Source organism: Halomicroarcula saliterrae (assembly GCF_031624395.1).
GTDB classification, from domain to species: domain Archaea; phylum Halobacteriota; class Halobacteria; order Halobacteriales; family Haloarculaceae; genus Haloarcula; species Haloarcula saliterrae.
Genome location: NZ_JAMQON010000005.1, coordinates 1 through 57,541, shown reverse-complemented (window position 1 = coordinate 57,541; position 57,541 = coordinate 1). Strand labels below are relative to the sequence as shown.

Annotated in this window: 53 protein-coding genes; 32 read left to right on the top strand and 21 right to left on the bottom strand. The window is 60.4% G+C overall.

Annotated elements, in window-relative coordinates; all coding sequences use genetic code 11:
- Positions 1-208: 208 nt before the first annotated feature.
- Positions 209-568, bottom strand: a complete 360-nt coding sequence (locus tag NDI56_RS16400; protein WP_310920745.1) for a DUF4870 domain-containing protein — start codon at positions 566-568, stop codon at positions 209-211.
- A gap of 148 nt (positions 569-716) precedes the next feature.
- On the opposite strand from NDI56_RS16400, the gene NDI56_RS16395 reads away from it, so the two are divergent.
- Together NDI56_RS16395 and NDI56_RS21885 are read left to right on the top strand one after the other, a co-directional pair.
- Positions 717-1,064 carry an ArsR/SmtB family transcription factor gene (locus NDI56_RS16395; protein WP_310920744.1) on the top strand — a complete coding sequence of 116 codons (348 nt, stop codon included), beginning with the start codon at positions 717-719 and terminating at the stop codon, positions 1,062-1,064.
- The gene (locus NDI56_RS21885; RefSeq protein WP_470303420.1) at positions 1,061-1,381 is read left to right on the top strand and encodes a DUF7521 family protein; all 321 of its coding nucleotides are present in this window, start codon (positions 1,061-1,063) and stop codon (positions 1,379-1,381) included. Before NDI56_RS16395 ends, NDI56_RS21885 begins: the two co-directional genes overlap by 4 nt.
- Positions 1,382-1,838: 457 nt before the next feature.
- Here the strand turns inward: NDI56_RS21885 and NDI56_RS16390 are convergent, their stop codons facing one another.
- A complete protein-coding gene (locus NDI56_RS16390) occupies positions 1,839-5,075 on the bottom strand; it encodes a type 2 lanthipeptide synthetase LanM family protein (RefSeq protein WP_310920743.1) in 3,237 nt (1,078 codons plus the stop codon).
- Positions 5,076-6,503: 1,428 nt separating this feature from the next.
- Here NDI56_RS16390 and NDI56_RS16385 point away from each other — a divergent pair.
- The 4 genes from NDI56_RS16385 to NDI56_RS16370 all read left to right on the top strand — a co-directional run bounded on the left by NDI56_RS16385 (position 6,504) and on the right by NDI56_RS16370 (position 10,832).
- Positions 6,504-8,003 (top strand): hypothetical protein, encoded by a 1,500-nt coding sequence (locus NDI56_RS16385; RefSeq protein WP_310920742.1) that lies wholly within the window; start codon positions 6,504-6,506, stop codon positions 8,001-8,003.
- A 141-nt stretch (positions 8,004-8,144) separates the two neighbouring features.
- Positions 8,145-8,996 (top strand): SAM-dependent methyltransferase, encoded by an 852-nt coding sequence (locus NDI56_RS16380; protein ID WP_310920741.1) that lies wholly within the window; start codon positions 8,145-8,147, stop codon positions 8,994-8,996.
- Between the two features lie 13 nt (positions 8,997-9,009).
- Complete coding sequence (locus NDI56_RS16375) at positions 9,010-10,035, top strand: ABC transporter ATP-binding protein (RefSeq protein WP_310920740.1); 1,026 nt, start codon at positions 9,010-9,012, stop codon at positions 10,033-10,035.
- Positions 10,035-10,832 carry an ABC transporter permease gene (locus NDI56_RS16370; RefSeq protein ID WP_310920739.1) on the top strand — a complete coding sequence of 266 codons (798 nt, stop codon included), beginning with the start codon at positions 10,035-10,037 and terminating at the stop codon, positions 10,830-10,832. Before NDI56_RS16375 ends, NDI56_RS16370 begins: the two co-directional genes overlap by 1 nt.
- 126 nt (positions 10,833-10,958) lie before the next feature.
- Here the strand turns inward: NDI56_RS16370 and NDI56_RS16365 are convergent, their stop codons facing one another.
- On the bottom strand, positions 10,959-11,714 hold the full coding sequence (locus tag NDI56_RS16365; RefSeq protein ID WP_310920738.1) for an ABC transporter ATP-binding protein: 756 nt from the start codon (positions 11,712-11,714) through the stop codon (positions 10,959-10,961).
- A gap of 216 nt (positions 11,715-11,930) precedes the next feature.
- Between NDI56_RS16365 and NDI56_RS16360 the strand changes: the two genes are divergently transcribed.
- Positions 11,931-12,062 carry a hypothetical protein gene (locus NDI56_RS16360; RefSeq protein WP_310920737.1) on the top strand — a complete coding sequence of 44 codons (132 nt, stop codon included), beginning with the start codon at positions 11,931-11,933 and terminating at the stop codon, positions 12,060-12,062.
- A gap of 433 nt (positions 12,063-12,495) precedes the next feature.
- Here NDI56_RS16360 and NDI56_RS16355 read toward each other — a convergent pair whose 3' ends face one another.
- The 4 genes from NDI56_RS16355 to NDI56_RS16340 all read right to left on the bottom strand — a co-directional run bounded on the left by NDI56_RS16355 (position 12,496) and on the right by NDI56_RS16340 (position 16,452).
- Complete coding sequence (locus NDI56_RS16355; RefSeq protein ID WP_310920736.1) at positions 12,496-12,849, bottom strand: hypothetical protein; 354 nt, start codon at positions 12,847-12,849, stop codon at positions 12,496-12,498.
- Between the two features lie 73 nt (positions 12,850-12,922).
- Positions 12,923-13,555, bottom strand: a complete 633-nt coding sequence (locus tag NDI56_RS16350; protein WP_310920735.1) for a hypothetical protein — start codon at positions 13,553-13,555, stop codon at positions 12,923-12,925.
- Between the two features lie 47 nt (positions 13,556-13,602).
- A complete protein-coding gene (locus NDI56_RS16345) occupies positions 13,603-16,206 on the bottom strand; it encodes a PKD domain-containing protein (RefSeq protein ID WP_310920734.1) in 2,604 nt (867 codons plus the stop codon).
- An 81-nt stretch (positions 16,207-16,287) separates the two neighbouring features.
- Positions 16,288-16,452 (bottom strand): hypothetical protein, encoded by a 165-nt coding sequence (locus NDI56_RS16340; protein WP_310920733.1) that lies wholly within the window; start codon positions 16,450-16,452, stop codon positions 16,288-16,290.
- Positions 16,453-16,601: 149 nt separating this feature from the next.
- On the opposite strand from NDI56_RS16340, the gene NDI56_RS16335 reads away from it, so the two are divergent.
- From NDI56_RS16335 to NDI56_RS16325, 3 genes are all read left to right on the top strand, one after another.
- Complete coding sequence (locus tag NDI56_RS16335; RefSeq protein ID WP_310920732.1) at positions 16,602-16,919, top strand: CBS domain-containing protein; 318 nt, start codon at positions 16,602-16,604, stop codon at positions 16,917-16,919.
- An 84-nt stretch (positions 16,920-17,003) separates the two neighbouring features.
- Positions 17,004-17,291 (top strand): hypothetical protein, encoded by a 288-nt coding sequence (locus tag NDI56_RS16330; protein ID WP_310920731.1) that lies wholly within the window; start codon positions 17,004-17,006, stop codon positions 17,289-17,291.
- Between the two features lie 49 nt (positions 17,292-17,340).
- Entirely contained in the window at positions 17,341-18,330 is a 990-nt protein-coding gene (locus tag NDI56_RS16325; RefSeq protein WP_310920730.1) for an ion channel, read from the top strand.
- 103 nt (positions 18,331-18,433) lie between these two features.
- Here NDI56_RS16325 and NDI56_RS16320 read toward each other — a convergent pair whose 3' ends face one another.
- From NDI56_RS16320 to NDI56_RS16310, 3 genes are read right to left on the bottom strand one after another with little or no spacing between them, the layout of a single operon-like run.
- Positions 18,434-18,802, bottom strand: a complete 369-nt coding sequence (locus NDI56_RS16320) for an SHOCT domain-containing protein (RefSeq protein WP_310920729.1) — start codon at positions 18,800-18,802, stop codon at positions 18,434-18,436.
- A gap of 9 nt (positions 18,803-18,811) precedes the next feature.
- Positions 18,812-18,955: a hypothetical protein gene (locus tag NDI56_RS16315; RefSeq protein WP_310920728.1), complete on the bottom strand. Its 144-nt coding sequence runs from the start codon at positions 18,953-18,955 to the stop codon at positions 18,812-18,814.
- Between the two features lie 56 nt (positions 18,956-19,011).
- Positions 19,012-19,200, bottom strand: coding sequence for a hypothetical protein (locus NDI56_RS16310; protein ID WP_310920727.1), 189 nt, complete (start codon positions 19,198-19,200; stop codon positions 19,012-19,014).
- A 229-nt stretch (positions 19,201-19,429) separates the two neighbouring features.
- On the opposite strand from NDI56_RS16310, the gene NDI56_RS16305 reads away from it, so the two are divergent.
- The 7 genes from NDI56_RS16305 to NDI56_RS16275 all read left to right on the top strand — a co-directional run bounded on the left by NDI56_RS16305 (position 19,430) and on the right by NDI56_RS16275 (position 28,038).
- A complete protein-coding gene (locus tag NDI56_RS16305; protein WP_310920726.1) occupies positions 19,430-20,116 on the top strand; it encodes a hypothetical protein in 687 nt (228 codons plus the stop codon).
- Positions 20,117-20,195: 79 nt separating this feature from the next.
- Positions 20,196-20,981 (top strand): hypothetical protein, encoded by a 786-nt coding sequence (locus tag NDI56_RS16300; RefSeq protein WP_310920725.1) that lies wholly within the window; start codon positions 20,196-20,198, stop codon positions 20,979-20,981.
- Complete coding sequence (locus NDI56_RS16295; RefSeq protein WP_310920724.1) at positions 20,978-21,538, top strand: hypothetical protein; 561 nt, start codon at positions 20,978-20,980, stop codon at positions 21,536-21,538. The genes NDI56_RS16300 and NDI56_RS16295 overlap by 4 nt, the downstream gene beginning before the upstream one ends.
- 104 nt (positions 21,539-21,642) lie before the next feature.
- A complete protein-coding gene (locus NDI56_RS16290) occupies positions 21,643-21,927 on the top strand; it encodes a hypothetical protein (protein ID WP_310920723.1) in 285 nt (94 codons plus the stop codon).
- Positions 21,928-22,724: 797 nt separating this feature from the next.
- Positions 22,725-24,254, top strand: a complete 1,530-nt coding sequence (locus NDI56_RS16285; RefSeq protein WP_310920722.1) for an alkaline phosphatase family protein — start codon at positions 22,725-22,727, stop codon at positions 24,252-24,254.
- 1,128 nt (positions 24,255-25,382) lie between these two features.
- Positions 25,383-26,144: a rod-determining factor RdfA gene (gene rdfA, locus NDI56_RS16280; RefSeq protein ID WP_335342707.1), complete on the top strand. Its 762-nt coding sequence runs from the start codon at positions 25,383-25,385 to the stop codon at positions 26,142-26,144.
- A gap of 61 nt (positions 26,145-26,205) precedes the next feature.
- The gene (locus tag NDI56_RS16275; RefSeq protein WP_310920720.1) at positions 26,206-28,038 is read left to right on the top strand and encodes an archaea-specific SMC-related protein; all 1,833 of its coding nucleotides are present in this window, start codon (positions 26,206-26,208) and stop codon (positions 28,036-28,038) included.
- A 38-nt stretch (positions 28,039-28,076) separates the two neighbouring features.
- Here NDI56_RS16275 and NDI56_RS16270 read toward each other — a convergent pair whose 3' ends face one another.
- Both NDI56_RS16270 and NDI56_RS16265 read right to left on the bottom strand, forming a co-directional pair.
- Positions 28,077-28,844, bottom strand: coding sequence for an IclR family transcriptional regulator (locus NDI56_RS16270; protein ID WP_310920719.1), 768 nt, complete (start codon positions 28,842-28,844; stop codon positions 28,077-28,079).
- A gap of 525 nt (positions 28,845-29,369) precedes the next feature.
- Positions 29,370-30,224 (bottom strand): beta-keto acid cleavage family enzyme, encoded by an 855-nt coding sequence (locus NDI56_RS16265; RefSeq protein WP_310920718.1) that lies wholly within the window; start codon positions 30,222-30,224, stop codon positions 29,370-29,372.
- 119 nt (positions 30,225-30,343) lie between these two features.
- Between NDI56_RS16265 and NDI56_RS16260 the strand changes: the two genes are divergently transcribed.
- The 4 genes from NDI56_RS16260 (at position 30,344) to NDI56_RS16245 (ending at position 35,156) form a co-directional block, all read left to right on the top strand.
- Positions 30,344-31,120: an SDR family NAD(P)-dependent oxidoreductase gene (locus NDI56_RS16260; RefSeq protein WP_310920717.1), complete on the top strand. Its 777-nt coding sequence runs from the start codon at positions 30,344-30,346 to the stop codon at positions 31,118-31,120.
- 146 nt (positions 31,121-31,266) lie between these two features.
- Positions 31,267-32,550 carry a sugar ABC transporter substrate-binding protein gene (locus NDI56_RS16255; protein ID WP_310920716.1) on the top strand — a complete coding sequence of 428 codons (1,284 nt, stop codon included), beginning with the start codon at positions 31,267-31,269 and terminating at the stop codon, positions 32,548-32,550.
- Between the two features lie 53 nt (positions 32,551-32,603).
- Complete coding sequence (locus NDI56_RS16250) at positions 32,604-34,154, top strand: sugar ABC transporter ATP-binding protein (protein WP_310920714.1); 1,551 nt, start codon at positions 32,604-32,606, stop codon at positions 34,152-34,154.
- A gap of 96 nt (positions 34,155-34,250) precedes the next feature.
- Positions 34,251-35,156 carry an ABC transporter permease gene (locus tag NDI56_RS16245; protein ID WP_417936035.1) on the top strand — a complete coding sequence of 302 codons (906 nt, stop codon included), beginning with the start codon at positions 34,251-34,253 and terminating at the stop codon, positions 35,154-35,156.
- A gap of 77 nt (positions 35,157-35,233) precedes the next feature.
- Here NDI56_RS16245 and NDI56_RS16240 read toward each other — a convergent pair whose 3' ends face one another.
- On the bottom strand, positions 35,234-35,989 hold the full coding sequence (locus tag NDI56_RS16240) for an SDR family NAD(P)-dependent oxidoreductase (RefSeq protein WP_310920711.1): 756 nt from the start codon (positions 35,987-35,989) through the stop codon (positions 35,234-35,236).
- A gap of 144 nt (positions 35,990-36,133) precedes the next feature.
- Positions 36,134-37,591: an aldehyde dehydrogenase family protein gene (locus tag NDI56_RS16235; protein ID WP_310920710.1), complete on the bottom strand. Its 1,458-nt coding sequence runs from the start codon at positions 37,589-37,591 to the stop codon at positions 36,134-36,136.
- Between the two features lie 141 nt (positions 37,592-37,732).
- Here NDI56_RS16235 and NDI56_RS16230 point away from each other — a divergent pair, with 141 nt between their 5' ends.
- Genes NDI56_RS16230 through NDI56_RS16220 form a run of 3 tightly spaced genes read left to right on the top strand, consistent with a single transcriptional unit; the run spans position 37,733 to position 39,678 of the window.
- The gene (locus tag NDI56_RS16230; protein ID WP_310920708.1) at positions 37,733-38,809 is read left to right on the top strand and encodes an amidohydrolase family protein; all 1,077 of its coding nucleotides are present in this window, start codon (positions 37,733-37,735) and stop codon (positions 38,807-38,809) included.
- Positions 38,810-38,812: 3 nt separating this feature from the next.
- Positions 38,813-39,247 carry a metal-sulfur cluster assembly factor gene (locus tag NDI56_RS16225; protein WP_310920706.1) on the top strand — a complete coding sequence of 145 codons (435 nt, stop codon included), beginning with the start codon at positions 38,813-38,815 and terminating at the stop codon, positions 39,245-39,247.
- Positions 39,244-39,678 (top strand): universal stress protein, encoded by a 435-nt coding sequence (locus NDI56_RS16220; protein WP_310920705.1) that lies wholly within the window; start codon positions 39,244-39,246, stop codon positions 39,676-39,678. Before NDI56_RS16225 ends, NDI56_RS16220 begins: the two co-directional genes overlap by 4 nt.
- A gap of 54 nt (positions 39,679-39,732) precedes the next feature.
- Here the strand turns inward: NDI56_RS16220 and NDI56_RS16215 are convergent, their stop codons facing one another.
- Entirely contained in the window at positions 39,733-41,736 is a 2,004-nt protein-coding gene (locus tag NDI56_RS16215) for an AMP-binding protein (RefSeq protein ID WP_310920704.1), read from the bottom strand.
- A gap of 77 nt (positions 41,737-41,813) precedes the next feature.
- Positions 41,814-42,314: a gamma carbonic anhydrase family protein gene (locus NDI56_RS16210; RefSeq protein WP_310920703.1), complete on the bottom strand. Its 501-nt coding sequence runs from the start codon at positions 42,312-42,314 to the stop codon at positions 41,814-41,816.
- 771 nt (positions 42,315-43,085) lie between these two features.
- Between NDI56_RS16210 and NDI56_RS16205 the strand changes: the two genes are divergently transcribed.
- A complete protein-coding gene (locus NDI56_RS16205; protein ID WP_310920702.1) occupies positions 43,086-43,826 on the top strand; it encodes a DUF7847 domain-containing protein in 741 nt (246 codons plus the stop codon).
- 43 nt (positions 43,827-43,869) lie between these two features.
- Here the strand turns inward: NDI56_RS16205 and NDI56_RS16200 are convergent, their stop codons facing one another.
- Entirely contained in the window at positions 43,870-44,223 is a 354-nt protein-coding gene (locus NDI56_RS16200; protein ID WP_310920701.1) for a winged helix-turn-helix domain-containing protein, read from the bottom strand.
- Between the two features lie 152 nt (positions 44,224-44,375).
- On the opposite strand from NDI56_RS16200, the gene NDI56_RS16195 reads away from it, so the two are divergent.
- Positions 44,376-44,954: a response regulator gene (locus NDI56_RS16195; RefSeq protein WP_310920700.1), complete on the top strand. Its 579-nt coding sequence runs from the start codon at positions 44,376-44,378 to the stop codon at positions 44,952-44,954.
- Between the two features lie 20 nt (positions 44,955-44,974).
- Here NDI56_RS16195 and NDI56_RS16190 read toward each other — a convergent pair whose 3' ends face one another.
- Entirely contained in the window at positions 44,975-46,516 is a 1,542-nt protein-coding gene (locus NDI56_RS16190) for a bacterio-opsin activator domain-containing protein (RefSeq protein ID WP_310920699.1), read from the bottom strand.
- Positions 46,517-46,732: 216 nt separating this feature from the next.
- On the opposite strand from NDI56_RS16190, the gene NDI56_RS16185 reads away from it, so the two are divergent.
- The 3 genes from NDI56_RS16185 to NDI56_RS16175 are packed head-to-tail and all read left to right on the top strand — an operon-like array spanning position 46,733 to position 49,262.
- Positions 46,733-47,647, top strand: a complete 915-nt coding sequence (locus tag NDI56_RS16185) for an ABC transporter ATP-binding protein (RefSeq protein ID WP_310920698.1) — start codon at positions 46,733-46,735, stop codon at positions 47,645-47,647.
- Positions 47,644-48,453, top strand: coding sequence for an ABC transporter permease subunit (locus NDI56_RS16180; RefSeq protein WP_310920697.1), 810 nt, complete (start codon positions 47,644-47,646; stop codon positions 48,451-48,453). Before NDI56_RS16185 ends, NDI56_RS16180 begins: the two co-directional genes overlap by 4 nt.
- Positions 48,450-49,262 carry an ABC transporter permease subunit gene (locus tag NDI56_RS16175; RefSeq protein ID WP_310920695.1) on the top strand — a complete coding sequence of 271 codons (813 nt, stop codon included), beginning with the start codon at positions 48,450-48,452 and terminating at the stop codon, positions 49,260-49,262. Before NDI56_RS16180 ends, NDI56_RS16175 begins: the two co-directional genes overlap by 4 nt.
- Positions 49,263-49,945: 683 nt before the next feature.
- Here the strand turns inward: NDI56_RS16175 and NDI56_RS16170 are convergent.
- Positions 49,946-51,127 carry an outer membrane lipoprotein-sorting protein gene (locus NDI56_RS16170; RefSeq protein WP_310920693.1) on the bottom strand — a complete coding sequence of 394 codons (1,182 nt, stop codon included), beginning with the start codon at positions 51,125-51,127 and terminating at the stop codon, positions 49,946-49,948.
- Between the two features lie 477 nt (positions 51,128-51,604).
- On the opposite strand from NDI56_RS16170, the gene NDI56_RS16165 reads away from it, so the two are divergent.
- The 3 genes from NDI56_RS16165 (at position 51,605) to NDI56_RS16155 (ending at position 55,500) form a co-directional block, all read left to right on the top strand.
- On the top strand, positions 51,605-52,597 hold the full coding sequence (locus tag NDI56_RS16165; protein WP_310920691.1) for a sensor histidine kinase: 993 nt from the start codon (positions 51,605-51,607) through the stop codon (positions 52,595-52,597).
- 262 nt (positions 52,598-52,859) lie between these two features.
- Positions 52,860-54,515: an ATP-binding protein gene (locus NDI56_RS16160; RefSeq protein ID WP_310920689.1), complete on the top strand. Its 1,656-nt coding sequence runs from the start codon at positions 52,860-52,862 to the stop codon at positions 54,513-54,515.
- Positions 54,516-54,606: 91 nt separating this feature from the next.
- Entirely contained in the window at positions 54,607-55,500 is an 894-nt protein-coding gene (locus NDI56_RS16155) for a hypothetical protein (RefSeq protein ID WP_310920688.1), read from the top strand.
- 426 nt (positions 55,501-55,926) lie between these two features.
- On the opposite strand, the gene NDI56_RS16150 is transcribed toward NDI56_RS16155, so the two are convergent.
- Both NDI56_RS16150 and NDI56_RS21880 read right to left on the bottom strand, forming a co-directional pair.
- Complete coding sequence (locus NDI56_RS16150) at positions 55,927-56,223, bottom strand: hypothetical protein (protein ID WP_310920687.1); 297 nt, start codon at positions 56,221-56,223, stop codon at positions 55,927-55,929.
- 123 nt (positions 56,224-56,346) lie between these two features.
- The gene (locus tag NDI56_RS21880) at positions 56,347-56,460 is read right to left on the bottom strand and encodes a DUF7837 family putative zinc-binding protein (protein ID WP_470303422.1); all 114 of its coding nucleotides are present in this window, start codon (positions 56,458-56,460) and stop codon (positions 56,347-56,349) included.
- Positions 56,461-57,541 lie beyond the last annotated feature (1,081 nt).

The window sequence follows — 57,541 nt, the reverse complement described above, 5'->3', positions numbered from 1 at the left end:
CTGCGAGAAGCACGACCTGTTTTCTTGGAGAAAGTTGCCATGCGAATTAGCGCGAGACACACGCACGGCAATCGAATCTGCAGATACGGAGTCAACGTAAAGTTCTCACAGAGTTGAGTTCAGAACGGTTGGGACGAACCAGTTGCTCAGTGGGTCCGGATAGAAGTGCATTATTTCAACAGAGGAAGGTAGACTGTAGAATTGCTGCTCAAGACGTACTGATCACACTAGGAACTAATGGGTACTTCCACGCTCGGCCTCGATACGCTTTCATACTTGCTATTAACGCAAAGCAGATTGTTCCGATCGCTATTATCATCGCTATCGCTACACCGGCGGTTTCACTCACGACAACACCAATCACAGCGACTGGTACAGCTATCAAAGCGACAGGAACATGCCAATTTAACGCATTAGCTGCATTTGCTTTTGTAAACTCGTCATCGGTAACTAAATAAGCAAAGGCAATAGCAACAAAACCAAAGAACAGGCCAGCAACGTGGACCAACGCTGCAATGGTGGTATTTTGATTGGGACTATTCCTTCTTCCAGTACTGTTCGCTGTCATCGGTACACTGTATGTTATTACCCGATGCAAAAAGAAGGGCCAGGCACAGTTCCATGATTTGGGACTGTGAATTACCACTTATTATCCGCCCCAGTCTAACTCTGGATGACAATGGCAGGTAGAACGCGCCCATGAATATATAGATACGATGACTGATGAGGAGTTGAGTGACATCTTGAAACTCTTAAGCGACGAACACTCGAGAAAGATCCTCCAAGAAACAATGAAACGGCCGATGTCAGCCGAAGAATTGAGTGAGGTGTGTGATATCTCTCCACAGTCAGTCTATCGCCGGACGGACAAGCTCTCGTCTTATGATCTTTTAGATACAGAAATGGAGCATGACGAAGATGGACATCATTTTCAGACGTATACCGCTGCTCCAACTCAGATTGTGATAGGCATTTCTGAGGAGAATGCTGAGGTGACTATCAGCAAACGGGAAAAGATGGCCGACCGTTTCAGCGAGTTCATAAACCAAGTGAGGGATCAATGATAGACGTTGGCTCATGGCACCCAGTTGCAGTAGTTGGGTTGGTCTTTTCCATTGTAGCGCTTATACTCGGAATCAGTACTGCGTACCTTGCCGTGCGCGGCTATCTTCGGAACGGTCAACGACCGATGTTGTTTATTGCTGCTGGGTTCGTCTTGGTACTCTTGACGCCATTTCCACTGTTGGTGGGGTTTGTATTTCCAATAGCAGAGGAGGCTACTCTCTATGCTATCAGTGCTATCAATCAGACTGTCGGACTATGTCTGATATTATATGGCCTCTGGACACCACGTACTTCAAGCATCTCGCAAAAAATTTAAACTGTCTACTGGATTTCAGCCATTGATGGCTTGAGTCCAATCGTCTGAAACAGAACCTGTCCTGAGCGATTCAGACACTTGCCGGTTCTCGGTGTGCGACGTGGCGAATAAGCCTACTGTACTGGTCGTTAGATAGGTTGGTCGAGAATGCTGCGAGAAGCACGAGCAGTTATTCAGCATTTCCGAGGTGGCGCTCGACGAGCCAGGGTAACTGGGTATCTCCGGGACCCGTGTTGCCGCAGCCGTCGACGACGTCTATGCCAACCGGGGACGTGCGAGGAGGCTATATCCGGGAGTGAAAACGAGGTTTCTGACACTCCACTGCTATCGGTGCGGGACCGGCCCGCTGTCCCCCGCTGGAATCCTCGCCCTTCAGGGCGGGGAGGATATCAACACTGGGGATTTCGCCATCCACTGCGTTTAGAATCGCTGACCGAGAACGAACACCCCTCAGCTATCACTCCCACAACAGAACACAAGGCAATTTTTCCGGCGCTGTCGACCGAAGCAAAGTGTACGCGATGCCGGCATTTCCGTCAAGAAACGTCGGCGTCGAAAGTGATTCGAGGTCTGCTCGCGTTCGGTACCTTCCAGTCTGTTGTTTCCGTTCAACCATCTGCGTGACGAGATCGTCTGCGGATCCGGGCCGGCCGTCCCGTCGCTGTTCCGACTCGATGAGGAACTCGATCCGTCCGGCATTGCCACAGCAGACGTGATCGCAAGCACTCAATCGGTCTGACTCGTAATCGGTAACCGAACGGTCGATTCCCCGCGTGACAATGTCATCCTCGATCAGTTCTTCGATGCCGAGTCGGGCCAATCCACCACCCGTTTTGCCGTGACACCACTGATCCGGGTAGCGTTGTTCGCTCCACGGTCGTCGGTCCGGCCAGTTGTTCGCCGTCTGAGAATACATTTCGGCCTCGAATTCGAGCGCCTCTCGCGCCGCCTCCAGATACGCACTGGAGTTGGTTACGTCCCAGAGACGGCTGAGGGCATATGCTATGCCGCAGTTTCCGTGGAGAAAGCCCGTCAACGGCGGACACTGGTCGATTGTCTGCCAGACCTGCTTGCCGCTGTCCGTTTCGACCCGCGATTCGAGCAAGGTATCACCAAACGAAACGGCTGTTTGGACAATTTCGGGGTCAGGATATCGGCGGTGAAGTGCGAGCAGACCAAGAATTGTTCCCGCGGCTCCCGACCCCACGTCGTGCATCTGATCGTGTAACTCCCGGTCCTGAAGTAGCGACGTGATATTGCTCGCGTCCTCCAGTAGCTGTTGACAGTCGGTCAACGAACCGACTGCTCCCAGCCCATAGAGCACTGAACCGAGTCCATTGGTCCCGCCATGTTTGAGGAACATCGGGTCTGGCCGTGTCTCTCGAACACGCTCTCGAACGGGCTGAACGATTTCGAGGGCTCTGTCCCTATACCGTTCCTCGCCTGTTACTCGGTACAGTGCAGCGGCGAGTAGCGCGATGCCGCTCTTACCGAGATGTAACGTACTGTCGACCGGCCGAAGCGTGAGGTGGTTCGTTTCGTCGAGCGAGCACACTGAAACCCAAGCCGGGCCGCGTTGTGAGGGGATTTCCGCCTCTTGGATCGTATCAAAGAGCGACTCCGCCTCCGCTCGCAACTGTGAGGGAGTGACCTGCACCGGGGACTGCTCTCCTGGTGACGTGGAGCTCGGAGAACGGGTGTTGATACCGAAGCATCCGCGAATAATTTCGAGTTGGTCTCGGAGGTCCTCACGGTCAGCGTCGGCGATACGGTCGAGGCTTCGCTGTAACCCGGACGCTTCCGCGTCGATGCCGATTTCGTCGCCGTCGACGCCAACGCCGACACTATCCGGCTGACACGTCAGTCGAGGGGGGTCGAGCTTCTTCAATCGGCTCCGTTCGGCAGCGAACAGGTCCCATGGCACGGGCTCTGCAACCGTGTCGTCACAGAACGGCACGGCGAGCTCTTCCATCTCAATTCCGAACCTGACGCCGTCACGAAGGCAATCACGAGCGTTGAGCGAGCGGGTCAACTGTACATACTCCATCGTTGGCCGATACACGATCCGATTCTCTATGCCACTGAAGCGACCTGAGAGGTCGAGAATATCGGAGAGTCGTCCTTCGTCGCGTAGCCGAAGTATCGATTCGTAAGTGGTTTCGAACCCGTCGAGAAGTTCTGATATATAATCGGTCGGTACCTGATCGCGATCATCTAACTGTGGGATGTTCCCTTCTCGTTCGATTTCGATAGGCGTCGGTTCAACTGACATGACATCAGTGTTGACTGCCTTCAGCCGTGGAAACGTTCTACCCTCGATGATCGCCTTCTCAGAAGAAACACCGAAGCCAGCCATTACAGCGGCCATACTGTCCGACTTTTCTGGTACCGCCGGAACATCTATATCGTACGGCAAGAGCATACTGAGGGGGGCGTTCTCTGTGACCGTCGCGTGGACACCGGTCGGACGGGGTATTCTGTCCGAGTCCACGTACGGATGAAAAATGGTCTCGGCGTCAACCAGCATCGGTTGCGACCCAGATGAGATGAGGTTCTCGTAGTGGCAGTCCGTAAACTCGAAGAAGTACGCAAGACACGACAGTGCGCCGGCACGCTCGTAATAGCGAGCAACCTCGCGTTCGGTCGAACACTCCTCGTTCGGTATCCATTCCATCCATCCGTATTCGTCCCTGCTCAGATACCGAGGCGAATCAAACGATGGCACCGTAACGTGCTCCATCAGTTGGTCGATGGTGCGATAGAACCGCTGGCCGATTTCTACACTTCTTGGTTTGTATACGATGCGTTCACCTGACGAGAACTCGACAGCCATTACGGCCCGGCCGTCGCCGTGAGTATCGTTTGCTAACACCGAGATTTTGTGGACATCACCGAGCGTTTCACCGTCCGCGAACGTAGACGCTATCTGGGGCCGGTCGTGCTCGAGTCTCGCGCTAAACTCACCGATATGTTCCTGCCATTGCCTGATCTGGGTCGTGAGTAGTCTGGAAAAAACCGGATATTCCAAGCACAACTCGGCAAACCCACCCGAGAACAGTGATTCGATGAACCGCTCGTAATACTCGGTCGGATGCTCGTCGCACTCGGCTGGATCGGCGTAGGCGAGTTCTTCGTCGTTTGCGGCGACGAAAGTCTTCAGCTCGACATAGAGGATACGCGAAAAGCGGCTCGAGAAACGCTGCTCGAACCAGCTGCTGAGTTCGTTGATAGCTTGCTCGCTCAGTTGGTCCGTCACTGGTTCTGATCGAAGGCCCTTGCGGGCGGCTGCTGCCACCCCATGTGCGAGTTCACGAAACACTAAATTGTCTTCAGTGACAGGACGTGTCTCCGACGCAATCTCGTGGTACTCGTCCGGAAATTCCCGACGTATCGTGGTGATGACCCGCTCCAGCTGGTCGATCCACTCCGGAATCGGTTCACTCGGCTTGAGTTCGTCTCGCCCGATCGCGTCACGGCACTCTGATATCTCCAGATCGTCTCTCCGCAATCGGCACTCGAAACTTCGCTGGTCCGGAAAGACGTCTCGCCACTGAGCGAGGAGCTCATCGATTTCGGAGTCAGTTCGGTCCCCTACAGAGCAACGGTCGGGGTTCTCCAGTCGTTCCTGGAGGGTTCTCGCCTGTCCTGCAATACATCTCTTTTGCTTTTCAGTAAATATTTCCTGAATTGGCATGTAACTAATGCCTGTCGCTCAATAATCAGGTCAACTGTAAATAAGTTACGGGTGTCAGACAGACCCCCTGATAGCCACGGACAGAATTAGATGAGTTGTCCGTCTTCAGGCCTTCTACCGTTGTTATAGATGGATAAGGGAAAAATTTTTAAAACTATAGGATAAATTTAGCAATCGGTGCTACCCAATGCACTTAAATTCACCCAGCCGACTGGAACAGGTACAAACCAATCAAATGGACCAAGTAAAAAGTGGATTTGATGCTGACTTCGAGGTCGACGATCATGGTATGGAGAAGTCGCTCGGAACTCCGACCACGGTAACTACTACGTCCACGACAGTCACCACGACGACCACGGTCGCAGAATAGAGGTCGTCTCAATCGCACTGTTGTCGTCTTGGTAGTAGTCACCTAGAAGTGATATCTTATTTTTTATGTAAATGAAATATGTAATCGATAGTTTAATATAGTTATGACATTAATCTAAGCACGGAGATGTCAACTGTTACTCTCCAAGCGACCATCGGTGGCAACGAGCGGAACAAAAAAGCGTTCGACGCCGACTTCGAAGTTCAGGAGACGCTGGGCCCGGCTAAGGCAAATACGACCACAACGACGTTCACGACAGTCACGACGAGTACGGTCATTTCTTGCGCTGGCTGCTGAAGGGGGCACCCATCCCCTTCGTAGCAGTTTGTTTTACTATCAAGAACCTATGTCGCTAACGAACCCCCATTACAATTGCATGGACTCACTGGACCCGTGAACGGCGGAAGCTGCAGTCACAACCGCCTACGCCGTTAGTGCTATCAATACCAGTACTAGTGTCGGTCGTGGCAATCGTCGGGCCTTACTTTATCAGGTTACCGAGAGGTCTGGCCGACGACTGGTGCGTTCGTGTTCGGGGCCGAGTACGCTGCCACCGGACGTGGCTACTACGTCCACGACAGCCACGGTCGCAGAATAGACGTCGCCTCAACCGAACTGTTGTCGTCTCGGTGGTAATCGCCGTAGAACTAATATCTTATTTTTATGTAAATGAAAGATGTAATCGGTAGTTTAATATAGTTTTGACATTAATCCAAGCACGGAGATGTCAACTGTTACTCTCCAGGCGACCATCGGTGGCAACGAGCGGAACAAAAAAGCGTTCGACGCCGACTTCGAAGTTCAGGATTCGGTGGGGCCGGCCAAGGCCAACACCACAACGACGGTAACGACAGTCACGACGAGTTGGGTCATCTCTTGCGCTGGCTGTTGAAGGGGCCGCCCAATCCCTTCGTAACAGTTTGTTTTACCAACAAGAGCGTATGTCACTAAAGAACTCCGTTACGATTGCACGGACTCACTGGACCCGGGAACGGCGGAAGCTGCAGTCGCAACCGCTTACGCCGTTAGTTCTATCAATACCAGTACTAGTGTCGGTCGTGGCAATCGTCGGACGCCTTCCTATAACTGGTTACCGGGAGGTCTGGCCGACGGCTGGTGCGTTCGTGTTCGGGGCCGAGTACGCTGCCACCGGACAGTTCACGGCGCTTGGGACTGCCCGAGGCGTCGCTGGAATGGCCTTTCTGGTAGTCCTGTTCTTCGTGGTCACTCGGGAACTCCGCGGCGGGGAACGAGCAGGTATCGACGAAGAGATGAATCTGCTGCTCGCCTCGCCCCGTGAGATTGTCGTTGCGAAACTTCTCATGCACACCGGCACAGCGGTCCGATTTGTCGGCACCGTGCTCGCAGCGGGCTCGATATCGTTCGCACTCGGAGCGGGTTCACCGGTTGTGGCACTGGGCCTCTTGGCGGGAAGCGCCCTCCTGATTGTCTCCGCCGTTGCGGTCGCTTTTCCGGTCGCGGTCGGAACACAGTATAGCTTCAAACGTTTCGAGAGTGTCCGCAAACGAAGGCGCCTACTGGGCGGAACGCTTACTCTCGGGTTCGCGACGATGTTCGTGATGGCTCGTCGAGCAGTTCTAACCTTTTCGTCGTTTCCCCTCGGGTGGTACGCGGATCTCGGATTCATACTCGTAACAGACGCTGTATCACTGACCCACAGTTTCGTGGTTGTAGCCATCTTGCCGCTCGCCCTCGCGTTCAATCTCACGGTCGTGTCCAGGATTGGAGAGTTGTCGTGGCTAACAGAACCGGGTGGCGACGGACTCGGCACCGAGACACGCAGCTCTGACGGTATCGAACCGAAAGCCGTCGAGATGGTGGTTTCACAGGCCACTGCCGCAGGTATAACGACCACCTGGCGACGTGTCTACCGGAACCCCAACGTTTTGATGTACTCTCTGATGTTTATACCGATTCTGGGTGTGGCGATTCTCCCTGTACTCAACACTGCCCCGAGTGTGGGATTATCCATGGTCGCAATCACCGGGGCAGCGATCGTCGGACTCGGTCCGACACTCAATCCGATTGGGAACGAAGGAGCGTTCATCCAAGTCCCACTGATGACTCCACAGGGTTGTCGACACCTCCTGGCCGGGCTCATCTGTGCTGTTGCACTCCCCGGTGTATTGCTAGTCAGTCTCGCGACTGTCATCGCCGGGATACTCCTGGACGTGTCGGTATCTGTGGTAGCAGGTAGCGTCACTATCGGCGTCATTCTCGTTATCGTATCGTCGGTCAGCTCTGCTGCAGTCGGTATCCTGTTTCCGCAGTACGAAGGAACGTCAATCGTCAGAAACCGCGGGATGCAGGCCCCGCAGACGGAAGCAGTGATGATATATCTTCTCGCGATTTTCGGTCTGGGACTCCCGACTGTCTATGGCCTTCAGATGGTGCCGTATATTTCGACAGCCACTGGCATCTCTCAGCCCCTCACCACACTCTCTGTACTTGTCGTGACCGCACTCGCAGCGGCGATTGTGAGTGTAGGGTCGTGGCGGTACGGCCTCGGAAAGCTTCAGGCTCTGGAAATCGACTGACCGCTCAATTTGCCCAGAGTACGGTTGCACCCCGTAGGTCAGACCCCATTGACGACGGTGTGATATAATGAATTGGCTCTGCAGATAATTAATGTAAATTGAAGGATTAATTTTATATGTCTTGTATTATTTATATCATGTATGAGCAGCTCAGACCTCGCTGTAGGAGAGGTAGAATCCCACTACACCGACATGATTGGTCAGTTCAAACAAGTGTGGTCGATGTCGGGCCACAAGAGCATCCACGCCGGATACCATGACGACCATCCCGACAGTGAAGAATCGGCGGCCCGAAACATGATCCGGGAGCTAGCTGAAACAGCGGAGGTCGACTCCACCGACCGTGTCCTCAATATCGGTTGCGGTGCCGGCGATGCCGCCGTCTGGCTCGTGAGAGAGCGCGATGCAGAGGTCGTAGGTGTGGACATCTGTGAACCACTCCTCGATGAGGCTCGGGAACATGCTTTTGAGTTCGAAGCCGACGACCAGACCTCGTTTGTCCAGGACGACTTTCACGAGCTGTCGAGTATCGATGAGGAATTCGATGTCGTTTGGGGGCTCGAATCTATCGAACATTCATCAGACCTCGAGACCGCGGTCGAGACGGTCCGACGGGTCCTCAAAGACGACGGCGTTGCCGTGTTCGCGGACAATTTTATCAGTACGTCAGAACGCTCAGGGCGCGATCAGAAACGAATCGAGACAATGAACGACCGATTGCGGTACAATCTCACAGAGATAGAAACGATCAAAGAGGAACTGACTGCTGGTGGCTTCTCCGACGTCGAGGTCCGTGACATCAGCGAGTACGTCTTGCCCAGTATCAAAAGTCAGTACCGTCTCTCGGTCGCGACACTCCCGTGGTACAAGTTGATGACTCCGCTCGGTATTGCGAACAGGCCGAAATCGGATCTCGTACACGGTTCATACCACTCCTACAAACTGTTCAAAAAGGATGTCCTTGGCTATTACATCGTACGAGCATCAGCATGAGTGGTCAACAGAAATGACATTCAATTCCGAGACCTCCGGGTTGCAGGAGTCGGATTCCAGGAGTGCTAGCGAGTCCTCAGTTGCCACAAAAGAGGTGGCCCTCAAAGTGGAGGGCCTCACGAAACAGTTCGACGCCGCTGAAGACGCCGTAACCGCTGTCGACGACGTTTCGTTTTCAGTGCCACGGAATTCGGTCGTGGGCCTCCTCGGACCGAACGGGGCCGGGAAGACGACGACAATCAAATCGATACTGGGTCTTGTCAAGCCCGACGAGGGCGATATCGAAATCAACGGGGTAGACGCGAGAGCGAATCCCCATCGTATGCACGAACACGTTGACGCGATGCTCGAGGGTGCTCGCAACGATTACTGGCGACTCACGGTCGAGGAGAACCTTCGATACTTCGCCGGGCTCAGTGGCACTGACCCGACGGTTGCGAACGAACGGTATACGGACCTCCTCGAGAAGTTCGACCTCGATGACAAGCGTGACGTCGTGGTTCGGAACCTCTCACGGGGCATGAAGCAGAAGGTGTCCGTTGCGAGTGTCCTGGCCAGTGAGTCATCGATTGTGTTCCTTGACGAGCCAACACTCGGCCTCGACGTCGAGAGCACGGCAGTACTCCGTCGTGAGCTCACCAAGATCATCGACGAACGGGACCTGACGGTATTCCTCTCGAGTCATGACATGGATGTCATCGAGGCGGTCTGTGATAGGGTGATTATCATGGAGGACGGGCGTATCATCGCCAATGAGCAGGTCGATGCACTGCTAGAAATGTTTGATCGACAGCGATTCGAGATCGAAGTCGAGGGCCTCGACAATGACGTTCGTTCAACTATCGAGAGGTCGTTTCCGACTGCCGAAATCGAATCGGTCGGGGACCGGATTCAGGTGGCGGTGTCCGTCGGGGATGACGGGTTCTACAGTCTTATGTCTCACTTTCAGCAGTACAGCGTTTCAATCGTCGATATCGCTACCGGGACGCCCGACATGGAAAACGTGTTTCTGGAGCTGATCGGGAGGGACGACGACTGATGTCCCTCCGGTCGAACTCGACGGATCGCTCGGTGTTGAACTTGATTCGAGTCGTCGCCGAGCGTGAAGTTCTGCTCCAGTTCCGATACCCGCTCAACCTCGCTGGTATCCTCGCCACGTTCCTACTGGTATTCTCGGTGATATTTTTCGGCGGGCGTGCGATTGCCGGCCAGGCTATGGACGAGTCGATTTCCGGGATAGTTATTGGCTACTTCCTGTGGATGATGTCGACGACTGCGTTCATGGACATCGGCCAAGAAATCGGGAAGGAAGCCGAGTGGGGAACGCTCGAACGTCACTTCATCACTCCATTCAGCTTCGGGTTTGTCCTGTTTACGAAGGCAGCACTGAAGCTGGTCGTCACAGCGGTACTGTCGCTGGTGATGCTGGCTATTATGCTCGTTCTCACGGGGGAACAGTTGCAATTTGACGCCCTCACTATCGTTCCAGTTGTCTTGTTCTCGCTCTCCTCGGTGTTCGGCGTTGGATTTGCCATCGGTGGCCTGTCGGTACTCTACAAGCAGGTCAGTAACTGGATGCCGCTCTTGCAGTTCGCGTTCGCTGGATTGATCGCGGCACCAACCACTGATTTCTGGCTTCTCCGTCTCCTGCCCCTCGTGCAGGGGAGCAACATGCTTCAGGCAGCCATGAAAGATGGAGTTCGCCTCTGGTCGTTCAGCGCGACCGAAATCGGGCTCCTGGTCGCGACGGGGGTCGGTTATCTCGTCGTCGGTTACGCTTTCTTCACTGTTTGTCAACGGAGAGCGCGTCACCTCGGCGTTCTTGGAGATTATTGACAGCACTCACCGAGTATGGCTTTCGAGGACGCGATACCCGTCGAATCGGCACTGCGCTGTCTCGACCCTGGGCGTGCTCCCCGAAATCGGTCTCACGTCTTCCACGGCAGCTTCGTGAGAGATCGCTTATTTCGCGGGGGGTCTAGAATCCCGCGTAATAGAGAGGAAAGCATCTTCCAGTGACTCGTTTCCTTCGGTCCCGGCGCGAGACTTGATCTCATCCGGAGCGGCCTCAGCAACGAAATCCCCGTCATGTACGACGCCCACTCTATCCGCTAACTTGTCCACTACTGGTAAGATATGAGTCGAGAGAACGATAGTAGTCTCCTCTGCAGCGAGTTCTTCGATGATCTCCTGCATCTGCTTTGCGGCCCTAGGGTCTAGTCCACTCGTAGGTTCGTCCAGAAAAACGACGTTCGGTTCGTGGAGGAGTGTCTGGATCAAACCGATCTTCTGTCGCATCCCTTTAGAGTACGTACTGATTCGACTGTCTGCCGCATCAAGGTCTAACCGATTCAGATAGGTTTCAATTCGTTCCTCGCGTGCTGTCGGTGGAACGTCGCGCAGTTTTGCGACGTATTCGAGCTGTTCGCGGCCGGAAAGTTCGTCGTGGATTGGTGGGTTTTCCGGCAGGAACCCTATCCGAGATCTGACCGTCTCTTGTTGCTCTATCGCAATCCCGTCGATGCGGGCCGTGCCTGCGGTCGGTTGTGTCAGCGTCGTCAACATCCGCATCGTCGTCGTCTTTCCAGCCCCGTTTGGACCGAGCAGGCCGAAGATTGTGCCATAATCGACAGAGAGTGATATGCCGTTGACTGCCACGGTATCGGGGTACTCCTTTCGGAGATTGTTAGTCTCGATAGCGGGAGTCTCGTGAGCCATATTATTCTTTATAACTTGATATAAAAATAATGTTTCGATAATTCCAGATAGCTCATGTGTAGTAGTCAGCACGTAGGACGTTTTCGAACCAGCGGGCTGTGTTGACCGTGTGGCTGAAGAAGTTTAGCTTATAAAAAGTGGGAGGCGAAAACCCACGGCTGTACAGTAGTTGCTGAAGCAGCCAGCGACGATTATTTTCGCGGTCGTTGGGTCGATATGGTCGAGACAAGCGAGGCAAAACAGGTAACCAGAGCGGCGTCTTCCCTGCTCTATCCCGAAGGTGAGTTCGGCATCGCTGCAAACCTCGAATCGTCGAGGGGGTGTGCGGCCGCCACGCGGCGGCAGTAGTGACGACGGCGCGGACCATCATCACCGCCACTTAGCAACCACATAGTAAGGTGGTGGGGCCGCGATAGGCCCAACTGGGACAGGGGCCCAGCACGCCCCCTGGAGGCTGGTTGCCAGTATCACTCGGCCCCCCTGTCCCGTACATGTACGGCTGGGTCCCCGGGTCAACCCGGCCACACGTCGACACCGACGTGCAAGAGCCCTTCCGCCGGTCGGGACCGCGTTCTCCCCAGACAGTTGACACCACAAAGCCTATTGCGCGACCGACACCACTGTCCCGATGGGCCATGGTCCCCGCAGGCCTCCAGCCCGAGCCGGGGTGGGGGGGACCAGCCCGAAGTCCGTTCGAACCGGGCCCTGACCCCGCCCGGATTCTTCGGTTCGTCGCGTACTCGTCGGTGTGAGCGCAGTTGTCGCCGATGATTTTCGGCCGCTAAACGGTGGTACAGTACTCGTCGTAGTTCTCTGGGCTCACCGAGTCGGAGGTGCAGTACTCCTGTGCGGACTGGTTTGCAGCGATAAACTGTGGCGTCGAATCCGACCACTCGTACTCCTCGGCGGATGCGTCGACTCTGCCGGAGGAATCAGGCGGGGCGGGTGGCCCGGGTGGGGTCTCTCCACCGGAATACGTCTCCGCCGTCTCCGATTGCTCGGGAGTTTCACTGCCTTCCGTCGACGGTTCTGTGAGCGGGTCGTCCGTGTCCGGAGTCGCGGGGTCCGTCCCGCCGAATCCACTACACCCGGCGACGAGGACGGTGCAGACGACGAGTAACGTGATTGCTCGCATACGAAGTGGTGTCTATACGCGGACAAAATGTTTCGGGCTATTGTGTATCGTGAGCGGGCACAACTACAGGGCGTTATTGAGCTACGCGACTCGAATCCGCTACCCAGTCGTACAGCGCGAACAAGCCGGCCACGAGTAGCTGGGAGGCGAGAACCGGGCCCACGAGCCAGAGCGGGAGGTCGAAAAGCAGCACGACGCCGGTCGCGATGCAGACCAACGGAAGCCAGTGGCTCCGGGACAGGCGGACGAAAGCGTCCCGAATCACCGCTTCGAGTCCGGACAGGTCGGCGGTGTGGCGTTCGATATTCCGGACGTCACTCCCGCTCAACTGCATATGAAATACGAACACGCTAGCGAGGTAAACTGGAACCAGCGAGGACGGAAACGCCAATAGGTCCGCGATTCCGAACACCAGAACGCCACAACTGAAACAGAGGGCCACCGGGGCCGAGGATATCACGACACCGTGCCACGGTTTTTCCGGGCTGGCGTGCCAGACGGTACCCGAGGGCTGTTCCGTGGCCTCCCAGTCCAGATAGTTCTGCCACTGCCAGAACTGGATCTCGATGATTTCCGTGCCGGTCAGCACGCACCCGCAGGCGTGAGCGGTCTCGTGGAGGACTGTCCCCGGTATCGACAGGATACTCGCGAGTATCCGGCAGACGTCTACGAGTTGTAGACCGCGACGGTAGAGAGATGAGAACATGCTCGGTGAACAAACCTACTCCGGCCGGAACAGCGCTGGCATAGAACTCACTCCCGTCGACGTGAGAGGAGCCAGGCGGAGAGCACGCTCCCGGCCAGAGCGGTCAGCACGGTAAATCCGTCGCCCGACCCACTGGTGGGTCGACCCGCGCTCGACGTCGCCGTCTCCTGGTTCCCTATCGCGATCTCCCGTGTGGAGTTGTCCAGTACGACGCTGTCGGCACGTTGCCCTTCGGGGTAGTAAATCACGGAGTAGTCGACACCGACGGTGCGGCCGAGCATCGAAGCGTCCTCCAGCAGCAGTCCCAGCGTGAGGCTCGTACTCGCCCCGGGAGCGGCCCGGCCGGAGACACGGTACTGCGATGGGTTCCCGGATTGGACGTTCTCGGCCGAGGTCACGGACAGACCGTCCGGGGGACGGACGATAACTTCGACCTTCGCCGTTCTATCGTTCACGCTCGGGTTCAACAGCGACACCGTGGCGAATTCGGTCGAGCTGTTTCGATCCAGGCGAACCGCGCTGATTTGGTCGTCGATACGCGGCTCCTGATTGAAACTGTTGACGGTCACGTCCCAGCTGCGTTCGCGACTCGCGTTGTCCGCGTCGCTGGCGACGACGGTGACAGTGTACTGACCGTGTCGGTCGAACTGTCGAGTGAACGTCTGGCCGCTGCCCGCGTAGCTGTCGTCGATATACCACTGGTACCCGACAAGCTGACCGTCGGGGTCGGAGGCGTCCACGTCGAACGTGAGCGTATCACCGGTTAATGCGGACAACCTCGACGTCTCCGGGTCCCAGTTCCGGAACTCCGGTGGTCGGCTGGCGACGTCGGCCTCCCAGCCGACAGTAGCGGAGGCCCCGTTTCCGTCGGTGGCAGTGATTTCGATAGAGTACTCGCCGGGCGTACTGAACCGGTGTGAAAAAGTCGCCTCAGCGCGCTGCTGGGAGAGACGCCGTTCACTCACGACCGCTCCGTTGACGCTCAGTTGCAGTTCTGTATCCGAGGCGTCGCTGTCCGCGACCGAAACGGTGAAACGCTCTGACTGTCCAGCGGTCAGGCTCCGGTCCGGCGAACCCGCTGCTGAGAGTGCCGGCCGCTCGTTGGTGACTGTAATCGTCGTCCGCTGGGTCGTTTCCGTTCCGTACTCGTTGGTCACCACCAGTTCGATGTCGTGTTGGCCGACCTCTCTCGGCGAGACGGTGACGGACGAACCGTCGTAGGTGTCGCCGAGGACGGTCCAGCTGTAAGACATGCCGACGTCTCGGCCGGCCGGGTCAGAGGCAGTGGCCGACAGCGTGACTGATTCGCCGGCAGTGATTTCGGCCCCACCGCCGGTCACGTCGTCGATTCGCGGTTCCACGGCTTCGACGTCGATGTCGAACGATTGAGTCGTCGAGACGCCCTGGGAATTCGTGACCGTAACCTCGGCCCGCACTTCCCCGGACGACGTAAACGTTCGAGAGACGTCCGACCCCTCGTACGTTCGTCCATCTATCCGCCACTCGTAACGCAGCGGCGTGTAGCCACCCGGATCAGTCGCATCGGCACTGAACGTGACCTCGGAGCCGGTATCGACTTCGGAATTGCCCGGAGTTACCGTCTCGATAGATGGGGCCTCGACCACCTCGACAGTCCAGGACTCGGAGACGTCTCGCGTCTCGGTTGTGCCGTCTGAAACGACGACTTCGACATCGCGCTCGCCGCCACGGTAGTCACCCGCGTCGAATCTGAAGCGCTCTCCCGTCGTGACTTCCCGACCGTCGACGTACCACGTGTGCGTGAGCGAACTGGTCGCTGTGTCCGGGTCACTCGCCGAAACGGAAAACGTCGTCGCGTCGTCTCCCGTAACTGTGACAGCACTGTCGCTCGGCGTACTGCTGTCGATTTCGGGCGGCTCAAACGCCTCTACGTCGATCGTCTCCGCGGTGACCTCGTCAGAGAGGAAATACCCGCGAACTGTGTCGGTCCGTATTTTCACCGTCACCTCGTATTCGCCCTCGTCGTCGGGCGCAGTGAACTCCGGAGTGAACGTCTCGCTGTCCTCCGCGGACACGTCGTAAGTATACGTTTCCGTAGCGGCAGACGGGGACTCGGACGGGTCGTGGACAAACACTTCGACCTCGATGTCGTTCGAGCCGGACGGTTGCCCGTTGTAGACGTCCAGATCTAGCGTCGCAGTCTCTCCGGGTTGGAATCGAGTCGTGTCACGAGAGGAAGAAACGTCGGCGTCTGTCGCATAGACCGCACCGCGGTCCAGAATTTCGGTGTTGCTGGTGACGACCCCCTCTTCTGAGACGTACACTTCGTAGAGTCCCCAGAAGTGGTTCGAGTCGTCCCCGTAGATCTGCAGGTAATAATCGTCAGAGGGAACGTCGAAAATATACCCGTCGTAGCTGTCTTCGCTCGTTCCGTCCCGACTGCAAGAGCTGTCGTCCGTCGTTTCACTCCCGGTGGAATAGTCGCCATCTATCGACTCGAGATACACGTACGTAGACGCATCGTCACCGTCCCCGTCTTCGGTGAAGACGGCGAAGCAGCCGTGATTCGACGCCGCAACGGGTTCTGCAGCGATACCGACGAGCCCCAGAACACAGACGACCAGCAGTAATTTTGCTAGCGTGCCCCCACCCAACTGTCGTTTCACACCCATTGACTAATCAGGTTAGCCTTGTGGAATACTGTATATCAATGTTCGGCCGGTATCGTAATTTGATGCGAGGACTGCGTTAGTTCAACGCCGCTGTTCGTGTGCGATTGCACAGACAGTAGAGGGCGCCCGCGGCGCACAGTCTCGGGTGTGGACTCGGGCCTGTTCTAGCAGTTCGTCCCGCGCGGTCTTCCTGATACAGCCCACGTCCATCACGTAGCTTTCGACTGTCTCTGTGTCAGTGTTCATCCCGGAGAGAAGTTGGCGCCTGCGACAAAAGCGACTTTATGCAGAGGTCGTACACGTTGGTCGCCGTCTAGTCACCGCCACAACTCGGTGGCCGGGAGCTGACCCACGTCGCGAGAACAGGAGCAGATATTTATCTGTAGCTACACTTTTTGAGGCTCCCGCGCGAACGCTTCGTCACGGGATCGAATCGGTCCGACCTCCGGATGCGGGTGGAACAGCTCGTCCGGGAGGGCGTTGCCAGTGTCGGCCGAGACGCTCCCGTCCGGGAGAGCGCCGAGACGATGTTCGATCGGGCCGTCGGGAGCGTAGTCGTCGTCGACGAACGTGCGCCGGTCGGCGAGAAAGGCGAACTCGTCGGTATCCTCACGCTGGACGACGTCTTCGCGCATCTGGCGGGCGAGAGTGCGCGCGTCGCCGCGCCGTGTGACGACGTACCGAACGCCATCCGCTCGGCCTGCCCCGGGTGAGACACTGTCGGTCCCTCGAGGTCAGCGGAGCCCACGATGTCGAACAGGCCGTTCTCATCCATCCACGCGACCCCCACCGAAACCATGAGCTCACGAACCCCAACCGAATACGTCGACCGTGCGACCGATTCGACTGCCAGCGAGGCGGACCGCATAGAGGCGATTCACGCGCTCAAAACAGCCAACGAATGTGACGAACTGGCCGCGCTCGTCCGGAATCACGACATAGAGAGACAGTTTCGAAACGAAGCGCTCGAAGCGATGGGGACGCCTCGGTGTGACGATACGCTCCAGTTCCTCGTCGACAGAGACGTTCTCGACCCCGACATGCGTTCCCGGGCGGTCGAGATACTCGATAGTACGAGAAAGTGAGCGTACCGCCGGACGGTCCGGTGACGACTGAGAGCGACGAGAGCGGACAGTGAACTACGTCTATCTGGGTCTGGGCTCGCTGTGTCTCCTGCTCGCAGTCGGCGACCTGCTCTGGACGACAGTCTGGGTCGAGGGCGGGGCTGGGCCGATGACGAGTCGACTGATGGGCTGGACGTGGAACGCGTTTCGGGGCGTCGCCGGCAACCGTCCACGGTGGTTATCGGTCGCCGGGCCAGTGATTCTCGTCGGCAGTCTCGTCGTCTGGATAACGTTGCTGTGGGCCGGCTGGACGTTCGTCTTCGCCGCCGCGGAGAACGCGCTCGTCGATACGCGAAACGCGGGCCCCATCTCGTGGACCGAACGGCTCTACTTCGTCGGCTATTCGGTGTTCACGATGGGCAACGGCGATTTCACGCCGCGGGACGGAGTGTGGCAGGTCGTCACGGCGCTCACCACTGCGAGTGGGATGCTTTTCGTGACCCTGAGCGTCACCTACGTGCTCTCCGTACTCGACGCCGTCACGCAGAAGCGGTCACTCGCGAGTAGTATCTCGGGGCTCGGTCCCCGTAGTGCCGAGATACTGGTGACGAGTTGGGACGGGGAAGAGTTTCACGGCCTCGAACTCCCGCTGAACACGATTGCGACCCAGATAAACACGCTCACGTCGAACCACAAAGCGTATCCGATACTTCACTATTTCTACGCGCCTGACACCGAGCGAGCCCCGGCGACGGCCATCACGGTCTTCGACGAGACGCTGACACTCCTCCGGTTCGGTGTTCCGGAACAGCACCGCCCGAACGAACTCGCTATCAGACAGGCCCGCACGAGCGTCGGTTCGTATCTCGACACGGTCGACACGACGTTCGTCGAACCGGCCGACGAACCGCCTCCGATGCCAGCGATTTCCGCCGTCCGTGACGGGGGCGTCCCGACAGTCGGTGTCGAGGAGTTCCGTGACGCGCTGCCGGCGGTGGACGACCGCCGTCGGCAACTGTCGGGCCTCCTGCAGTCCGACGAACGCCGGTGGCCCCAGTGACCAGCTGTCGGTTGTTCCCAGGGCGACTTGCCGTGACCGTCGGCCGAGGCAGAACGTCGCCGGAAAATTCCGGGCGCGGTACACGTAGAGGCATGCTCGTGGACTAGTTCGACTCCCGGCGACTGAGTTTCGCGCGGCGCTCCTCGAACTCCTCGTCGGAGAGCTCGCCGCGAGCGTACGCTATCCGGAGCTCTTCGAGGGCGGGGTCAGTGGTCGTCGACGGGCCTGTGCGGCCGGCGAAGCCGCGATACAGGAGGTATCCGATACCACCCAGGACGAGCACCCAGACGAGCATCATCCCGATGCCCCACAGGGGCGAGAGGCCGCCGGCCATCCCGCCGTCCCACCACCAGCCCATCATCCCCATCATCGGCATCGCGAACACCATCATCAACACCGGCAACAGGACGATGACCGCGAGGACGAGCAAGACGGCGCGGAGCAGGCCGTCGGAAGTGTGGTCGGTTGACATTGTGAACGGTTATCGGGACTCGTTGCCGACAGTCGATAGCAGCCGGCCGAATCGGTCGCGGACAGCCGTTGCCATCGAGTCGAGCGCCTCGGAAGTCCGCTGGACCACCTGGTCGAACTCACCGCCCACCGGTTCGTGCATCGTATAGCCCATACAATATGATGGTGTTTTTATATATTTAACAGTAGTGCTCGGAACGGTCGGGACGTTCAGAGCCCTTCGGCAGCGGCTCTGGCGCATATTTCACCGCCCTCGTCGGCGACAGCGGTATAGCGATCGACCTCGTCGCCGGCCAAGCGGCCGAAAGTGGCAGTCACGCTCCCCATCGGTTCCAGCGGCTCGGGGGCGTTGAACGCGCGGAACAGTGGTGTGAGTTCGAGACTCGGGACGCGAGGCATCGAGAGCGAGCCCCATACGGCTTCGAAAAGCGGAGCGATCTACGAGCCACGCGCTGGAACAGTCGGGCTCGGATACTGCGGGCGGTACGGTAGTGTCGGTTCTGGAACAGTCCGCGGAAAACTGGTAGCCATAAATGATAAGCTAGTAACCAAGTATAGAACAAGTAACCGTGTACTGGAAAAGACTTAATAGTAAAGCCTGTATTAGATACAATTAGCGGTAGACAACATGACCAAGAACGAAAACCTGCGTGCGATCGTCATCACGGGGCTGGTGGCGTTCAGCGTGCTCGCGATCGGTGTCGGACCAGTCCAAGCACAGGAAACGGGTAACGATGCAACTGCGACGGCGGCAGATGCGGCGAACTGCGACGGTTCGCCGACGATGGCCCGCACCTCCATCACCTCCCCGCAGAACATCATCACGGCAGACAACGCCGGCCTCATCGAAGCGAACTTCCGCGTGAGCGAGAACGTCCCCGAGGACTGTACGGTCGTCGTCGACCTCCAGTACTCCTTCGCGCAGTCGGGGTTCCAGTTCGAGGGCGGTTCAGCGTGGGACCAGTCGGCGACGGACATCCTAGCGACTGAGTTCACCCTTGCCTCGGGCGAAATCCGGAGCATCGACGCGGAGATCGCCGCAAATGGGGCGAACGTCGGAGACGACGTGACCGTCGTGGCAGACTACGAAATCTGGTACCAGGGCGACCGCGAGGACTCCCGGCAGATTTCCGGTGTCCGCCAGGACTTCGAGGTGCAAGAGCCCGGCTCCACCACCGAGACGGGCGGGGACGGTCCGGGAATCATAGAGGCGATCGCGGAGAACCTCGTGACGGTTCTGGCCGTCGTCTCGATCGGCCTCATCGGCCTCGTTCTGGCCTGGAAGGGCCGAGATATCATCGCGTTCTCCTCCTGAGACCGGAACAATGTCTTGGTTACCATTTTTCGGAGACGACGATGACGACGAACCAGCGACGAAAGAGCAGGTAGGCGATATGACGATCACGTCGAACCGGAAGAACCTCGATGTGACCGAGATATCGACGTCCGAGCTGGAGCCGGGTACGTCGACGACGGTCGGCGGTCTCCGTGTCCACACGATTTCGGTGGGCGACGACGACAGCGATGGGGATGCAGCCGCCGGCGTGAGAGCGGCGACGAGTCCGGACCAACCGTCGATCGAAGACGACACGACGGCAGTAGAGCCGGACACCCGTCCGGCCGGCTCGTTCGTGGTCCCGGCGAACAGGGACTTCCTGCAGAAGCTGGAGAGTCGCGGTAAAGACGGGCAGGGACGGTTGGTCGAAACGATGTACGTGCTGACGGGGCCGACACGAACGCAGCCGACGGACCTGATCGGTCTGGAGAACCCGGCGTTCTACGGGTCCGTGACCCGGACGAGCCTGGAGTTCAATCCGACGAGGATGGCGGAGAAGGTCGCAAGCCTGTATCCGGCGGGGAACACGCCGGGACTCGTGGCGCGCTTTCACACGCATCCCAGCGGCTCCGTGTCGGCGAGTCACCAGGACAAACAGAGCGCGCCAGCCGTCGAAAGTGCGTTCGTCGACGCGTTCGGAACCGACGACTTCGAGTTCTTTCACGGGATTCACGGGCTCGAAGAACACGGAGAGAGTCCCGGGCCCGAACAGCGACAGGACCCGTCAGTCACGGACGATGTCTTAGAGTGGGTTGGCGAGCGATACAGACACCGGCTTGGGGTGTTCGGGCGTGGGTTCGACGAACAACAAACGGTCACGGTAAACAGAGGAGATCAACGATGAGTCCAACCAACGCACGGTCCCAGGTTAACGAGATACTCGAACAGCTAGAGGACGAGGATATACAGGCGCTCAACGAGATGGTCGGCGAGAGTCCCGAGTTGCTGCGCCAGACGCTGACTGAATACGGGTTCCTCGAAGAGGAGGACGGCGACGATGGGATGATCGTCAATCGGGACTCCGGCGCGCTATCGTCGGCACAACAGGACCTCAGGGATGCACTCAGCGGTGAGCTATCGGAACCCAGATCGATCGACGAGATCGTAGACACCGTCGGGGCCGAGAACGCGGGGTTCAGACAGCAGTACCGCTCCGCGCAGTACCGCTCGTGGGTGAGCGAACAGCTCAAGGCACTGGCCGAGGAGGGCGAACTCGGACGGTATCCCGACGGACGGAAAATCTACTACACGGAGACACCGGAGGTGGCCGTGAAGAACTGGGCGCGACTGAACGAGCGGTTCCCGGAGGACATCTCGGTCGCTGACGCCGGTACGATTAGCACGGACACGGGAATGCCCGCTCGAATCGTCCGCGAAGCGTTAGCGACACTCAAACAATGACGGATCCGTACCGTGGTACTGACCGAGAAGCAGGGTCGGCAGACGACATCGACCCGAAAGTACCCGCAGAAATACACAGAGCGCTGGGGTCTACTGGAGTTCGATTGAACGAAGCGCATAGCCATCTCGCGGCGCTACGAACGGCGGTAACGGAGAACCGGTCGGACGCGTCTGAAATCGCCGAGACGGAGTTAGACGCACTGGTGCACGAACTCGAACAGAGCCGAGCGCGGTTGAACGAGGCCCTCGAAATCGCCATCGAGACGACTGAAGAGATGCGAGGGGCAGGTGCCTCGGACGGAGACGAAAGCGGCAGGCAAAACCCGGGAGGCGAGACGATGTTGTGGAACACGGTCGGGGTAGCTGGTTTGAACTCGCAAGATACCTGATGGCGTTCTGCGCCTAAAGTAGGTGCTCTCACCGCGCGTGTTTTAGGTAGTAGCGGGGTTCGAGACGCCGTCTCGCTTCACCAACAAAGCCGCACCACTGTGGGTAACGAACCGGTGAGGTCCCCGGCTCACGATGGGGAAACCGGACCGAAGACGGGTTCGTTCCATCCCCCGGCTGTCGGAGGGGTGTGCATGACAGCGAGAGTGATCGGGACACGAAAGTTGACTCTGTCGGGCTCGGACGCACCGACAGTGAAACCCTTATCCGGGTCGCGAGTAGGGTCCTCATCTGTCTCGGTACTTGTACGGTTCGTGACCCAGATCGGCAATCTGAACCTACAGACCGTCGTCTCTGCGTTCCTTATGCTCGCAGGTGCCATGGCACTGTACGGGTGGATGAGCGCTGGTCGACTGGTAGGGACACTGGTACCCGGTCCCAGCAGTTCGTGGCTGGCTGGATACACGACCGTACTGCCCGAACCCGAGCGATAACAGAGAGATCGGATAGTCCGTTGCTATAATATCAGAGAGTCCGGTCGCAAAATATCGCGGAGCGTCGACTGATAGCCGGGCAAGCGACACCAATATCGTGAAAGTACTGATTGTATGGGGCGAGCGACACGTGTAAGCGATACCACTGGAGGACAACGTGCCGCCCTTACTGTCAGCCGGTAGATCGACCGGAGACATCCGCTCAGTGGGTAGATTCAAGTTATATTTTCCCGAGGGAGGGGACGCAGTCAAAACAGTCGATACTCCAATAATTACAATACAGTCTTCCGGTCTCCTCTCGGAGTGTGACAACGCTCGTGCTCGGTTTAGATGGTGGTGACTGGGACCGTATCGACCCGTGGCTCCGGCAGGGACTGCTCCCGAATATCCGTGCCATATGCGAGGAGGGGATCTACAGCGTCTCGAACAGCGTGTTGCCACCAGTGACGTGCCCGAACTGGAAGTGCTACGCGTCCTCCAAATCGCCCGGAACGCACGACGTGTACTGGTGGGACCTCTTCGACCGAGAAACGAACTCCGTCACAATTCCTGATTCCACATCGTTTACCGAACCTGAATTATGGGATTATCTCAACGACGAGGGATTGACAACGGATATTATCAACCTCCCCATGTCGTTCCCTCCACGGTCAGTCGACGGGCACATGATCGCAGGCGGGCCCCAGGCCCAAAACACGGATTACACAGTTCCCCGAGCGTACCAGTCCGAGCTAGAAGCCGAGTTCGATTACCGAGTTCGGCCGGCAAAAGTAATCAACGGTGAAGCCCGCGGTGGTATCGAGAAGGCGCTGTCGTTACTCGAAACGCGATGTGAGGTAGCACAGCATCTGATCGAAACACACGACCCGGATTTCGTCCATCTCACGCTGTTTTATCTGAACAATATCCAGCACTTCCACGGGTCGGGTGTTCCGACGAAGCAGGCGTGGCAGCTCATCGACGACTGGGTCGGGACCTTCCGGGAGTCCACCGAGACGCTCTTTCTCATGAGCGACCACGGGTGTGCGGATATCGACACCGAATTTCACATCAACAGCTGGCTCAACGAGCGAGGATACCTGACGACCGGGAGTTCGTACGTCGGGTATCTCGACCGCTTGGGAGTCACACAGGAAAAAGCGACGACGGTACTCGGAGCGTTGAATCTCGAACGAGTCGTCAAAAATCTGGTTCCGGCGGATATCGTCGACCGCGTTCCGACCAAAGAGGGCGCGACGCGACAATCGAAGTTCGAGAGCGTGAATCTAGCGGCGAGTAACGCGATCGCCAGCGGCCAGGGTGTCGTGTACGTACTGGAGCCGCCGGATTCGAGAGCCTACGCCGAGACGAGACAGACCATCATCGAGGAATTGTCGCAGTTACAGACCCCCGACAGTGTCCCTGTAGCGCCGGAAATCCACCGGGGAGAAGAGCTGTATCCGAACGGGACGCCTCGATATCGGCCGGATATCGTCTTCGAGCAGGGGCCCGGAATCCACACCTCCGACGCTGTCGGTTCCGAGTCCGTGTTCGGGACGCCACGTCGATGGGAGGCTGAAAACCGGCGGGACGGGGTGTTCGCCGCTGTAGGCCCGAATGTCGAGTCAGCAGGGGGACTAGCCCCCACTAGTATCCTCGATATCGCGCCGACGGTGCTGTATGCCATGGGCCTAGATGTTCCGACCAGTTTCGAAGGGACACCGATTACCGAAGCAAACACCGCCCGTGACGAGCCCACATATCGCGACCCGCTGCAGAGCCTCGTCGAACAGACGAACGAAATCGAGGACAGTTCGACGGTCCAGGAACGGCTTTCGGACCTGGGATACTTCTAAACCAGTGTACTAGCTGCCCAGTATCCCGAGCTATCGCTGTCTTCTGCGTCATCAGGCGGGCTCGCATAGTCGGGGCCCTCGTTTTCGTCCTTCCAGCGCCACTCGTGTCGGTAGCGGTCTGAGACCGGCGTTGGTGGCTCCCGCTCACTGCTCGCTCTCGGTCCCCCGAGAGGTCACAAAATGTCCACAGAGCGTAGCAAGCCAACCTTTCTTGATTCGGGAGCGAACCCCAGCCGTCGACACAGCCGGCGACGAAACGGCAGTCAGGGCGAGCGGCTACCAGCTCCGGGCGGGACTGCCACAGCAGTTTTCAGCTGTGCTCGGCCCGACGTCGCCGGTACCAGTACGGAAAGTTGTACTTTCTGGATTATATTTTTTCTCAAATATATTCGGGAGCGTTCCGATTTCAGTTAGTTCGGTCCGAAATCGAGGTCCGGCTCGTTGCAGCGTACCGCGGCAATTTTTCTGCCGTCTACGAGAAAGACGCCAGTTTCGACACCGTGTGTCCGTGGGGGTTCTTCCTGAAAGGGTTCTATGAGAGCGATCGCATTAGTCGGAAACAGCCGTACATGCGGTCTTCGTTCGTCCATAGGTTCCCAGCCGCACACGGCCAGAACCACGGGTCGTCGATTCGGATCACCGCGTCGGCGACCGCGCTCTGAGTCGGAGCTTTGGCGGTAACGGTCGGTAACTCGGGCGTCTGAATCCGGTCGGGGCCAGCTATTCGAGCGCAGCTAACGCCAGAAATATCATATAATGTGGTTATCTTTGAAAATGATGTTTTTGCCACGTGAGCCTGAATACCGAGCTTCGGCGCTCGGGTCCGCTCGCGCTCGACCGGATCCACGTCGTTCCAGTCGTCGTGTCCACTGAAACGACCGGTTTCTGGGCCGAACGACGGAGAAGTTCGCCCGCGTCAGTTTCGATGATCATCTAAACACGACCGTTCGTTCCCGGTCCCGCGGGACGAGTAGGGCACGGTCGAGCTGTAGCAGTTCCACACCAGAAGGATGTACCGCACCCGAATTCGGTGGGTCCTCCGACCGTCGCTGTGGCGGTCCTGATATCGGCAACTGTCTCGTCAGTACGTCCGTGAGAGTGGTCGCTTCGGAGATTTGGGACACCACCATGTCCGTCCCAAACACTGCTACATTGGGACACCACTATATCCGTCCCAGAAATCGTCCGTCCGAAGGACGTGTCACCCGAACCATAACGTTTAGAAAAACCGACCGAGAACTGTTCCCATCGATGGCTTCAGAGCACTGTTGTAAAGTCGACCGAGTCCGTGACACGCATGATATCCGTCCACCGAGTCGCGTGAGTGGTGACCTGGATACGTATCTCCTCGAGAGGTGGAAGGGCGAGGGCGGAAACGACCCCGTCGGTGTCCGGACACTCTCGGAGTGGTTCAACAAGCGCGTGCTCCGGTCGGTCTACCGTATCAACGGCCGGGCCGATTCGAGCGTTCGCCTCGATGCGGACTACGAGGCGCTTCGTGGTAACGATATCCCGGCATACGAGCGAGCGGAGCTGCTCTCGGAACTGAGTGAGGACGGTATCGATGGCGACGCCGTGGCGAAGGACTTTATCGGCAAAAGCACACTATCCCGGCACCTGAAGGGGTGTCTCGACGCGAACAAGGACACGCCCGTTTCGTCGTCGGACTGGGAGATCGACCGGATTCGCGTCGCGACCCGAGCGTACCGGGACCACCTGGAATCCGCGCTCCAGTCACTCGGAAACAAAGACGAGATCGTCGGCGTCAGCGAGGCCGAACTGCAGGTCGGGGCCTCCCTCTCCTGCCCGCACTGTCCGACCCGTGTCACCGTGGAAAAAGCGTACGCGCAGGGGTACGTGTGTGCGGACCACAGGGACGACACGGTCTGAGTCGGTCGAGGACTGCGCAGCGGCGACTAATTTAAGTATCGGCCGTCCCATTCGCGTAACAATGTGGAACCTCGAAATCTCGAATATCGCTGGGATTCGTGATGGGGCACCGACGGTCAAGCCCGGTGTCAACGCCGTACAGGCGAGCAACTGGCAGGGAAAGACCTCCCTGCTGACGGCACTCAGGACGGTCATGGGCGGGTCGATAACGCCGACGACGCTCACCGACGGTGCGACGGAGGGCCACGTTCGACTCTCCGAGCCCGACTCGGAGCAGGAATACGAGCGTCGTCTCGAGCGAAACGGCACGACGGTCACAGCACACGGACAGCCGTACCTCGCCGACGAACAGCGACAGAAGGCTGCGGAGTTGTTCGCGTTTCTCGACGAACGCAACGAAGTCCGAACGGCGGTCCGTGAGGGGGCCGACCTCACGCCGCACCTCATAGAGCCCCTGAAGCGAGAGGATATCGACGGCCAGATTGCGGCGCTCAAAGCAGAACGGGAGACGGTCGAATCCGAGCTCGACAGTGCACAGACGGCGGCCACGGAACTGTCGGAGAAAACAGCGGCCATCAGTCGTCTCGAGGCCGAGCTATCGGAGTTGCGGGCGGATTTAGACGAGCTCGACGGCGACACCGCCGACTCCAGTGAACAGGCGGAACGTCGCGAGGAACTCACACGGGCCCGACGCGAGCGCGAACAGGTCAACCAGCGAGTCAATCGGCTCGAACGGAAAATCGAATCGCTGGAGTCACAGATCGAGGACACGGAGACAGAGCTGGCGGACCTGACGGTCCCAGCGTCACCCGACCACGCAGAGACAGTCGAGCGAAAACAGGCGGAGCTCAGGGAACTCGAAGCAGAAATCGAGACGCTGGAGGCGCTGTACAACGTGACGAACCGGGTACTCGACGAGGGGCAACTCGACCTCGTCGCGGATATCGATCGTCGGATCGACAGCGACCGACTCACCTGTTGGGCCTGTGGGAGTGAGACGACGCGGGAGGAGATGGAAGAACAGATCGACGGACTGAGCGACGCCATCACGAGCCGGCGGGAGCAGCGGGCCTCGCTTCGGTCGACTGTCTCTGACCTGCAGAGCAAACAGCGCGAGGCCGAACAGACGCGCCGCCGGAAACAGTCACTCGAAGCCGATCTCGACGACCTCCGGACGAATCTGGTCGATTCCAGAGAAGAACTGGCGGCCGCCCGTGACGAACTCGCCGACCGGACCGAGCGAGTCGAAGAGCTCGAAGAGCAGGTGGCGGAAACGGACGACCGGCGAAAGTCACTGGAACAGGAGATCGCCCGGACCGAAACAGAGCTGGCAACGCTTCGTGACGAAAAGGAACAGCTGGCGGAGCGCGCGGACAGACGTGAACAGCTCGAAGAGCGGATCAGCGACCTCACGGCGGAGATAGAGTCGCTGCGGTCGCGCCGCGAACGCGTCATCAGAACGGCCCGCAGCGCGTTCGACGAGGCGCTGGCGGACATCGTCACGAAGTTCAACCCGAGTTTCGAGAGCGCGCGCCTCGACAACCACGTCGACCCGGAGACGGGACGGACAGAGCAACTGGAACTGGTCATCGCCCGGGACGGCCGCGAGATATCCGTCGATGCGCTCTCCGAGGGGGAAGTGGAACTGATCGGACTCATCGCCGCGCTGGCCGGTCACGAAGCGTTCGACGTCGCCGAAGACGTCCCCTGTATCCTGATAGACGACCTCGGCGGCCTCGCGAGCGAACACCTGCACACGCTCGTCACCTATCTCGAAGCCCGAACCGAGTACCTCGTGACGACGGCGTATCCCGAAGCCGGCGAGTTCGATGGCCACGTGCTGTCACCGGACGACTGGGACGTGGTCTCCGACCGCGTCGAGCAGTCCGCGTAACCGACTGCAGTCGTCCGATAGAGATACCGAACGGCCGCTCAGGTGAGCGAAATTTCGAGCTGGAACTCGTTGACCGTCGCGAGGACGATATCGGGCAGTTCCGTCTCGAACCACTCGCCCCGCATCCGGTTGGCAGGGCTCGCAACGCTGAACGCGCCGAGAACCTGCCCAGTGGGTCCGGAAACGGGGACGCCGACGGCTTTGACCCCGTCCAACTGCTCCTCGTCGTTGATCGCGTACCCGCGTTCGCGGATCGCCTCCAGCTCCTCGAGCAGCGTCTCGCGGTCGGTGATCGTGTTGTCCGTTTCGGCCGCTAACCCCCGCTGGTCGATGATCTCGTCGACCCTGTCCCGGGGGAGTTGCGAGAGAACGGCCTTCCCGGCCGCGGTGGCGTGGAGCGGGGCACGCTTGCCCACGGTCGAGTACTTCCAGACAGCGTGCTCGCCCGAAAAGGTGTGTAAGTAGACACCGCGGCCGTACTCCTCGACGACGAACACGGCACGGGACTCGGTCTCCGTAGCCAGTTGCTCGGTGTAGGACTCGGCGATAGTGTAGGCGTCCGTCCGTGTCCGGACGTGTTCGCCGAGTTCGAGAAACGCGAGGCCGAGCTGATAGATGTCGCCCTCTTTAGTCACGTACTCCGCCTCGCGAAGCGTCGCCAGGTGGCTGTGAACCGTACTCGGTGCCAGGTCTACCGCGCTCGCCAGCTCCGTCACGCGCCCGCCGCCACGGTTTGCGATTTCCTCGATAATCTTGAACGACGTTCGTGTCGTCGACAGTGTCCGTGGCGCCGAATTTTCTGCCATTTGCCGTCCATTATATCCAACCATATTTAAAATTCGTGATGGACAAATCACACCCCACTGTCCGGTTGGCACCGACTCTGCAGGTGGTCTCACTCGGGACCAGCCGACCGGGTACTTATAAAATTCGCCTCTCGGGAATACGCGGCTGGCCGTGTCCGGCAAATCGACGTATCGATGTGTACGCGTTGGCCGATAGTTCGGTCTTGGCCGAACTAGACCCGATACCGATCTCTATCAGGTCGTGTCGGTGGATATCTATCGCAGAATAGTGGTTGGAACACCGGGGCCCCTTTGTACATGTTGAATCGTGATATACAGCGAGTTTCCAGCTGTAGTGCTAGCGTTTTCGCGTCCCAACGCGCGTCTTGCCCACACGTGCGTCTGATTACCGAGCGTCGTCGACTGGAAGAATCGCTGTCCGCGCTCGGAATTCACTCGTTCGCGTTCGACATGTGCGAAAGAGGGTTTCGGGCCGTGATTCGGTAGTTTATCCGAGTCACAGGATGGTACGTATCAGGGCACAGTTCAGATATCGAGCATCGCACGGGCCTCGGCCGGGGTGGCGACTGGGCGTTCGAGTTCGTCAGCGATGCGGGCGGTCCGACGGACCAGTTGTGCGTTGCTCTCGGCGAGTTCACCTTTCCGGTAGTAGACGTTGTCCTCCATCCCGACCCGAACGTGTCCACCCATCGTCATCGCCATCGTGGTCAGTGGCACCTGGTGTTTGCCGACAGCCAGACACTGCCACTCCACGGGGTCGGGGAGGTTCTCGACGAACGTAACGAGATTGTGCGGACTGGCGGGCATCCCGTTTTGCATGCCGAAAATGACCGTCGCCCAGTAGGGTTCCGCCAGCAGCCCCTCCTCTATCAGGTGCTCGGCCTCTGGAATGTGACCGGGGTTGAACAGTTCGAGTTCCGGTTTGACGCCGGCCGCCCGCATCCGTTCGGCGTACTCCTCGTTCTGTTCTCTGGTATTGACGGCCGTCCGTGTCTGGCCGAAGTTTATCGGCCCGAGGTCGACGGTCGCCACCTCCGGCCGCGGGTCAGTCTCTAAGATGGGAGCGATCCGTTTCTCGCGCGAGTAGATACCACCGCCACCGGTCGTGAAATTGACGATGATGTCGTCACAGACCGCCTCGATTTCGTCACGCAGTTGCTGATAGCGAGCGACGGATTTCGTGTTCTCGCCGTCCTCGTCTCTGGCGTGGAGGTGAACCATCGACGCGCCGGCTTCCTCGCAGGCCTTGATATCTTCGGCGACTTCCGCGGGTTGTGTCGGCAGATTCGGATTGGCCTCTTTCCCGTGGTGCCCGCCGGTAGTTGCCACACTGATGATTACGTTCTTCGAGAAGTAGTCCTCGTAGCCACTGTATGCCATACGCCTCCAGAATACGTTGACTGTTATTTAAACATTCGTGCCACAGTGGAGGGCGGGACGGTCGATGGCGGACCCGGTAACTCACTAGATTTATTATGATGAACGTAGGTCGTGAGTACGTGACGCATGATAGCACTGCGATTGTAACGGGCGGTGGTCGCGGAATCGGTCAGGCGATCAGTGTCGAACTCGCTGCCCACGGCTTCGACGTCGTCCTCGCGGATATCGACGAAGCGGCGATGGAGGAGACGGTAGACCTGATCGAGGCGGAGGGACAGACCGGCCGACCGCTGCATACCGACCTCGGCGATATCGAAAGCGTCGAATCGAGCATCGAGGAGGCCATCGACGTCGCCGGCTCCATCGAGGTACTGGTCAACAACGCCGGTATCGCTGGGCCGACTGCGCCCTGTGAGGACGTCGACACCGACGAGTGGGAACAGACCATGGCGGTCAATCTAACGGGACCGTTCGCGATGTGTCGCGCCCTCCTGCCCCATATGAAGGACGTGGGCTACGGTCGCATCGTCAACATCGCCTCTGTCACCGGTAAGCGCCCGCTCGTCAACCGAACGCCGTACGCGACCAGTAAACTGGGGCTGATCGGACTCACTCGAACGCTCGCGGCGGAAGTCGGTTCCCACGATATCAACGTCAACGCCGTCTGCCCGGGTTCAGTTGACGGGCCACGCATCAGACGAGTCTTCGAGAAGCAGGCCGAGGCCTCTGAGCAGACGTACGAACAGGTACGAAGCGAGGTTGAAGCGGAAAGCCCCCGCGGTGAACTCGTCCAGCGTGAGGACGTCGCTGACCTCGTCGCCTTCCTCTGTTCCGAACAGGCGACCCGCATCACGGGCCAGGACATCAACGTCTCAGCTGGCAAAGTAATGTACTAAATCCGCCACGAGCTGCCGAGCGGCGAGACAGAACAGGCGCGTTTCTGCTGGCTTGACCAGCAGGACTCCCGGTCAATATTGCAAAGTTCTTAGGAGTATCAGTAGTTATATATATGGGTTAAACAGTAGGGTTGAATTGCATTCGCATGACAAGGAATACCAGTACCCCGTCCAGGCGTCAGTTCATGAAGGGCACGGCTGGAGCCGGGGCGGCCGCGGGCCTCACAGGTCTCGCTGGCTGTCTCCAGGGAGAGGCGAGTAGTGACTCGCTGTCGTCGATGGGATCGATCGCGAACCTGCAGAACTCCTACTGGCTGTCGTGGCAGAAGGGGTATTTAGAGGCCGCAGAAGCACTGGGGTACAGTACGAACGTCCAGACCAACGACGGGAACGTCACGACCCAGCAGGAACAGTTCGACACGGCGATCTCCAACAACACGGATACGATCGTCGGCCAGACCTACACGAACGCGGCGGCGATTTCGTTGGCCGAGACCTGTGTCGAAGCAGGGGTCCCGACCATTCTGGCCGTGACCATCGCGGACTGGTACACACCGCAGGACGCCGGCGACGAGTACGTCCAGTTCTTCGCCCCCCACTTCGTCAACCACGCCTACTCGGCGGCGAAGATCCTCTTCGAGGCCATGGGCGGGGAGGGCGGCTTCGTTCACATCGAGGGCAATCGCGGCACAGCCCCCAACATCGGTCGGAACAAAGGCGTCGACCTGGCGCTCGAAGAGTACCCGGACATCGAGATGCTCGGTGACCGGCTACAGGGGAACTTCATCCGGTCCGATGCCCGTGACGCGATGGCCGACAAGGTCTCGCAGTACGGCGACGACATCCAGGGCTTTTTCGGCCAGAACGACGCCGTCGCCATCGGCGGCAACACCATCCTTCAGGAGAACAACATCGACGTTCCGACGGTCGGTATCGACGCCAGCGAACCCGGGCTCGCCGAGATCGACGCGGGGAACATCACCGCCTCGGTCTCCGGGATGGGGCCGTGGCAGGGCGGTTGGTCGCTCGTGAAGTGCCACGACTTCCTCAACGGACACACCCTACAGCCGGCCGAACGGATGATGTCGTTCAACGCGCCGGTCTGTGTCAAGGACCCCGACGAGTGGCGGGACACGGTCGATCGACTGCCCGTCGTCGATGCCGCTGCGTACAACGAAGCGATATTCGCGGGCGAGACGCCGTACGACTGGGCGAAGATGTCCGTCGCCGAATCCGGCGAGGACAGCTGGGACCCACAGATCGACATGCAGCCGATGAACCTCGCGGACATGGAGGAGGTTCTCGACTGGCAGGACTCCGAGAAACCGGACGGCTACTCGCTCAACAGTGCCTACACGGACAGCAGCGCACAGGAAGAGATTACCCAGCTGTATCAGGACCGCTTCAACAACAATCCGCTGAGGCAGTAACAGAAACACGATGCACGAACGTCCACCAGACATCCGTCTAGAGAGGTGTGAGTATGAGTGACAGTGTCGCACCGGAAGTGACGGCCGACACTGCGGAGACGAGCCTCCGCGTCGACGGCATCTCGAAATCGTTCCGCCACGTCCAGGCGCTCTCGGACGTTTCACTCGAAATTAACCGCGGCGAGGTCGTCGGGCTGGTCGGTGAAAACGGCGCGGGCAAGAGCACGTTGCTGAACATACTCACCGGCGTCCTCTCGGCGGACGAGGGACAACTGGCCGTCGACGGGGAAGCAGTCGAGTTCTCCAGTCCGCGGGAGGCGGCAGACTACGGCGTCTCGCTCGTCAGGCAGGAACAGGACGTCATCACGAACTTCCGCGGGTACGAGAACCTCTATCTCGGTCGCGAGGAGGAACGGTTCGGTGTCCTCAGTCGCGACGAGATGCGCGAGGATGCCCAGGCGTTCGTCGACGACCTGGGCATCGACATCGACGTCGACGCGTTCGTGCAGGACTACTCGTTCAACGAGCGCCAGATGCTAGAGATCGCCAAGTCGTTCCACGTCTCACAGAAGTCAGCGAATCCCGTCATCCTGCTGGACGAGCCCACGGCGGCACTGGAGGAAGCGGGGCGCGAAATCCTGTTCGAGTTGATAGACGACCTCCGGGACCGGGCGACGTTCGTGTTCGTCTCGCACGAACTCGACGAAGTACTGCACGTATCAGACCGCATCTACGTCCTCAAAGACGGCGAACTCGTCGACGAGACCACCGCGACGGCGGCGACACCCGACAGCCTCCAGCAGAGCATGGTCGGTCGCGAGGCCGCCGACGAGTACTACCGCGTTCCCCAGCAGCTGACGGAGACGCAACTGGGTTCGGAGACACTCGCCGTCGAGAACCTGGAAACCGAGGCGCTCGGCCCGCTCTCGTTGTCCGTCCGCGAAGGGGAAATCTTCGGCATCGTCGGTGTCGAGGGCTCCGGGAAGGAGCGGCTCGGCCGCATCCTCGCCGGTGATATCACGCCGGAGGACGGGACGGTCGCTGTCAACGGCGAGACGGTCGAGTCACCGTCGATCGCGGACATGGTCGACGCCGGTGTCGGGTACATCCCGAAAGACCGGAAATCCGAGGGACTGCTGCTGTACCAGTCCGTGCTCACGAACACCTCACTCGCGATGATCCGCACGATGAACGGCAAACTCCCGCTGTTGGACCTCGACAGCGAGGCCGCGGCGACGGACGAAGCCATCGAGGAACTCAACATCAAGACGCCCGGCCCGGAGGCCCTCGTCCACGGGCTGAGCGGGGGGAATCAGCAGAAGGTAGTCATCGCTCGCTGGCTCGCCCAGGACACGCCGATTCTCGTGATGGACAACGTGACACGCGGTATCGACGTCGGCGCGAAAGAAGAGGTGTACCGGCTCTGTCGTGAACTGACCGACAAGGGCGTCTCGCTCGTGTTCATCGGCGACGAACTCCCGGAGGTCATCGGTATGTCGAACCGTATCGCCGTGATGAACAACGGGCAGTTCGCCGGTGAGCCGTTCGACGCATCCATCGGTGCGAAACCGACCGAAGAAGAGCTGATTCAGGAGATGATTTGAATGAGTACCAGTACGAACGCGATTCAGGAGTGGCTCGCCAAACAGCGCGAGCAACGGACAGTACACGATTGGATAACGGACGTCGGTCCGTTCGCGATGTTGCTGATGCTGTCCCTGCTGTTTGCGGTAGGGACCCGCGAGTTTCTGACGTACCAGAATCTCATAAACAACGTCGCGAAGAACAGCGCCTTCCTGCTGTTGGTCGCACTCGCCGGGACCTTTCCGATTCTCCAGCAAAGCATCGACCTCTCGGTCGAATCGATCGTCACGTTGACCGGCGTGCTGACGGTGGTCCTCATCTCGGAGTACCAGATGGGACTGCTCGCGATACCGCTCGCCATCGTCTTCGGAATGCTCGCCGGACTCGTCAACGGCATCGTCTTCACGAAGCTCAAAGTCCCCTCGTTCCTCGTGACGCTCGGAACGCTGTCGATACTGATGGGAGTCGCGCTCATCGTGACTGGTGGGTCGACGATAACCTTCCGCAACCAGGCCATCCGGGACATCGCGACCGGGACGTGGATTCCCGGTGTGCCGAACCTCGTGATGTGGGGGCTCCTCATCTACGGCGGGACGGTGTTCCTGGCCTGGCGAACCAAGTTCGGCCGCTACTGTTTCGCCCTCGGTGAGAACGAGCGCGTCGTCGAGCTCGCGGGGGCGAAGGTCGACCGGTACAAGATATACCCGTTCGTCCTCTCGGGGCTGCTCTGTGGGACCGCGGGTGTGTTGCTGACGCTCCGCATCTCGTCCGCATCGCCGAACATCGCGGGCGGGCTGCTGTTGCCGAGTATCGCGGCCATCGTCATGGGCGGGACGGCACTGACCGGCGGCGTGGGTGGCCCACACCGGACCATCCTCGGCGTGCTGGTCATCGCCGTCCTCCAGAACGGGATGAACCTGCTGTCTATCAACCCGTTCGTCCAGGAGATCATCCTCGGGCTCGTCGTCGTCAGCGCAGTCGCGCTGTCCATCGACCGCGAGAAGATCGACGTGGTCAAATAAGGCGCGCGGAAGCCGTTTCCCCGACGCACGTATCGCAGAAGTGGGTCACTGTCAAGACGCCTGTGGCACGTCTCCGCTTACGCAGTGAACCCGCCGTCCATGACGAGGTTGTGACCCGTCACGAACGAGGAGTCATCGCTCGCCAAGAACAGCGCGGCGTCAGCGACTTCCGACGGCTGGCCGGCACGACCCAGCGGCGTCTGGTCGAGAATCCCACCGGCCGTGTCGCCGTCTTCCATCGTCATGGCCGTCTCGATGAACCCCGGGTTGAGCGCGTTGACCCGGATGTCGTTGGCCCCGTGTTCGACGGCGAGTTCGCGCGTCAGATTCGTCACGCCGCCCTTCGAGGTACAGTACAGCGAGGAGTTGTCCAGTCCGCGAATGCCGGCGATCGACGACATGTTGATTATCGACCCACCGCCCCCTTGGGCACACATCTGCTCGATGGCGGCCTGACAGCCGAAGTAGACGCCCTTGAGGTTGATGTCCATCAGCCACCGGAAATCGTCCTCGTCTGCGTCTTCGATGGGGAGCTGACGGTCCACACCGGCGTTGTTGACCATCACGTCGAGCGAGCCGTAGGCGTCGACGGTCGCGTCGACCGCGCGGCCGAGGTCGTCGATGTCCGTCACGTCACACTGGACGAACTGGGCCTCGCCGCCCGCCTCGGTGATGAGTTCGTGTGTCGGGTCGCCGCCCATCCGCGGGTCCGCTCTGATGTCGGCGACGGTCACGCTCGCACCCTCCTCGGCGAACAGTCGAGCAATCGCGCGACCGTTCCCGGACGAACCGCCAGTGACAACCGTCGCTGTGTCTGTGAGTTTACCTGCCATGGCTTGTGTTGTACGGCCTCACCACATAAGCGTTCCCTCAGGGACGGCGCTCGCTAAAAGTCGGTCTCCGGCTCGTACTGCCGGCAGTAACAGACCCAAGGAATTCGCGGTGGCGAATATCGGTGCGAACGGCAGCCGGCAGTGTCAGCGGAGGTCGATGTTCGCACAGACGTTCTTTATCTGCGTGTAGTTGTCGATGGCCTGCACGCCGTTCTCCCGGCCGATGCCGCTCTGTTTGTACCCGCCGAAGGGCGTCTCGTTGCCCCCGGCGTAGTATTCGTTGATATACACCTGCCCGGCGTCCACGTCGCGGGCAAAGCGGTGAGCCCGTCCGACGTCCGACGTGTATATCCCGGCGACGAGTCCGTAGTCGGTGGCGTCGGCGAGTTCGACCGCCTCGTCCTCGTCGGCGAACGTCGAGACGGTCAACACCGGCCCGAAGATTTCCTCCTGTGCGATGCGAGTATCGTGGGACACGCCGTCGAAAATCGTCGGTTCGACGAAGTAGCCGTCCCTGTCGAGTCGCCCACCACCGATGACCGGGTCGCCGACCTCCTCGCGGCCGATGTCGATGTAGTTCTGGACCTTTTCCAGATGGTCAGCCGAGACGAGCGGGCCCATATCGTAGTCGTCGATACCGGGGCCGAGTTCGAGAGCCGCGGCCCGGTCGACGAGGTCGTCGAGGAACTCGTCGTGGATGTCCTCGTGGACGAGCAGTCGCGACCCCGCAGAGCAGACCTGCCCGGCGTTGGTCATGATAGCGGTTATCGTCCCGTCGAGTGCCGCCTCCCACTCCGCGTCCGGGAAGACCACGTTCGGGCTCTTCCCGCCGAGTTCGAGATGGGTCTCGGTCACGTTCTCGACTGCGCTCTGTGCGACGGCGGTGCCGGTCGGGCCCGAACCGGTGAACGTGATACCGTTCACGTGGGGATGGCCCGTCAGAGCGGCTCCCGCCTCAGCACCGAATCCGGGGACGACGTTCAGGAGGCCATCGGGTAGGCCGGCCTCGGTGGCGACGCGAGCCAGTTCGAGCGCGCCGATCGGCGTCTGTTCGGCCGGCTTTACAACGGCAGCGTTTCCGGCCGCCAGCGCCGGGGCGACGCTTCGCGCAAAGAGGTATATCGGAACGTTCCACGGCACGATGTGTGCGGTGACGCCGAGGGGCTCCCGTATCGTGTAATCGACGTACCCGTCTGAGAGCGGGATGCTTTCGCCCTGGATTTTGTCGGCAATACCGGCGTAGTACTCGAAGTGCCGGGCGGCGCGTTCGACCTGACTGCGGGAGCTGGAGATGGGTTTCCCGTTCTCCATGGTCTCGACAGTCGCCAGATACTCCGACTGCTCACGGATGGCCGCCGCGATAGCTGTCAGGACCTGCACACGCTCTTTCGGTGGCCGGGACCGCCAGGACTCGAAGGCGTCGCGAGCGACGGACACGGCCCGGTCGACGTCGTCCCCGCTCGCCATTCCCACATCCGCGACGGTGTCTTCGGTCGCCGGGTCGACCACTGTGAACCGGTCGTCAGTCCCGGCAGACCGCTCTTCGCCGTCGATCCACAGCTCGTACTGGTCGCTAATCGCAGCAGGCGCTTTGTTCGACATTGACAGCCAGACCCATGACGGCCCCGCGCAAATATCTTTGTGTCCGGTGACTCATCACACACCAGTCGTGAAGGTTAACTAACCAATTGCGCCTAACATATGCGAATGTTTATTAACTATTCTGCTAAATCCTCGTATGCTATGTTAGAGAGTGACGCATTAGTCGTTGACTCAGTGTCTCACTGTTTCAACCACACAGAGGAAAACCGCAAGCATCCACACGCTGAGCGGTGGGACGACGAAACGTACGAGCTCGGGGAACAGCTGATGCCCGACGAGTACGTCCACCCCAAGGAGGTTTTCTACCGTGACCACTCGGTCGAGGAACTCGAACGGCTCCTCTTCCTCGAGAGCCAGGTCGATTACACGAACTACCACTCGCTGCCGCTCGACGATTATTTCCACGACGGGCTGGTCTCCCGCGAGAAGGGCTTCAAGCTCCGCGAGCGCAACCCCGACCGGGTGTCGATGTACGTCGACATTAACCCGCTCGAAGACGACGCCGTCGAGCAGGTCGAACACTACGTCAAAGAGGAGAACGTCGAGGGTATCAAGCTGTATCCGGCACGGTACCAGAACGGTCAGGACCTCTCGCTCCAGCTGAACGAAGACGCCGTTCGCCCCGTCCTCGAGAAGGCCGCGGACCTCGACGTGACATCGGTCGGCATCCACAAGTTCATCCCCTTCGCGACGGCACCGGTTCGCTACTTCAGGATGGGCGACGTCGAGGACGCCGCCAACGCGTTCCCCGACCTCAACTTCGAGGTCATCCACGCCGGCTTCTCGTTCCTCGAAGAGACCGTCTTCGCGATGGCGAGTCACGAGAACGTCTACGCGAACCTCGAAAACACGATCCACATGGCCTGTTCCCGCCCCGAGAAATTCGCCCGTTCGCTGGGCGAGATGCTCTACTGGGCCGGCCCGGACCGGATCGTCTTCTCCGGTGGCTCGACCGCACTCCACCCGCAGGCGGCCATCGACGCCTTCTGGGACTTCCAGATTCCCGAGGAGATGCGTGCTGGCGAGGACTACCCCGAACTCACCGACGAGATCAAGGAGAAGATTCTCGGCAGGAACGCGCTCCGTCTCATGGACAAGGACCCCGAACAGGTCAAGCGAAACATCGAGGGCGACAAGTGGGACAGACTGCGCCAGGAACGCAGGGAAGCGGACGACTTCCCGGCCGAACCATGGTCGACCTACGACACCCCGGCGTAACCCATGACTGTAATCGACGACACCGGCCACGTCACACCGGAGACCGAGTTCGACAGCGACCTCGCGACGGCCGTCAAAGGACAGTTGCGAGAGGTGCTCGACCCCTGCAGCTGCATGAGTAACCATCCGATCGACATCATCGACCTGGGGCTCGTCGACGACATCGCAGTCGACGAGGCGGCCCGGGAAGCCCGCATCGACATCCTGCTGACCTCACAGCGATGTATGTACGTGCTGGACATCACCGACGAGATCAGAGAGCGTGTCGAATCCCTCTCGGGCATCGAGACGGCCGACGTCCATCAGGTGACCAGCGGCAAAGTCTGGACGGCCGAACGGATGTCAGAGGAACAGCAGACCGAGCGCCGCGAGCGCTTCGAGGAACGCATCGAGGCCGCGGATATCACCCCGTACGCCGAGCAGTCCTCGGAGTCATGACTCACAGGATTCTGGTCGCGGTCGACGACTCACCGCAATCGAACGCGGCTGTTACGTACGCCGTCTCGCGCCACGCGGACGCCGATATCACGCTGCTGCACGTCATCGAGTACACCGAAAAGAAAACCAGTCCCAGTCGGGGTGGCCGCGGCCGCGACGAGGGCTGGTACGCCGCGGAACGCGAAGCGGCCGAGGAGCTGTTCGACGCGGCCAGGGAGACCGCCGCCGACCACGGCGTCGAGTTGTCCAGCGATATCGTGGACGGAAAACCGTCGAGCGAGATCACCCAGTACGCCGCCGACCACGACATCGACACTATCGTCATGGGAATGCGAAAGCGGAGCCGGACCGGCAAAGCCGTCTTCGGGTCGACGGCCCAGGACGTGCTGCTGTCGGCCGACGGGCCAGTCGTCGCGATTCCCGCCCCCTGAGAAACGGTGACTGCGTGCCCAGTCAGCCACGGTCGTACGTGACGCCCGCGGTACTTATCGCGCGTTCTCGACGGTTTCGAGCGCTTCCGGATTCTCGATACTGCTCATATCACCGAGGTCGTCGCCGGTGTACGTCGCCTCGACCGCCCGGCGGATGATTTTGCCCGACTGGGTCTTGGGGAACTCGTCGACGAACAGCACCTCCCGGGGCCGGAACGGCTTCCCGTGCTCCTGGCCGATGATGGCACGGATGTCCGTGCGCAACTCGTCGGTCTCGGTGACGCCGTCCTCGACGATGACGTAGAGCACGACGGCAGTCCCCGTCGTCTCGTCGGGGACGCCGACAGCGGCGGCCTGGTTCACGTCGTCGTGTTCCATCGCTGCCCCCTCGACTTCGGCCGGCCCGACCTTGCGGCCGGCGACGTTCAGCGCGTCGTCTGCCCGCCCGTGCAGGAACCAGAGCCCGTCCTCGTCTTTCTGCGCCCAGTCGCCGTGGTCCCAGAGGTCATCGAAGGTCGACCAGTACTCCTCGAGATACCGCTCGTCGCCGCTCCACAGCGATTTCGTCATCGACGGGCAGGAGTCACGGGCCACGAGGTAGCCGCGCTCGTGCGACTCCCTGACACTGGTCCCGTCGGCGTCGACGATGTCGATGTGCATGCCGAGGCCGGGCCCGCCGAGCGTCCCGGGTTTGAGTGGCTGCGTCGGCATCGGCATGAGGAAGCAGCCCATGATCTCGGTTCCCCCGGAGATGTTGATGATGGGCGTTTCGCCGCCGCCGACCTGTTCGTAGAACCATTGCCAGGATTCCGCGTCCCACGGCTCACCCGTCGAGCCGAGCAGACGCAGACTGGAGAGGTCGTGGTTCTCGACCCACTCGTCGCCGTGCTTTCGAAGCGCGCGGATAGCGGTCGGCGAGATGCCAAACTGGGTGAGCTTGTGGCGGTCGATCATCTCCCAGAATCGGTCGGGCTGGGGGTGGTCGGGCGCGCCCTCGTACATGAACATCGTGCCGCCGAATGCGTGGGTACCCATCAGCGTCCACGGCCCCATCATCCACCCGATGTCTGAGACCCAGAAAAAGCGGTCAGCGGGTTTGAGGTCGAAGCCGAAGTGGAGCTCTTTTGCCGCCTGCATGAGCGCCCCCGCGTGCGTGTGGACGATGCCCTTGGGTTTGCCCGTCGTGCCCGAGGAGTACAGCAGCATCGACTCCTGGGCCGAGTCGAGCGACTTCGTCTCGTAGCTGTCGTCCTGTGGCTCGACGGCGTCGATCCAGAGCTCGTCGCGGTCGTCGTCCCAGGGGATGTCGCCGCCACCGGCGAGACCGAGCCGGTCGTAGACGACGGTGTGCTCGACGTGGCCGGCCGCGTCGATGGCGCTGTCGGCGGTTTCCTTTAGCGTAATCTGGCCGCCACGCCGCTGGAAGCCGTCGCCGGTGAACAGGACACTGCACTCGGCGTCCTCGATGCGGGTCGCGGCCGCGTCGACACCGAATCCGGAGAAGATAGGGACAGCGATGGCGCCTATCTTGAAACAGCCGTACAGAATCGAGATGACTTCGGGGACCATCGGCATGTACAGGCCGACGGTGTCACCCGTCTCGATGCCACGTTCGTCGAGAGCGTTCGCGACCTTGTTGGCTTGGCGCTGGAGTTCGTGATAGGTCACGTCACGGACCTCGCCGTCCTCGCCCTCCCAGATACAGGCGACTTTGTTCCGGGTCTCGGAATCGGGCGCCGCGTGCCGGTCCAGAACGTTGTGTGCGGCGTTGAGTTCACCACCGGGGTACCAGTCGGTGAACTGTGGCCCATCGCTGTCGTCCCGGACTCGGTCGTACGCCTCGTAGAACTCGATGTCGAGGTAGTCGACGAGTTCGTCCCAGAACCACTCGACGCCGGAATCGGGGACGCCGTCGATATCCGTCGTCGTCCGTTCGATGAGTTCGTCGTAATCGTCGATATCGTAGGCCTGCATGAACTGCCAGACGTTCGTTGATTCGACGAACGACTGCGTCGGTTCGTGGACGACACCGGTCTCTGTCAGCGAGTCCTCTGACATAGCTGCTTTGACGTGTGTGTGGCCGGATAGTATAGCTGGCGGTCAAAATACACACGGCAGTCCGTCGGAACGAACGGTCACTCGAAATGGCCCTCGTCTCTGTACTGCTGTGCGTGTTCGACGTAGAGTTCGTGAACCCGGCTGATCTCGGCTCGCTGGTCGTCGGTGAGGGGCCTGGTCTCGGCGGGCGCGCCGTACGCGAGATGCCCCTCCGGAACGGTCTGTCCCTGCGTCACGAGGCTTCCCGCCGCCACGAGACAGTCGGATTCGACGACTGCGTCCGCCTGAACGGTGCTCGACATCCCGACGAGCGAGTGGGACTCGACGGTCGCGTAATCGACGACGACGTTGTGGCCGATAGTCACGCCGTCGCCGATGCTCGCCCCGTGTAGCATCGAGAACTCCTGTACGTTGGTCTCCTCGCCGACGACTGTCGCGCCTCGGTCGCCCCGCAGGCAAACGAACGGCCAGAGGCTCGACCGAGCGCCGACAGTGACGTCTCCCACGAGATACGCCAGTTCGGACTCGAACGCGGTCTGGTCGACTGCCGGTCGCTGGTCCCGTAGCGAACGTCGCATACATCCACTGCGACACTCGCAGGATTAGGTCTTCCGGGACTGGGCGGGCTAGCTGAAACCGAGTACGGTAGAAGCGGGTGAGCGATGTCGAGTGTGGAAAACACAACCGAACGAGGTACTGTCTCGTTCGGAACTGTCTGCCAGCGAGTGAGACTCCCGAGACCGCTTTCAGCTGTCGTCGGTTCGAGTCGGCCGTGACTAGTTTGGAAATTGGTGATTCTGTAGTTTTGCCACTAAAATTATATATCTGTCACCGGTCCGGTTGCAGCGGTGTTCCGTCTGAAAATCGGCTCCCGTCTCGGGTAGCACAACACGGAGGTGTTTTGCGCCGCCAACGGGAGACACAGCGTTTCGACAGTACGTTTCGGCCGTAGTAGATTGAAAATATGCCCGTGTGAGTGGTCTTGATTGCCGAATTGCACCTCATATTGGTATTTTCGACTGCCTCTGTGGCTTCGGGGCAGCGTACAGTCGGAACCACTGGTACTCGATGCCAATCACCGGTTCGCTGACTGCGATCAGATTCGGAGCTTCGGAGCTGACAGGCTATCTATCGGCTTTCCGCATCCAATCGTGGACAGTCTTTCGAGAGTGACGTAGGCAGTCCTATTGGAATATTATATTATATGTGAAAGTGATATCTCTGCCGTGCAAATCTGACTGCTGTTTATCATTTCTCCTCGCGAGAACCGGTCCATATAAACGTTGTCGTGCGTCTCTGTGTGAGCAACGCTGCGAAGCATCTACTCGGTCGGCGGATATAGCGTTGCTGTGACCCTGAATATCGGTTCCGCCCTGACTGGTGGATTCAGTCGTATCGCAAATAGAAACGGAGTGGTCCTCACCCTCGCGTACATGCTACTTGGGCTCGTCTGGCAGGTGGCGTTCTACAGCGCGTTCGTCACGGCGCTACACCGATCGAACCCCCAGATGACAGACGTGCCACTTCCGGCCCTGGACGTTCCGCTCGCCATCTCGGCGGCTGTTGCGGTCCTCTCCCTGCTGTTACTGCAAGTAGCGGCCATCGTTTCGATCCGGACCTTCGTCGGCGGGCAGACGGACGGAATTCCGTCTGAATACTACACCCGGAATATGGTCATCGTTGTGGCCAACGCACTGGTAGGCGGCTTCGTGTACGGTCTCCTCGTGTTCCTTGGGTCACTCCTGTTTCTCGTCCCCGGAATCGTCGCCTACGTCGCGTTCCTGTTCACGCTCGTCTATATCGCCGTCGAGGACGACAATTTCGTCGCCGCCCTCCGGAATAGCTGGACCCTGACACGCGGCCACTGGATCCCGCTGTTCGGGCTGCTCCTGATCGTCTTCGTCGGCTTCGGGCTCGTCCCGGGGATTCTGGCCGCACTGGTTTCGTTCGTCGTCGGCGCGGTCGCGGGCCCGGCGATGAGCACCCTCGCGTCCGGCCTGGTCACGCTGCCGTTCTCACTGCTCGTACTGGGAATCCTGGCAGAGGCGTTCGTCCAGTTGCGCGGCGAGGACGACAGGTCTGAGTTGTAGCCGCGCGCCAGCGAATATTCAACAGTCCGGAGAAACGGCGACACTACTCCGTAACGGTGACTGGGGTATCGAGTCCATCCTGGTCGACGGACACCACTATCGACGTGGCTACGGCTTCAAACTGTTCGCGGTGATGGCCGTCCATACAGATGGTCCGCTCAGTTCGGACGAGACCGGCGTCACGGAGGTCGTTGAGACGGCGGTACGCAGTCGGTCGCGAGACGTCGGCCGCTTCGGCGACGGCACGGCCACACCGCGGTTGCTCCGCCACCGCCTCGTACACGCGACGGGTGTACTGGTCGCCAAAGAGGTCGAACAGTTCGGCCGTCGAGAGATCGACGGTCGTCAGATCGTCCGTGGTGTGGTTCGATTGGCCTTTCGTGAGTTGGGCGGACATACTACGAGAGAGTGGCCCGGGCACACTGAGTATCGATGCTAGCTATTCCGCATACACCGCTCGGTAGACTCTAGCTATGCAGACAGTACGACCGGCGAAGCCCATCAGTTATGAGGATTCAGTGACGAACCCCAGACGACCTATCGAAACAGATGCCAGAACGTGATGCCGTGACCACACTGCGTGCGCTTGTCGTCGATGACGAGCAGGAAGTAGCAGATGCGTATGCCCTTCGGCTTCGAGGGCACTGCGACGTCGAGACAGCCTACAGCGGTGAGACGGCCCTCTCGATCATCGACGAATCGACGGTCGACATCGTCCTCCTGGACCGCCACATGCCGGGTATGTCCGGCGACGACGTGCTGGAGGCGCTAGTCGAACGCGGGTATTACGGCCGGGTCGTGATGGTGACCGCAGTCGACCCCGGGTTCGAGGTGCTCGACATGCCCTTCGACGATTACCTGTGCAAGCCCGTCGAACGCGACGATATACAGGCGGTCGTCGACCAGCAACGGAAGCTGCTGGCGTACGAAACGCTCGGGGAGTTCTTCAGTGCCGAATCGAAGCGGGCGGTGCTCGCTGCCGAGATGAACGCCGAGCAACGTGATGGTCACGACGGATACGCGGCGACGGCGGACAGGGCCCAGCGACTGGAACGACGCGCCCGACGGCTCCTGACCGACGACAGTATCCTCGATCAGTTCGCACAGATCGAACGCGAGGAGTTCTGACTGGCGCTCACCTCGCGACGCTACTCGCGAACCCCTTCTTCCACGAGATACGCGTCCAGTAGTTTTCGTTGTCCCGCTCGGAGATGATACAGCAGCGTGGAATCGCTGATATCGAGCGCGGACGCGACCTCCGCTGCGGTGCTCCCCCGAGGTGATTCGAAATAGTCCGCGAGGTAGGCCGTCCGGAGGGCAGTCCGCTGTCGCTCAGTCAGCCGGTCGTCCAGCTGGTCGCGGAACTCGCGCGCAGTACTCACCGTCCGTTCCCGTTCCGTTTTGGCGACGAACTCGGCGTCGTACTCGTTTCGCACCGTCTCTACGATCCGGCGAACGTCACCGTCCGGCGGCAGGTCGACCACGATTTCGCCGGTCCCCCTGTCGAAGCTCCCTCGCCGAACAGTCCCCCCGAGAGACGAGACCGCGAGCAGCGGTGTCGACCCGGTGATTCCGAGTTCGAGAGTCCCCCCTCGGTCGGACGCATCGATGACTCTGGCTTCGTCGATGCCGTCGACCCTCGAAATCACGGCCTCGGTCGTCTGGACGTCGTAGTCCCTAACGGAGACGAAACACAGCAGCCCGTCATCGCCGCTCGGAACGAGTCCGCCCAGTGTCAGCTCCGAGTCGAACAGCCGGCTCAGCTCTGCCAGCACCGAGCTGTCACCGACCTCGAACGTTATCTCGGCGACACTATCGGAGAGCAGGAGATTCCGGTTTCGGGCGGCAGTGACCCCGAATCCGGCTACCTCGCCCAGGGTCTCGAAACTGGTGCGTTCCCGGTCGGAGAACGCCTCGGTGCCGCCGGCATAGACGCCGACCACACCGTGGACGCTCGAACCGTACACCAGCGGGATGGCCAGTGCCGACTGCACACCGGCGGCGAACCCGGCGATGCGAACGGCTTCGGGCACGCGCTCACTCGCTGCGAGTGGTTGCGCTGTCCGTAGCCGGCCGTCCGCGACGGCGTGTTCTTCGATAGTCGTCGCAGTATCGTCCGCAACCGCGTCGCGTATCGCGGTGGCAATCTGACCGGTGTCGCCCGCCACCGCCTGAACTGTGAGCTCGTCTCCACCGATATCGCGCGCGCCGACCCACGCGAATTCGTACAGTTCGGTTTCGCCGAGCCCCCGACAGAGCGTTTCGGCGATTTCCGCGCGGGACGACGCACTGACGAGCTCACCGAGAATCTCCGACTGTACCCGGTCGATGACGGCCGTCCGTTCGCGTTCTTTCTGCAACCGCTCGACGGACTGTTGGCCCCGCCGCCGGGCGGTGATATTCTGCACGTAGACCGCGGCCCCGTCGTCGGTGGGCACGACCGAGACACTGAGCCACCGCTCCGGGTCCGGATAGTACTCCTCGAAGGCGGTCTCAGTGACAGAGTCGCCGTCGAACGCGACCAACAGGGTGTCTTCGACGGAGCGGGGAAACGTCTCGGAGAGCGGGGCCCCGGCCGGGTCGTCCGCGGTCTGAAGCAACGACTGTGCGGCCTCGTTGACGTCGACGACGGTGCCATCGGTCGCGACCTTGATGAGGCCGACCGGTGCCCGACGTAGCCATTCGTCCATGAGTAGTAGTCTTAAATTGAACGGTGATAATCTATTGCGTCCGGCGATGGCCCGTCGGAACAGCCCCGGGTCGTCTCGGTCGTCCGTGTCTTCACTGACAGCGGGCATACCGATGACTGTGGTGCTCGGGTAACGCGTCGAGTATCGGTGCGGTCCGGTTTCTGGGTCAGAGACTCTGGTGGATGGATTATACCGCTGTCACTACTCCGTACGGATATGGCAGCGATTGATGCGGTAGATGTATCGAAGCAGTATCGAAAACAGGTAGCGCTCGACCGGGTCGATTTCGAGGTCGAGGAAGGCGAGACGTTCGGCTTTCTCGGGCCCAACGGCGCCGGGAAATCGACCTTCATCAACATGCTGCTCGACTTCGCGAAACCGACGGAGGGGTCGGTCAGCATCTTCGGGTACGACTGTCAGCGGGCGGGGGTCGCAGCGCGCGAACGGGTCGGCGTGCTCCCGGAGGGATACTCGGTGTTCGAGGGACTCACCGGCCGCCAGCACATAGAGTACGCGATCAACTCGAAGGAAGTCGACGACGACCCGATAGAGATCCTGGACCGCGTCGGTATCCGCGGTGACGCGGACCGGCAGGCCAGTGAGTACTCCAAGGGGATGGCCCAGCGGCTCGTGTTGGGGATGGCCCTAGTCGGGGAGCCGGACCTGTTGATACTCGACGAACCCAGTACCGGGCTGGACCCCAACGGCGCCGCACAGATGCGTGAGATTCTCCGCGAGGAGAACGCACGCGGTGCGACCGTCTTCTTTTCGAGCCACATCCTCGAACAGGTCGAAGCCGTCTGTGACCGCGTCGGCATCCTGCAGGACGGCGAACTCGTCGCTGTCGACACCATCGCGGGGCTCCGCAGTTCCCTCGGCGGCGGGACCAAACTCGTCATCACCGTCGCCGAGTTCGTCGAGGGAATGCTGGAAGCGATCAGAGCCGTCGACGGCGTCGAGACGGTGGTCACAGCCGGCGACCAGACGATAGAGGTCACCTGCGTCGACGACGCGAAGATGGACATCCTCGTCGAACTCCGGTCGCTGGGCGTCGACGTCGTGAACTTCCGGACCGACGAGGCCTCACTGGAGGACATGTTCATAGAGTACACCGGGGCCCGTAACCGATGACCTGGCAGACCATCGCTCGACAGGACGTCGAGCTGACTGTCGGCGCTCGGTCGAGCAAGCTACTGCTCTGGCTGACAGTCATCAGTGTCCTCCTCGCGGCGTATATCTACCCGATAGTCGGGTCCGCCCCGATAACGACGGCCCGGTTCGGCGGCTTTGTCACGGGCTGGCTCACGACGCTGCTGCCGTTCGTCGGCGTGTTGCTGGGCTACGGCGCGGTGGTGAACGAACGCGAATCCGGCGCCCTCCGCCTCTCGCTCTCCCTGCCGAACAGCCGACTGGACGTGGTTCTCGGGAAGTTCTGTAGCCGCGCGGGCCTCCTGACCGGGGCGCTGCTGGCGGCCATGGCCGGCGCCGGGGTGCTCGTCGTCTATCCGTTCGGCGAGCTCGTGGTCGGCCGGTTCCTGGCGTTCGCGCTACTGACGGTTCTCTTCGGGGTAGTCTGGTGTGGACTCGGCCTCGCGACCTCGCTCGTCGTCGCCACGAGGCGCCGGGCGCTGGTGCTCTCGTTCGCCCTGGTCTTCCTGTTCGTCGTCGTCTGGGACGCTGTCGGGACGGCGCTCAGGGTCGGGCTGAACGCCGCCGGCGTCGTCGACGGCGGTCTGCCCGGCCCGGCGCAGTTCCTCCTCGGCCTCGAACCCGGACACGTGTTCCAGCGAGTCGTCGCCGGGTTCGTGACCAATGGCGGGCCAGTCGACGGCCCGTGGTACCTCGGCGGGTGGGTTGCGCTGGCCCTGCTGGTGCTGTGGAGCGTCGGGCCGCTCGGGCTCGCCTACGCGAGCTTCGCCCGGAGGGACGTGTCATGAGCTGGCGACACATCGCCACCAAGGACCTCCACCAGGCGAGACTGTCGGCCGGGAGCTGGTTGCTCACGTGTCTCTCACTAGTTCTGTACGTGGGATACGCCCTCGCGCACACGTATCTGGGCGCCCCCTCCTTCGGTGCGTTCGTGAGCGGGCTCTCGAACGTGACCGCGCTGAGTCTCCCGGTGTTCGGGCTCTTGCTGGGGTACAAATCGATTATCCACGAACGAAAGAGCGGCAGCCTCTTCCTGACGCTGTCGGCCCCGCAGTCACGGAGTGAGCTCGTCGTCGGGACGGTCGTCGGCCGCGTGGTTGTGTTGCTCGTCCCGACAGTCGTCTCGCTCGCGCTCGCGGGTGTCGTCGGGGCCGTCCGATACGGTACGCAGGGCGCCCTGTTCTATCCCTGGTTCCTGTTCGTGACCGCGCTCTACGGCGTCGCGTTCGTCGCGCTGGCGGTTGGACTGTCCATGTCGACGACTGTCGACCGCCGAGTCACGCTCGGCGCGCTCGGCAGCTACGTGCTCCTGGGACCGTTCTGGGACAGCGTTCACGCGTTCGGACTGCTGATTCTCCACCGGTTCGACCTGAGCGTGTTGTCCGACATGCCCGGCTGGGCGCTCCTGGTCCGGCTGTGGGCGCCCACTGAGGCGTACTACCGCCTCATCGACGCGGGCTTCGAAATCGAGCAGGCGGTACGGTACGTCGGCGGCCCCATCTACGTGGACTGGTGGATGGGACTGGTAGCGTTGCTCGCGTGGTGTACCGTCCCTATCGTACTCGGCTTTCGTCGGTTCAGTATGGCTGACCTCTAGCCGCGTTCGGTTCTCGGACCCGTCACGGTCGAGACGGGGCCGTGTTTCACGAGCAGAAACACGGCTGCAGGGTATACTACTGGGCGACCCGACAGGTAGCCTGGGGCAACGACGACGTGCCTCTGACAGTGCCCGTTGCAGTTGCCCTCCATGGTCGTGTGCCGAAGTCCACTCCGTGGCTTCGCGGCGGTAGCAACGCGAGACCCCACGCTGTAGCCGTGGGAGAAAGCGCGTCAGCTCCGCGGCGAACCCACCGAATCGGCTTTATTTAGCCGCTCAGTGCGTTCGAGACCAGCGAGGCAGCGTCGCTGGTGCTGTGAGACACGCGGCGCGGGATGTCGCTCGAACGGTTCGAGGTCGCCTCGGTGGGCCCGACGACCGCCACGCCACCATCGAATCGTTCCGGTATTGCGCTTACTGAACCACAGCGTAGGCGTGGCGCTATCCCGAGGAAGACCGCGTGACCCAAGAGCGAAGCCACACTGTACGACGAGCTTCGCTATCAGACCGACGGGTTGGACGCTACCCTCGGTCGGAAAGACGAGTCGTCCCTCCACGCGGCGATTGAGCGTGTCGACGGAGAAAGGCGAGGGTTTCTCGACGTGCAACGTCGACGACCATCTCGCCGTGGCGTCGGAGACGCCCGTGTCGGCAGAACGGCAGTCCACCGCTTCAGCGGCGGGTCACTGACAGGCGATGGACTCGGCGACGTCGACGGTCTCGGATTTCTCCAGCGGGCCGGAGACCGTGTATCGGTTACTACCGCAGTCCCAGGCGAGCATCGCCACGGTGGAGTCGCCGACGTCGAGTTCGTCGTACCAGCCGGTCCGGGCACCGACGTCGACGGACTCGAACTGCTCGCTCTCGCTGTAGTTGAAGCCGTCCCCGGAACGCTGACTGACTGTCAGCGTCTCGTTCGCGCCGGCCGTATACCGGAGAGTGAGAGAGACGTCGTCCTCGTGCTCGACGATGTACCCGTCGTCGAAGCTGTAGTTGGCGGGCAGCGTCGGCGAGGGAACGTTCTGCGTCGCGTTCGCTCGGAGGTTCGAGAGCGACTCGTAGCTCGTCATGTCGTATCCGGCGCTCCCGGGTTCCTCGGCGTCATCGGGGATATCGATAGTGAACCGGTCGTCCGACAGCGACTCGTTCAGGCTCACGTTCCGGTACCGCTGGGTCGTCTCGAAGCTGTAGTCGTCGGAACTGACGGCCGTCTGTGCCTGTGTCGGGAAGTAGGTCTCCGCGTCGAGCCACACGGTGACGTCGACCGAGCCCGTCACCATCGTGCCCGTCGTGTTCGGTTCGAGCGAGAGCCGGTAGGTCTCCTCGCCGTCGAGTTGTTCGCGTCCCTCGAACGCTGCGTCGCTGTTGTTGATTAGTCGGTCGAGTCCAGTCGGGTCGAGCTGTCGGTCGCCGAAAGAGGAGTTGAACCGGGAGACCGTGTTCTCCTCGGCGTTGTACGTCACCGTGGCGCTCCCGTTGCGGACGGTGATAGTCTCGCCGTAGTCGGACGTGCGTTCGGTCCGGGTTCGGTTGTTTTCGTAGTCGACCCACACGGTTCGCTCGGTGCTGTGAGTCTCGTTACCGTCCATCGTGATGTCCGTCTCGACGGTCATCACGAGCGTATCGAGCGAGGAGGTGCGGTTCTGGAAGGTCGACAGAACCTCGTCCGCGGTAGGTGTCTCGTTGCCGTGTTCGGTATCGCTCTCGCCGGATTCGGTGGCGTCGTCAGTCGGTGTCGGAGTCGGCTGTACCGCTGCTGCGTCCTGTTGGGGCATCTGTACTGCGCCGGCTGTCACACCGGCCAGCACGAGGAGGGCCCCCATCAGTACCGCGAAGAGCGGGGCCTTGAGTATGTCAGGGTTCATTACGTCCGAGGTTTACCACGGAACCGGTATAATAGCGGGAACAAAGTATCCACGCCAGAAAACCACCCAAAGATATATTTGGTACCCTCCGACGGTCGGAGCAGAACTGTCGTCGCCCCATCGCGAGTGCGAACCCCTGAGAGAGTTGTGACGGCCGGGTACGTCGGCGCAGTATGGGTGCACACTGGATGGTGTTGTCAGCGATGGGTGACGAGTTTCCCACGGCTGGTCGGTCACCGTTAAATCTACGCTGTGCTCCACGTGAGCAGTGTGAACCGCCACAGTGCATCTGTCACAGCCGCCTTTAACGTCCGCCCCGTGTTTCCGCGTCAGAATCGGCAAGCAATACTATACCGGTATCCAAACCAGCAGTAGCGTATGTACGGTCATCAGAACGCACTCGGCCGAGGGCACACCCGGCAGCCATCGAGTCGAGTCGATATCCGGTGTGAACTCACAGGGGAGACCTAGGACACGATGACGGACGAACACACGGTAGCGATCGCGTTCAGCGAATTCCCGGATCCCGTCGTCGCCTACGCTATGGAGGGCGACGAGCCCCGTATCGCGGCGATAAACGAAGCCTTCGAGTCGCGTCTCTCCGCGGTCTCCGCCGAGACGCCAGTCACCGAGCTCTTCGAGCGATTTAGCGTGGTCGAGTCGAACGGTGACGAGGAGCCGGTAACACACGTCACCCGCGGTGACAGCGTCAGTATCTACCTCGACGACAGCGGCGAACTGGGGCCGTTCTTCGTCCGAGTCCTCCCCACCGGCGATGCCACGGGGTATCTCGTTTTCTCCGATGTGAGTGGGTATCCCGATATCACCGACACGCCGGCAGTAAGTCGGGCTAGCAGTGTAATCAGTCACGACCTCCGCAACCATCTGGATGTCGCCAAAGCGCACCTTCAGGCCGCACAGGAGACGGGCGCCCCCGAACACTTCGAGGCGATATCTAACGCGCACGACCGGATGGAACGGATTATCCGCGACGTCCTCACGGTCACGCGAGACGAGCCCGTTGTGACCTCCTCCGAACAGGTCACAATCAGGAACACGGTAACCGAGGCGTGGCAATCCGTCGATACCGGGGCGGCGACACTCGATATCGGAAACGCGCTGCCGACGGTCACCGCCGACGCTGATCGCGTCCGGAGACTGTTCGAGAATCTCTTCCGGAACAGCGCGGAACACGGCTCGGAGGTCGACAGTCAGTCCGAAGCCGGAACTGCCGGGAGCCAGGTGACAGTTACCGTCGGTCCGCTGGAAAACGGCTTCTACGTGTCCGACGACGGGGTCGGTATTCCGCCGGACGAACGGGACAGAATCACCGAGCCCGGCTACTCGACTCGGAGTGGCGGTACTGGCCTCGGTCTCGCGATTGTCGAACAGATCGTCGCTGCACACGGCTGGGAGCTGACAGTGACGTCGGCCACGGACGGCGGCGCGCGTTTCGAGATCGGATTCTAAAACACGCGTTGTACCCGTCTGCCCCGGACCACGGCACACTGCCGTGGACCGGTCACTGGGCTCCGAGAACGAGGACACGATACTGATAGCGGGGTGAGACGGCCCCCGCCGCCGTATCGAGCCGTAAGCGCCGTCGGAGCGTCGGTTACGCCGATCTGCGGAAATCCGAGCCCGTCCCGGATTTGGAAGCCACCGACGGCACCCACCGTATCATCGGCTGTCCAACGCCAGAAAATTAAGACTACAGCGAGAGACCCTATCGATGGCCCTGATTGCAACTTTGAGTTCCCTCCTGTTGAACGCGGTGGCAGTCGCGTTGCTGGGCTGGACGGCCTGGAGAGCGCTACAGGCCCGGGAGCAACCCAGTGCGGAACCGTTCATCGCAATACTCGCTATGCTGACGCTGTGGGGGGTGTTCTCTTTCGTGGCCGAACTCCCCAGCGTGCCTGGTGTGAGTTCCCTCCAGTCGGTCTTGGAACTGGGAGAGATCGGCATCGCGATGATTATCCCCGGTCTCTGGACCATCTACGTACTGAGTTACACCGGTCGCGGAACCGGGCTGACGTGGCGACGGGTCGCGTTGCTCGCTGGCATCGCGCTTCCGGTCCTCCTGGGCGGGATTGTCCTTGCGGTGGCACCGCCGGAGGCCCCCGTCGAACAACTGATTGCTCCACTGGTTGGCACCGAACTGCTGTATCTGTTCGCGCTGTTCCTGTACGCGACGTATCTCCTGGTCGACCTCGGTGGCAACCACGCCCGTGTGTCCAACACCCACGTAGCGATACTGACAGTCGGTGTCTTCGCACCGTATCTCGTCAGTCTGGTCGGGAACAACACCTCGATGGTCGCCAACACGACCGTCGGCCTGCTTCTGTCAGGTGGACTTCTCGCGGTTGCCGTGCGGCGGTATCCGGTCATGACCGGCTTTCCGAAAGCGGATTACATCGCACGAACGCGTGTGGTCGAGACGCTTCAGGAGGCAGTCGTGGTTCTGGACTGGGACGACCACGTCCTCGATGTCAACGAGACGGCGGTGGAGGCGTTCGGCGGCTCAGTGGCGACGATGATCGGTGAACCGATCCGGACGGTCATCGACGGCCTCGAACAGACCGAACTCTCAGCCGGTGCGACGGGTACCGTCGGACTCCAGAGCTCGATGGGCCGTCGCCAGTTCCAATTTAGCGTCTCCTCGGTTACGGACTCGCCGGCAGGCGACGGTGACGACCCCGTGGCCAGAACGGTGCTCTTCCGGGACGTGACCGAACAGCAAACCAGGGAGCAGCGGCTCGCTGTCCTCAACCGTATTCTCCGACACAACGTGCGGAGCGACCTCGATGTGATACTGGCGTATGCCGACCACATCGACGACGACGGCATACAGACGAGCATCCGAGACAGCGCGACCGAACTCCTCGAACTGAGCAAGAAGATCAGAGAGTCCGAAGAGCTCATGACGGCGAGCACCGACACCCCGGAGCCGGTCGACCTCACCGAGGTCGCGGAGTCCGTGGTAAACGAGTTCGAGACGAGTGAGTGCAGCGGTGAGATATCGCTCGACTGCCCCGAGGAGGCCTCGCTCTCCTCTCATCGATTCGTCCTCAGACAACTGCTCGCTGAACTAGTCGAAAACGCGCTCGTCCACTCGGACAAAGAGACACCGCGAGTCGACGTGCGCGTTCGACAGGAGCCTGACACAGCAACCAGAATAACCGTCGCCGACAACGGACCCGGCCTCCCGGAACGGGAACAGGAAATCTTGGCCGCCGGAACCGAGACCCAACTGAAGCACGCACGAGGAATCGGGCTCTGGTTTGTCAGCTGGGCCGTCACGCAGTTGGGTGGCGAGCTTTCCTTCCATCGGAACGACCCAGAAGGAAGCGTCGTCACGGTCCAGCTGTACAGTATGACGAGCAAGTAGTCGGCTGCAACCCGTTATCTTACACCGCTACCAGTGTAAAATTCTGTTCAATTGCGAAGTATTTAACTGCCCGTCATCAGCATTTACTATCATGGTATGGGGGAACGCCACGGCTATCGGGGGAAGTGTCGCACTCGTTATCGTAGTTACCACGGGGCTCGTCCTCGGCGCTGGGACGACCACAGTGGGCATACAGCCGGAAACAGCGACACTCGAAAGTGGCGACACGGCCACGGTGGACGTCGTTGTCGACTCGGTCGACGACGGCGTCGGGTCGATCGATATCGAGGTCGCCGTCAACGATAGCCGAGTGGCCGCCATCACGAACGTCAGTGTCGCCGGCAATCCCGACAGAGTCCGGACCAGAGGTGGAGACGACAGTGTCCGTATCGGGGCTACCGGGATGGACACCGCGGACACGGGGTCAGTCACCGTCGCTACGGTGTCGGTCATCGGGAAAGCGGCGGGGACGACCGACCTCGACCTAACGGTCGCCGCACTGGGGAACGAGTCCGGGTCGACCTACGACGTGAGTGGGACGAACGGTGGCACACTCACTGTCGAGGGCGCCAGTACTCCGACTCCCACTCCGACTCCGACACCAACGCCGACGCCGACGCCAGACGATGACAACGATGATTCTGATGCTGGCTCGGACGGTGGGAGCGACCCCTACAGCGGCAGGGACGACGCCTCCGACGACGACAGTCCCGAACCCACCGAGACTGACACTGCGACGGCAACGCCGACCACAACCCCGGAAACTGTCACGCCGGCCCCAACTGAGACCGCGACTGTCACACCCACGACCGAGACCGCTACTGGCCCACCCACGGAGCAACCTGAGCCGACCCCGTCGACCGACGGAACCGCGACGAGCACTGCCACGGCCCAAAGCGATTCCGGCCTGCCACTGGCGCCGCTGGCTCTCGGGGCGGTCGTCGTCGCACTCGTCGGGGGGGCGCTGTACTACCGCTCCGGCTGATTCTACCACCGGCCACACAGCTGGCTTCGCACGCCACGACCGGTTCGGGCCGGGGATTGTGCCCCCGTGAGGACACAGTGTCGGTGCGTTCTAGGACACGATAGCTGCTTGATAACCGGCGGTAGGACACCTCTCCGAACGCTGCGTTGTCGGCCCCGCCCGCCGTGTTGCTGACCGGCGAACACCGCGCCTGAGTCTTGGCTCGACAGTGTTCGGGCTCGGTGCTGTTGTCAGTCGGTTCTGGGAGGTCTCGGTCGTCGACGGACTGTGGACCAGAGCTGATTTTCAGACCCCCGCACCCCACAGCGGAACGCAAAATCGTCGTCGTGACCGGCTACTGCGGGCTAACTGTGGCAACCAGCGCCTGTTCAGACGTAGTTGCGTTCAGTTCCAGCCTGATGGATTGCGCGCGCGAACGAGCAAAGTCTAGTTACCAGAATTACCGGACACGTAGCGACCATAGCTATACGCAAGCCAGATGAGCGAGGCCGGAATGGCGATGTATTTCAGGAACTCCATAACCGTGATGTAGAGGACAGCTGTCTGACCGACTGAACCTAGTTGTGGAAGCCACACAGGTAAGTCGGCAGATCCCGTTGCAAAGCCTGAAAACGCTATTCGCAGCAGTTCGTTACCAATCGCTGTAACGGCAAGCAATCCGAGACAGAAGATCACGGGGAGCTGAAAGGAGAGCTCAGTGCGCAGCGCTTTCACCAGCGACATATCGTGCAAGTCACAACTGAGCGCAAAACGTGTTGTGGTCAGATATCCGTTCACTACATTACCCGTATCGACCGATTCTATCTGCACTGACGGGCAGGTGTGCAGATAGTCCGCCTGTGACTGCTACTCGGGCTCGACGACATCGCTACAGTTCGGACACTCGGCCCACATGCCAGTCGGCCCTTCGGTGGTCTCGTACTCGCTGAGGAGCCACGACTCAGTAATCGACGCCCACACAGTGGACAATCGCCGAGGTTGTCCAATGTCATGCAAAGAAAGGGTCCAGAGCGTGTGACAGGATCCGTCCAGTATAGAGCAGGAGACGTAAGCCGTCCCCGAGATAACGTTTCTCGAGCAACTCCTCTGCAGTCTCCACAGACATCGTCAGAATCGCCGTCGAGGACGAGCGTGTGCGAGTAGTTGTCCCGTCGTAGACGATCACGTCGCCGGAGTCACACATCAGCCCCGCCTCCAGCCGGTGACCGAACAGTTATCAGGCGGGTCGCGGTGGGTCCAAGTGGGACAGGACCCGGCGCCGCTGTCGGTCATGTTTGGCACCACCGCTCGGGTCCCCGTCCCGTGTGTCTGCTACCGGGCGCTGGTCACGCCCGGCAAGTCCTCGACTCGAGGAGCGACTGTGCTGGATGTGCCCCCGTACTGGATTTTGATAGCTACAAAGCGTCTCCCGCGACTGCGAGGCCCTCGACTTGAGCGACAGTCCACAGGCGCCCCAGCGACGAGGGACCGCTCTGGTGGGAGCCCTGTTCGATCGCCGTCGAGCCGTGCAGCCATTCGAGGAGTGCGATGGCGTCGGGTCCCGGTTACACAGGTGTAACTGGTGTTATTTTGTCACCGGGGCGACTACTCCCGGTGCGGCTTGGGCTGTCAGAGGAACACCCAATTGGCCGGCGCCGTCGCGCCGGCCTCGTGTTTCGTGGACTACTGTCCGTAACAGGTCCCGAAAGCTGCGGCGTTGGACGCCTGAGTGTCGTTTTTTGTCACTGGAATTCGATGCCAGGCCGAAGCGTCCGTGAGGCCCACAGCCGAACGACTCCGTCGAAAGTACGAACAGCAGCACGACGGACTCGCGCCCGCTGCCGATCAGCTACGTAAAATCCGCTGTCGCGAGAGGGTCGACACTCTCTTCGGTTGTTTCCGTACAGCCACATCGCTGTCATTTTGCGTAAATACGGAAAGCCCACTGCGGAGAGATGACTCTCCGCAGTAGGCTGAAAAACCGGAATGAATGGTGGCGGCGAACCGGATTTCCCAGAGGCTCGCGCACTCCAGTACTCGCCGGAACGCTGGTGAGCTTATC

Bases quoted from the DNA above. Each gene is read 5' to 3' on its own strand.
- NDI56_RS21885 (WP_470303420.1), top strand. From the start codon at position 1,061: ATGATAGACGTTGGCTCATGGCACCCAGTTGCAGTAGTTGGGTTGGTC.
- NDI56_RS16345 (WP_310920734.1), bottom strand. From the start codon at position 16,206: ATGGGTGTGAAACGACAGTTGGGTGGGGGCACGCTAGCAAAATTACTG.
- NDI56_RS16175 (WP_310920695.1), top strand. From the start codon at position 48,450: ATGAGCTGGCGACACATCGCCACCAAGGACCTCCACCAGGCGAGACTG.
- NDI56_RS16185 (WP_310920698.1), top strand. From the start codon at position 46,733: ATGGCAGCGATTGATGCGGTAGATGTATCGAAGCAGTATCGAAAACAG.
- NDI56_RS16155 (WP_310920688.1), top strand. From the start codon at position 54,607: ATGGTATGGGGGAACGCCACGGCTATCGGGGGAAGTGTCGCACTCGTT.
- NDI56_RS16220 (WP_310920705.1), top strand. From the start codon at position 39,244: ATGACTCACAGGATTCTGGTCGCGGTCGACGACTCACCGCAATCGAAC.
- NDI56_RS16375 (WP_310920740.1), top strand. From the start codon at position 9,010: ATGACATTCAATTCCGAGACCTCCGGGTTGCAGGAGTCGGATTCCAGG.
- NDI56_RS16400 (WP_310920745.1), bottom strand. From the start codon at position 568: ATGACAGCGAACAGTACTGGAAGAAGGAATAGTCCCAATCAAAATACC.
- NDI56_RS16300 (WP_310920725.1), top strand. From the start codon at position 20,196: ATGACGATCACGTCGAACCGGAAGAACCTCGATGTGACCGAGATATCG.
- NDI56_RS16330 (WP_310920731.1), top strand. From the start codon at position 17,004: ATGAGCTCACGAACCCCAACCGAATACGTCGACCGTGCGACCGATTCG.
- NDI56_RS16360 (WP_310920737.1), top strand. From the start codon at position 11,931: ATGGTCGAGACAAGCGAGGCAAAACAGGTAACCAGAGCGGCGTCTTCC.
- NDI56_RS16305 (WP_310920726.1), top strand. From the start codon at position 19,430: ATGACCAAGAACGAAAACCTGCGTGCGATCGTCATCACGGGGCTGGTG.
- NDI56_RS16315 (WP_310920728.1), bottom strand. From the start codon at position 18,955: ATGGGCTATACGATGCACGAACCGGTGGGCGGTGAGTTCGACCAGGTG.
- NDI56_RS16210 (WP_310920703.1), bottom strand. From the start codon at position 42,314: ATGCGACGTTCGCTACGGGACCAGCGACCGGCAGTCGACCAGACCGCG.
- NDI56_RS16310 (WP_310920727.1), bottom strand. From the start codon at position 19,200: ATGCCTCGCGTCCCGAGTCTCGAACTCACACCACTGTTCCGCGCGTTC.
- NDI56_RS16230 (WP_310920708.1), top strand. From the start codon at position 37,733: ATGTTAGAGAGTGACGCATTAGTCGTTGACTCAGTGTCTCACTGTTTC.
- NDI56_RS16165 (WP_310920691.1), top strand. From the start codon at position 51,605: ATGACGGACGAACACACGGTAGCGATCGCGTTCAGCGAATTCCCGGAT.
- NDI56_RS16250 (WP_310920714.1), top strand. From the start codon at position 32,604: ATGAGTGACAGTGTCGCACCGGAAGTGACGGCCGACACTGCGGAGACG.
- NDI56_RS16170 (WP_310920693.1), bottom strand. From the start codon at position 51,127: ATGAACCCTGACATACTCAAGGCCCCGCTCTTCGCGGTACTGATGGGG.
- NDI56_RS16240 (WP_310920711.1), bottom strand. From the start codon at position 35,989: ATGGCAGGTAAACTCACAGACACAGCGACGGTTGTCACTGGCGGTTCG.
- NDI56_RS16340 (WP_310920733.1), bottom strand. From the start codon at position 16,452: ATGAACACTGACACAGAGACAGTCGAAAGCTACGTGATGGACGTGGGC.
- NDI56_RS16225 (WP_310920706.1), top strand. From the start codon at position 38,813: ATGACTGTAATCGACGACACCGGCCACGTCACACCGGAGACCGAGTTC.
- NDI56_RS16355 (WP_310920736.1), bottom strand. From the start codon at position 12,849: ATGCGAGCAATCACGTTACTCGTCGTCTGCACCGTCCTCGTCGCCGGG.
- NDI56_RS16380 (WP_310920741.1), top strand. From the start codon at position 8,145: ATGAGCAGCTCAGACCTCGCTGTAGGAGAGGTAGAATCCCACTACACC.
- NDI56_RS16160 (WP_310920689.1), top strand. From the start codon at position 52,860: ATGGCCCTGATTGCAACTTTGAGTTCCCTCCTGTTGAACGCGGTGGCA.
- NDI56_RS16190 (WP_310920699.1), bottom strand. From the start codon at position 46,516: ATGGACGAATGGCTACGTCGGGCACCGGTCGGCCTCATCAAGGTCGCG.
- NDI56_RS16235 (WP_310920710.1), bottom strand. From the start codon at position 37,591: ATGTCGAACAAAGCGCCTGCTGCGATTAGCGACCAGTACGAGCTGTGG.
- NDI56_RS16365 (WP_310920738.1), bottom strand. From the start codon at position 11,714: ATGGCTCACGAGACTCCCGCTATCGAGACTAACAATCTCCGAAAGGAG.
- NDI56_RS16295 (WP_310920724.1), top strand. From the start codon at position 20,978: ATGAGTCCAACCAACGCACGGTCCCAGGTTAACGAGATACTCGAACAG.
- NDI56_RS16320 (WP_310920729.1), bottom strand. From the start codon at position 18,802: ATGTCAACCGACCACACTTCCGACGGCCTGCTCCGCGCCGTCTTGCTC.
- rdfA (WP_335342707.1), top strand. From the start codon at position 25,383: ATGTCCGTCCCAAACACTGCTACATTGGGACACCACTATATCCGTCCC.
- NDI56_RS16270 (WP_310920719.1), bottom strand. From the start codon at position 28,844: ATGGCAGAAAATTCGGCGCCACGGACACTGTCGACGACACGAACGTCG.
- NDI56_RS16390 (WP_310920743.1), bottom strand. From the start codon at position 5,075: ATGCCAATTCAGGAAATATTTACTGAAAAGCAAAAGAGATGTATTGCA.
- NDI56_RS16180 (WP_310920697.1), top strand. From the start codon at position 47,644: ATGACCTGGCAGACCATCGCTCGACAGGACGTCGAGCTGACTGTCGGC.
- NDI56_RS16195 (WP_310920700.1), top strand. From the start codon at position 44,376: ATGCCAGAACGTGATGCCGTGACCACACTGCGTGCGCTTGTCGTCGAT.
- NDI56_RS16255 (WP_310920716.1), top strand. From the start codon at position 31,267: ATGACAAGGAATACCAGTACCCCGTCCAGGCGTCAGTTCATGAAGGGC.
- NDI56_RS16395 (WP_310920744.1), top strand. From the start codon at position 717: ATGACTGATGAGGAGTTGAGTGACATCTTGAAACTCTTAAGCGACGAA.
- NDI56_RS16215 (WP_310920704.1), bottom strand. From the start codon at position 41,736: ATGTCAGAGGACTCGCTGACAGAGACCGGTGTCGTCCACGAACCGACG.
- NDI56_RS16245 (WP_417936035.1), top strand. From the start codon at position 34,251: ATGTTGCTGATGCTGTCCCTGCTGTTTGCGGTAGGGACCCGCGAGTTT.
- NDI56_RS16275 (WP_310920720.1), top strand. From the start codon at position 26,206: ATGTGGAACCTCGAAATCTCGAATATCGCTGGGATTCGTGATGGGGCA.
- NDI56_RS16200 (WP_310920701.1), bottom strand. From the start codon at position 44,223: ATGTCCGCCCAACTCACGAAAGGCCAATCGAACCACACCACGGACGAT.
- NDI56_RS16350 (WP_310920735.1), bottom strand. From the start codon at position 13,555: ATGTTCTCATCTCTCTACCGTCGCGGTCTACAACTCGTAGACGTCTGC.
- NDI56_RS16370 (WP_310920739.1), top strand. From the start codon at position 10,035: ATGTCCCTCCGGTCGAACTCGACGGATCGCTCGGTGTTGAACTTGATT.
- NDI56_RS16265 (WP_310920718.1), bottom strand. From the start codon at position 30,224: ATGGCATACAGTGGCTACGAGGACTACTTCTCGAAGAACGTAATCATC.
- NDI56_RS16150 (WP_310920687.1), bottom strand. From the start codon at position 56,223: ATGTCGCTGGTGAAAGCGCTGCGCACTGAGCTCTCCTTTCAGCTCCCC.